Below are 54,350 nucleotides of genomic sequence, written 5' to 3' on the forward strand. Positions count from 1 at the left end.
ACACCCGCGCCAACTGTCCCAGATAAGCCTGCAGCGCCGCGAGGGTCTGCTGATAGCTACCCGGGGCCGCAGATATCGTCGCCGTTTCGAACAGGGCGGTCTGATTTCCACCAAGGCCGGCCTGGACCGCTACAAGATCCACACCCTCGGCAGCCGCAAAGCCGGCATAAGACGCTATAGCGGGTTCATCGGGCAGTTTCGGGCCTCCGCCGCCGAAGAGGCCGCCGAACTGGGCGCCGGCAGGAACAGCTGCTAGAGCGAAGACCAAGGTGGCAGCGGCGAGACGGACGAATTCGGCCATCAGCGATCGTCCGCCGAACAGCTTTTTGCTTTTCCGGACCCGGCCCCCCCGGCAGTGCGCAAGTCGTCGGGCTTTCCGTTGTTCGTGAAGCAGACACCGGTTAGCGAGATATCACCCTTGCGCACCAGCCGGAGGTCGCCGGAGGTTGTGAGAACGGCGTAGTACCCGGCGCCGTCATCGCATTCCTTCCAAGCCGCAGCCGACAGCTCATCCGCCGACATTGTTCCGGCGGGATCGATTTGCGTTCCATTCAGCTGGAAGACGTCCACTTGTTCAACGTCGCCAAGAACCGGCTGGACGTCTGTGCAGGCAGCGCGCACCGGAAACGACACCAGCACAGATGCGAACATAGAAAGATAAACCAGCCTGATCGGCGGCCCCGAGACCAAATTCATTTCCTGCTACTCCCCCGAGATAGCGCCAGCATGAACGTCACAATCAAACTAGCCGGCGAAAGAGCGGATATCAACACGGATTCAAACGGCCAGCGAAGATATATTCCCAAGTAAGCAAGAATTATTATTAAAGTTCCACATGCTAGCCAAATGGCGCCAATAATGTCACCTGAATGTTCTTCCCCCCGCTGTATTCCCACCAGATCTGTGGCTATATGCGTTCGCAATAGGGACAATATTACAAAAGTCAGCAGGGCAATCAGATATTTAAACAGGTCAAGCTGATCGATACCAAGAAAAAGGGTGCGCGGGACCACCCGCGTCACTCGGTCGTTGGTCAGCAGATTGTCCAGTGCCATGGCATGGATAAGGACTCCGGGCACCTCGCCGTAATAGGGCGCCTGCCATCGGTCTATTCCGTCTAGATCGAAGCCGACGAGGACGAGCCGGTCTTTCAGCCGCGTATGGAACGGCTGCCCATTCGCACCGGCATCGTTTAGCGAATCGGCGTAGACGAAGTCATGGTATCCGCAGCCGAATGCGACGAAGCGATCGCCGCGACCTTGGGTTCTCGCTGTCCACGCCGCTCTTGTGATGCCCTTCCCGAACTGGGTCAGGCTCTGACCAACAGGATTGCCGGATTCGGGACAGTGCCTTAGCGATTCCTCGTCCTGGTTCTCGGTCATCCATCTACTGGAGCCCAGCCCCCAGCGAAGCCGCATGGCCGAATGCGGAAGAGGCCTAGCCGTACAGGGAGGACCGCCGCCCTGCTCCGCCAGTTCGCAGCGTGCCCAGTACATCGCAACTGCCGCGCTAGGCGCTACCCGCCGGATTTCGCCTGCAACCTCGCGCTCGTCTTCGCCCTCGTCGTGCGGCGCACGCCCGGTTTCGTGAAGCGGTGCAAGCCTAAGCGGATACGAGTTCCACTCGTCGGTTCCGACCATCAGGGAAACCTGATGCACCCCTGACCTGTACTTCGCGCGGGCCGCGGGGACGTTCCGGCACAACACGAAGTCCGGTTCGAGGCACGAGAACACCGGCTGGGTAAGGACGGATCGCAGCGGGGCAAGGCCCCGATCGTCCGGAGAGACCGGGCCGATGAACAGCGGCGCTCGCTGCCCGGCCGCTTTCATCGAACCGGTGAGCGCCTGAAGCCCCGGACTGGCCACCGGTGCGCCCGCCTCCCCCTGCTGGAGCGCGGCAAATGCCGATACGCGCCGGACATCGAGGCGAGAGCGCGGATAATAGATGTCCCAGAAAATCGCCCGCGGTTCGGCGGCGGATATGCGATCGAGCAGCTCGGCCTGCGCCTGGTAGGAGAGCGGCGGTCCTTCCTGGCCGTTATCCTCGAACGTTTCGTGATTGATCAGTACGACCGCAATCTGTGACCGGCCGGGAGCGTCGGCGGCCAGCGGATCGATCTCGCCCTCCCGCTCGTCCGGCGCATAGAGCGGCCCAAGCACGGAGACGACCATCCGTTCGAACGCCCGGGTTCCCGCCTGATCGATTCCGAAGCTGTCGAACAGATCGACCAGGAAAACCAAGCAGAAGCCAATGGCGGCGGCTTTCCTGTCGAAAATGACCTCGAAGATCAGAACCAGAACCCGCACGAAGACCCGCACAAGGCGGCGCGCGCGCCGTCCCACGGAGCGGGCAAGGCCGGCGCACGAGAGGGCGGCACCTCGAGCGGCGCCGAAGGCGGCACCGGTCCAGACCCGTAGCCGCCGCTTCACATGCCGACCCCGCAGCACTAGATGCCGCCGCCAGCGCGTGATCTCATGACTGAGAGCCTGTCGAAGCCGCCCCACACCGCCCCCGCCAATCCGCGTCCGGCAAGCCGCTGCGGTGGGGCGGATCATCGCCCCCCGCCGCCGGCACTTGTCCGGTCGCCGGTGGCTCTCCCCCCGTCTGCCGCGCCCCCTGGCCCCGGCAGTTCCCGACAGCGGCAGCGCCGCACCAATCGTTTCCGGCATCGAACCCTAGCCGGTCATGCAGGGAAGTCCACGCCCCCGTCGCGTGCCCGTCGCGTGCCCGTCGCGTGCCTTTCCGTAGTGCGCCCCGGGCGTGAGCGATCGGCCGCAAAGAAAAGGGGCGGGCACGGCCTGACGCCGCACCCGCCCCTCAAGCGTTCGCTGGTCCGGGCGGTTAGGCCTGGACGAGGTTCACCGCGGACGTCTTGCCGCCGCGGCCCTGCTCCAGCTCATAGGAGAGGCGCTGGTCCTTATCGAGCGTGCGCATGCCGGCCGCCTGGACGGCGGTGATGTGCACGAAGGCGTCGTCGCCGCCATCTTCGGGCGCGATGAAGCCATAACCCTTGTCGGTATTGAAGAATTTTACGGTGCCGGTGGGCATAATGATTTCCTTGAAAACAATGTGGTCCGCCGCACCCCGTATGGGCACGCCGGTAGCGTAGGCGTCACGTTGGAAGGAAAGCAGGGCCCGCTGGAGGCACCGAAACCCTAGTCAAGCGGGCTGTAGCTGACAGGGTATATAGGGAGGCGGCGGCGGGATGTCGATGGGGGCAGAACTCCGACCGATGTGCAACCTGTCCTCTTCCAACGAATGCCACAAGAAACGGCCGAAACGTGGAGGCAGCACCTTAGTCACTCCGGGAAATACATCCGACCGACATTTCTAAATCGCCCCTACATCCACAAGTACTTGACAAAAAATGATTTCTAACTTTTGCTCGCCTAATGACAGGGACAGGAGCAAAATCCAGCAGTTCCGCGGTCGGGCCCGCAGCCGGCTACTTCTACCAGCTGAGATATGGTCTGCTGAAAGCCTTGGAAGTTTTCCCCCAGCACCCAACCTCGATTATCTCAATAGAAACTCTAGATGACGTCTCAATAGAAGGCGAAAATCTTACGATCGATAGCCAGCTAAAGCATAGCGTCGATTCTGATAAGACGATTTCCAAGTTTAGCCCGGCTATATGGCGAACATTAGCCATCTGGATGGCACGACTACGTAGTGGCATCGACGAATATCATGAGTTTCACTTCATAACTACCGGAAAGGTGGATGATGACAACCCTCTGCGTTTGCTTCGTCCGGATCCAGACGACGCCGCAGTCAATGCGGCCCTTCAAGGTTTGGAAATAGCGGCGCAGAGTTCGTCGAGCGTGGCCACCGCGAAGGACAGGGCAGTATTTCTGGCTGCTGCTGAGGGGGAACGGTTTTCGCTCGTGCGTCGCATCCGCCTTGCTGACACCAGCCCAAACCTCGAAGTGATCGGTAGTGAAATCGAACATAAAATCCGATATGCCTGCGAAGCGGGGCAAGTGTCTTCTTTTCGCGAAGACCTGGAGGGGTGGTGGATCGGGCGCGTTTTCAGCAATTGGATCGCGGATGAGGGAGCGCAGATCGAGCTCGAGGAGCTTGGTACGCAGGTTAGTTTTCTTAAAGAGCGCTATAAACCCAGTGAACTTCCCCTAGATGCGCCCGAAGAAGACTGCGAAGATCTGATGGAAGACAGCGTCTTCATTAGGCAGATTCGCGCCGTTACCGATAGCGAACGGCGTTTAAGAAATGCTCAGAAGGCGTTCCTGCGGGCGAAGGTACAGAGGTCGAAATGGGTGCGCGAACACCGTATCGACCCAACCGAACTAGAGAGCTTTGACGCCGGGCTTAAGGATCGCTGGGAAGCATACCACGCGGGCGAATGCGATTCCCTTTCGTCCGATCCGACGCCCGATGAAATGATTGCGACGGGAAGGACGGTCCTAAGGTGGGCCGAAACCAGCGAAGTGCCTATCCGAGCAACCCGCAGTGTCTATCTCACAAGCGGATCGTATCATGCCTTAGCTGACGGCCTGGAGGTAGGGTGGCATCCACAATTTTCTAATTTGTTCGGGTTTGAAGAGTGACCCCGGAAACCCTCCGCCTCCTAAACCCCGCCTTTCTCGCAACCGTCATCGGCCATGCTGCAACGGGTTATGTAGAGCATCGGGATCACGGCCTGCCGTTCGCCTTCGCATTCATCGTGCCACCGTTAGTGCTTCACAAGGATACCCGGGTCGTCTTACCCAAAATGATAACCTCGAAATTACCAGATTGGGCCCACAAGAACTCTGCAGAACTAGCCTTTCTCCCCGATCACGCACGTGAGCTTCGGTCAGCGGTCAGGAGCGCGATCCTGATCGGCGTTCATTTTGACATTATCCGATTTGATGAACGCGCACGGATGCGCGCATCGTCAAAGTTCAACCCCAAGACCGCACGCCCCGAGCTCAGAAAATCAGACGAGGTCAAGGAAATCATGAACAAAAGTCGCTTTGTGGGCAGATGGCTCTCCGTCTCAGGCAACCAGCCAACCGTACTCAGTATCCTCGGAATTGGCATTTGATATGCGTATCAGCGAGATTCTTGTTTACAGTCATGACGGTCAGCACCGTCAGATCACATTCTCGCCAAGTGGTTTGAATATTATAACCGGAGAATCAAAATCTGGCAAATCCGCGATAATTCATATTATAGACTATTGTCTTGGCTCTAAGAACTGCCATGTTCCTTTGGGCATAATCAGAGAAAAGGTTTCTTGGTACGCTGTCAGACTTCTTCTCAACGGAGGTGAACTATTCATTGCCCGCAAGAACCCGGATTCTGGAAAAAAGACATCTTACGAGATATTTCTCGACACCCAACCAAACTCACCTCCGGAATCGCGCAAGGAGTTTGAAGCCAACTCCAACTTGGAAGGGCTACGCAAACTCCTATCGGCGGCGGTTGGCATTTCTGAAAATCTCCACGTTCCTTCCAAGGGCCAAACGCGAGATTCGCTAGAGGCAAATTTCCGACACTCGATCATTTATAGCTTTCAGGATCAGAGCTTGATCGACAACAAGAATCAGCTCTTCTATTCTCAGAACGAGACCTTCGTAGAATTTGCTATCCGCGACACACTCCCGTATTTTTTGGGAGCTGTCGATCAGGACCAACTGCTGAACCAAAATCGATTGGCCAGCTTGAAAAGGCGGCTCAAACAGCTCGAGAAGCAACTTGCGATTACAGTAGGCTGGCAGGAAGCTTCGATGGACCGTGCCCAGACATTCCTCGCGGAGGCGCGCCAAGTTCGCTTGCTGGCCCCAGACCAACGTCCGGTGTCCCCCAACACCGTTTTCGAGCTACTTGCCGACGTTCCAGCGATGTCCGTCGAAGATCCTGAGTTCATGGACATGGATGACGAACTGGAGAAACTCGAGGAGGAGAGGGACGGCCTACGAACTGAGTATTTCGCTATCGGAAAACGCATCGATGACGCATTAAGCCTTTCGATTAGCCGCAAGGAATATGGCAAAGAGCTACTCGAACAGCGTAGCCGGCTTTCGCTTCTACCGGACTATGATGGGAAAGCGGTAGTGTGCCCGCTCTGTCACAGTGTCGACGAAGCCTGCGAAGGATTGCTCGAGCTTCTCAACAGAGAGATCTCGGACGTGTCAGACCGGATAGCCGAACTTCAGGTTCACGGCCCCCGCCTCCAGGCGCATATCTCCCGCTTGGAGAAGCGTCAGGCGGAGTTACGCGAGCAAATTTCTAGTAGCCAAGCGCAGATTAACAGCATTCTCGTTCAAGCCGAACGGCTCCGCGAAATACGCAATTTGCAAGCGAGGCGTGCACGCGTCCAGGGCCGTATAAGCGCATTTCTTGAGCAACAAACTTCTTCCGAAGAACGCGATGAGCTTGAACGGAAGATCGAGGAGCTGCGACGCTCAATTGTACAAATCGAGTCAAATATTGACGGAGACGAATTTTTCACTCGGCTCCGAAATGCAGAGGCCAATCTGGAACTGTTGATGACCGAATATACGCGGGAATTGCAGTTAGAACATTCAGATGGGCAGACGCGTCTCGATACGCGGCGTCTCACAGTGATTTCAGAAACACGCTACGGATCAATTCCTCTCGAAGACATGGGAAGTGGTGACAACTGGGTTGGTTGTCACGTCATTTCTCATATGGCGCTGCATAACTGGTTTAGAGCCAAGAATAGACCGGTTCCGGCGTTTGTCGTATTCGACCAACCCTCGAAAGCCCATTACCCACCCGAGCTGGATGACTTGAGCGACGTCGATGACGATGATCGCCGGTCGGTAGTCCGCTTATTTCGCTTCATGTACGAGAAAAGCAACATGGATCGCCCTTTTCAGACCATAGTTCTGGATCATGCAGACGAGAAAGAGGACTGGTTTCAGGCCAGCGTAATTGAACGGTGGCGGGAAGGTGAGAAACTTGTTCCGGAAGATTGGCCGTCTCGATAATCTACCGAGATTAGTCTTTTCGGACGCAATTTTTTCAGGCAAAATCTTGCGATTACTCTTTGCAGAAGCTCCCTACCTGATGGGCGGAGAGCGCCAAACTCGCCCTACTCCTCTCCCATCCTGAGCGCTGCAATAAACGCCTCCTGCGGGATGTCGACATTGCCGTACTGGCGCATGCGTGCCTTGCCCGCCTTCTGCTTCTCCAAGAGCTTCTTCTTGCGCGTGATGTCGCCGCCATAGCATTTGGCGGTCACGTCCTTGCGCATGGCGCTGATGGTCTCACGCGCGATGACCTTGCCGCCGATCGCCGCCTGGATGGGGATCTTGAACAGGTGGCGCGGGATGAGGTCCTTCAGCCGCTCGCACAGCTGGCGGCCGCGCGCCTCTGCCTGGCTGCGGTGCACGACCATGGAGAGGGCATCGACCGGCTCCCCGTTCACGAGGATGTTCATCTTCACGAGATTGCCCTCGCGGTAGCCGATCTGCTCGTAATCGAAGCTGGCATAGCCGCGGCTGATCGATTTCAGCCGGTCGTAAAAGTCGAACACCACCTCGTTCAGCGGCAGCTCGTAGGTGACCTGCGCCCGCCCGCCGACATAGGTGAGGTTCTGCTGGATGCCGCGGCGGTCCTGGCACAGCTTGAGGATGGGGCCGAGATAGTCGTCGGGCACGTAGATCACCGCCTTGATCCACGGCTCCTCCATATTCGCGACCTTCACCGGCTCGGGCATGTCGGCGGGATTGTGCAGCTCTCGCAGCGTGCCGTCGGTCATGTGCACCTTGTACACCACCGAAGGCGCGGTGGTGATGAGGTCGAGATCATATTCGCGGCTGAGCCGTTCCTGGATGATCTCCAGGTGGAGAAGGCCGAGGAAGCCGCAGCGAAAGCCAAAGCCGAGCGCAGCCGAGCTTTCGGTTTCCCACTGGAAGCTGGCGTCGTTGAGGCGAAGCTTGCCGAGCGACTCCTTCAGCTTGTCGAAGTCGTTCGCATCGACGGGGAAGAGGCCGCAGAAGACCACGGGCTGCACCTCCTTGAAGCCCGGAAGCGGCGCGTCGGTGGGGTTCTTCACCGTGGTAATCGTGTCGCCGACGGCGGTTTCGGCCACCTCCTTGATCTGCGCGGTGATGAAGCCGATTTCGCCGGCCTTCAACTCGGGCAGTTCGGTGCGTTTCGGCCCGAAACAGCCGACGCGGTCGACGAGATGCTGGGTGCCGGCCTGCATGAACTTGATGCTGAGGCCCTTCTTCAGGCGCCCCTGCATGACGCGCACGAGGATAACGACGCCGAGATAGGGGTCGTACCAGCTGTCGACGAGCATCGCCTTCAAGGGCGCCTCGGCATCGCCGGTGGGCGGCGGGATGCGCCTTACGATCGCCTCGAGCACCTCCTCAGTGCCGAGACCGGTCTTGGCGCTGGTGAGGACGGCGCCGCCATCCTGCCAGTCGCCCTGCGCGGGCAGGCCGACGATATCCTCGATCTCGGCCTTCACCCTGTCGGGATCGGCGGCGGGCAGGTCGACCTTGTTGAGGACGGGCACGATCTCGTGGTCGTGCTCGATCGACTGGTAGACATTGGCCAGCGTCTGCGCCTCCACCCCCTGCGCGGCGTCGACGACGAGAAGCGCGCCCTCGCAGGCGGCAAGGCTGCGGCTGACCTCATAGGCGAAATCGACATGGCCGGGCGTGTCCATCAGGTTGAGCTGATAGGTCTCGCCGTCCGACGCGGTGTAGCTGAGCCGCACGGTCTGCGCCTTGATGGTGATGCCGCGCTCGCGCTCGATATCCATATTGTCGAGCACCTGCTCGGACATCTCGCGGTCGCTGAGCCCGCCCGTCTTCTGGATCAGCCGGTCGGCCAGCGTCGACTTGCCATGGTCGATATGCGCGATGATGGAGAAATTGCGGATGTTCGCGAGCGGGGTCGCGGAGGGCGTTTCGGACATAGGCGCGAGGTAGATTAGGGGGCGGGTCCGCGCAAGACGCGCTGGCGGGATACGGAAGGGACGAGGGCGGCGCGGCGGCCGCGAGGGAGGAGCGCGAAAGCTGCCCCTATGACCGCGGACAGGCCGTTCGAAACGTAAAGCAATTTTACGTTTTGCAGCCGGAACTTTCCGCCCCTCCCGCCAAGTCCATGAAATTGGCTGGGCCGCGAAATTGGCACGGAATCTGCTTACTTCCTGACGACGGGAGCAAGAGGGCTCCTTGGGTCAAGGCTTTCCACTCAGATGTCTTATGCGTTTCTCACCCTGGTCGCCGCCGGCACGGCTGCGCTTGCGGCCTCGGGCGCGGCTGCGGTCACGATCGACATCGACCGCTTTGCCGTCGGCTTTGCCGGCACGGGTATCGTCAGCGACAGCACGGTGGGCAGCAGCGCCGTCACAACCGGCCCGGACCTCCTGACCACCGGCGCGGTGCGCACGGTCTCGGTCAATCTCGATACCCGCACGAGCGGATCGACCGGCCGTATCGAGGCTGAGATCGATACCGACATCCAGGCACTGTCCATTTCGGCGAGCGACCGCAATGTCGGCACCGTGGTCCTGACCTACGACCTCGCCGCGCTGATGCCGCTGATCGAGCAGACCAGCGGTCTTGGCGTGCTGCGCTACGATGTGCGCAGCGCCGATACGGTGACGCGGTCGATCACGGCGCGCCTCAACGGTGTGCAGCTGGGCGACACCTTCGTCGCCGCGAACGCCATCAACGACAATGAAGACGTGGTGCGCAGCTTTCCGGTGACGGCGGCCCCGTTCGACTTCACGCAGGGCGGCAGCAATATACTGACGCTGACCATGTCGGGCGGCGCAGGACTCGATTATTCGATCGGTCTGCTGCAGTTCGACCTGCAGGCGCAGCAAGTTCCTGCCCCGGCGGCGCTCGGTCTGCTGGGCCTGGGCCTCGCGGGGCTCGGCGCGATACGCCGACGCAAGACCGGCTGAGGACGCGAGTTTCAAAGGACGGTTTAAAAGGGCGGTGGGGGATCTCCGACCCGATAAAGGCCTGGCAGCAATGCCGGGCCTTTTGTCGTTATCGGAGGGCGGTTTTCCGCCGGGAAGGGCAGACTTTCTGCAGGGAAAAAGAGAGTCGGTAGATTTTACACCGCAGGCCGTCATTAAGACATGGTATTTGTGCATATATTTGTTTTTGTGCTGTTTTTTGCATTTGGCACAACTCCTGCTTAGCCTTTGTCAAACGGCTTTCTCGAAGGAACCAAGGGCCATGTTGACCAAAGCTATTCTCGCAGCAGGCGTCGCGCTGACGGCTACCGCCGCATCGGCGGTCACGATCACGCTCGACGATTTCACCACGCAGTTCGAGGTCGGCTCCGTCGCCGGACCGCTGGTGACCGACGGCGCGGCCGTCACGTCCGATGCGCAGGTCGTCGGCAGCGGCGCGACCCGTACCGGCACGCTGGAAGTCACCGGCAATGGTAGCCCGGGCACGAACTTCGCCAGCCTCACCTCCACGGGCGGCCAGATCCAGCTGAGCCAGGACAGCTCGGTCGACGGTCAGTTCACGTTGACCTACAACATCGGCTCGATCCTGTTCGACGCCTACAATACGATGAGCAACCCCGAAGACCTCGGTACGCTCGACGTGTTTGTCTCGAACTCCGACGGCAACCCGCGCACGCTCTCGCTGAGCCTGAACGGGGTAGTGCAGGATACCACGGCGTCCGCCCAGTTCATCGACGGCAGCGCGTCCTTCCCGGCCGAGACGCAGTCGCTCAGCTTCGATCCCGACGAACTTACGGGTTCCGACGTGTTCGTCTTCTCGTTCAACCCGTTCGAGAACACCGACTGGACGGCGACCTTCCTGGAATTCAACATCGAGGAAGTCCCCCCGCCGCCGCCGACCGACGTTCCGGCTCCGGCCGCGCTCGGGCTGCTCGGCATGGGCCTCGCCGGTGTGGGCTTCAGCCGCCGCCGTCGCAAGACCGCCTGACCAAACGGCGCATAGACATTGCGAAGGGCTCGCCGGCAACGGCGGGCCCTTTTCTTTTGCGCGGAGACCTTCCGAATACGCGCGAGGCCTCTTCGAACGACCTGCGGCGTCTGAGTATGTGCGCGTACCCGCGGGCGCTTGCCTTCCCCGCCGCTTCCCTCCCCGCCGCTTACTTCCCCCCCAGCTCGCCCCCTCCGCTTTTCGCGGGCGGGATAGAGTTAAGTAGGTGCGGCTAGAGACCTGACCAGGCTGAAAGACCGCTAGGGCGACGCATTGCGCGCGCCTCCCTCCCCTGTTGCTTCCCTGAGCCACAGGCTGGTCGGGCAAGCGGTCGCTCGAAGCAGACCGTCCGAGCCGCCTTAGCCGTTCCCGATCGGCGCACGGATTTCGCGGGCTCCCCAGGCTCCACAGGCTGGGCACCCCGGAATTCCTCATGTTCCCAAGGCCCTTAGGCCACGACCTCGCCTCGACCCAGGCGCTCCCGCGCCTGCGCGCAGAATCCGCAACGCTCCGCAACCCAAAAAAACTTGCCCACCCGCGGAACATCTCAAAAAAACCAACAAAAGTTCATAGGCTTACCGTCGGTGTGTTTAACGCCTGGGCACGGCTGGCAGGAGTGCGGGGGCTGTCACCACCATGGGCGGCGGCTTAGCGGCACTTGGCATGGTCGATGCATGGCATTCCCTAGCAACTTTAGTAGAGTAGGGAGAGCCCCGAGCGGGCCCAGATGAAACATCTTAGTAAAGCACTTCTTGCCGGCGCTGCGGCGCTGAGCGTAACTGCCCCGGCCTCGGCCCTCGTCGTCCAGTTCGACGATTTCGAAACCACCTTCACCGATGACATGGGCTCCGAGACGGACGCCATCCTGAGCGTCGGCAGTTTCGACGACGGCAATGGCGGCCAGACCGTTGTAACGATGGAAAGCTCCGATCGTCAGACGGTCAACCCGTCCGGCTTCGACCGCATCGGCACCCTCGTCGCCAACGAGATCAATGGCGTCGACACCCGCGCCCAGCTGGAAATCAACGGCGACGCCTTGACCTTCTCAGTAGATCCGCTGCTCAATGCGACCGCCGTGCTGACCTACGATGTGGGCTCGGCCTTCGAGAGCATTGCCGGCTCAGACGAAATGGCGCGGTTCCGCATTCTGACGACGTTCGCCGACGCCAATTCAAGAAGCATAAGCCTCTCGGTCAATGGCGACATGACTGACAGCTTCACCGATTCCCAGACCGTGGGGGCAGGTTCCACGCTGGTTCATACACTCAACTTCAATACCAACGACCTGAACGGTGTCGACGACAGGTTCGTCTTTCAGATCAGCGGGGCCAGCGCGCTGGACTTCCAGGTCGATTCTTTGAGCGCCGACGTACCTGAGCCTGCCGCCCTCGGCCTTCTCGGCCTCGGCCTTGCGGGTACGGCCTTTGTCCGTCGCAAGAAGAAGAACGCCTAGCCACACGAACGCCTGACAAGGGCGTCATTCACAGCATGAAAAGGGTCGTTCCTTGGAACGGCCCTTTTTCGTGCGGTCAAACGCCCGCCCGGTCCAACCAGTCGGCAACGATCCGGTTTACCTCCTCAGGCGCATCCTGCTGCACCCAGTGCGAGATGCCCGGAAGGAATTTCCGCTCCAAATTCGGCACGAACTGGTCGATACCGTCCAGCGTTTCCAGACCGAGCGCGGTATCGCCGGTACCCCAGACGAGCAGGGTGGGAATATCGACCTGTCCGCCTTCACTGAGGATGCCGGCGCCGGACTCTCTCCGCCCCGCCATGCGAGCAGCAGCGCGGTAATAGTTGATCATCGCCGTCATCGCGCCGGGACGCTGCGCCGCCTCCGCATAGATGTCGAGAAGCTCGTCGGGGAAGTTTTCGGGATGCGCCGCCATACCGCGAAACGCCCGGCGCACCGCGCGGGCATTGCCGGCCGTCATCATCAGTTCCGGAAGCCTTGGGATCTGGAACATGCCCATATACCAACTACGCCGCTTCTGCTTCGACGACAGCTTCAGCGCGCGCCCGAAAGTAGCCGGGTGCGGCATGTTGCAGACGGCGAGCCGGTCGAGCGGCCGGACCTTTCCGATCGCGTAGGCCCAGGCCACCGCACCGCCCCAGTCATGTGCCATCAGAAGCGTTTCGCCCGCAGGCGCCTCGGCCCGGGCCGCGTCGAACAGCTTGCCGATATCTTCTCGCAGGATGTCGATGGAATAGGCATCGACCCCCTTAGGTTTAGAAGATGCCCCGTAGCCGCGCATATTGGGCGCCCAGACGCGCCAGCCGCGCTCGGCGAGCATCGGTATCTGGTGCCGCCAGGAGACATTCAGTTCCGGGAAGCCGTGCAGAAGAACGGCGAGCTTTCCGCTGTCGGGAGGACCGGCCACAACCGTCTCGAGCTCTATATCGCCCACGGGGATCATGCGGACGTCTGCGCCGAGTTCGGCGGGCGGCTGCCAGGACCAGTCTGTCATGAAGGGGAGTATGGCGGCGCGGCCCGGCCCCGCAACGAGCGCTTCTGCTAGCCGTGAGGCGCGATAGGACTCAGCCGTTCCAGGGGAGCGGGGCCTCGACCGCAATCGTCCCGTGCTTCCACGGAAAGGACAGGCCGAGTGCATGCAGGCGCATCGACATGGCCGGGTCGGCCTGCCCGTAGACCGGATCGCCAACAAGCGGCGACAGCGCATGCGCGGCGTGAACGCGAATTTGATGGGTGCGGCCCGTGAGCGGGCGAAACTCCACCAGAGTATGGTCGCCGCGAGGTTCGAGAACGCGCCAGAGGGTGGCGGCGGACTTGCCCGCGGGGTCGACCCGCATCCGCCAGCCCTTTTCCCGGCTGCTGATCTTCGACAGGGGCGCGTCGATGCGCCCATCCCCCTCATGCCGCCCCGCCAGAAGCGCAACATAGGTCTTTGTGACCGCGCCCTGCTCGAACAGCGCGCCGAGCCGCTTCAGCGCGCGGCGGTTGCGCGCGAGAAGGAGGCAGCCGGACGTGTCCCGGTCGAGGCGGTGAACAGGCTGAGGTCGCTGGCGAAACCCAAGCCGCAAGTCGTCGAGATGATCCTCGAGACTGTGCGGCGTCTTCGGCCCAGGGTGCACGGCGAGGCCGGCCGGCTTGTCGATTACGAGTAGCTCTGCGTCCTCGTAGAGAATCCGGCTTGCAAGCCCTGGCAGCTGATCGATCAGGATCCCACCAGGGTCTTCACGGTCTGCGAGAGAGCATTCTCGTCGACGGGCTTCTGCAGGACGCCCGCATCGGGGAAGCGGTCGACCAGCCCGTGCGCATCGCCATAGCCCGTCGAGAACGCGAAGGGGATGCCCTTCATATCGATCTCTTCGGCGACGGGCTCACTCGTCTCGCTACCGAGGTTCACGTCGAGAAGCGCGAAGGTGATCGTCTCTTTCTCGATGAGCTTCATCGCCTGCTTCACATTGGCAGCGATCACGACCTTCTCCGCGCCCAGCCGCGTCAGCATATCCTCGGTGTCCATGGCGATGATCATGTTGTCCTCGACCACCAGGCAGGTGCCGGACAGCCGCCCGCGCCCGCCCTTTTCGGCGTCCGGGCTGCGTTCTTTTTCATTCCGGCCCGCCACATGTTCCTCCGGCACGCTGAAGGTCGCCACCACACCGTCCGGTTCGAAGCGCAATTCGCTCTCACCACCCAGTTCGAAGGGGACAGACCGTTCGATTATCGTCGTTCCAAACCCGCGCCGCTTCGGCTTCTTGACGGCGGGTCCGCCAAACTCCCTCCATTGTAGATCAAGACGCCCATCTTCGTAGGCTGCCGTGATCTCTACGCGCCCATGATGATCGGTCAGGGCGCCATATTTCTGACTGTTTGTCAGAAGTTCGTGAAATACAAGAGACAAGGCGGTGAACGCCTCAGGCGCGAGCAGCACGTCGTCGCCGAAATAGAGCACGCGGTCGGCCTTCTCGTTCAGGAAGGCCTCCTTTTCAGTGGCGATCATCTCGCGCAGCGACGCGGGCAGCCACTGTTCGCGCGTGATCTGGTCATGCGCGCGGGCGAGCGCGTGAATCCGGCCGCCGATCTTGTTCGTGAAGGACTCGATATCGTCCTCGTCCGCCTGGCTTTGCGCGATGAGACCGCGAATGAGGTTGAGAATGTTCCGCACGCGGTGGTTGAGTTCCGCGATCAGCAGTTCCTGCCGCTCCGAAGCCCGGGCCGCCTGGCGCGCCGCCTTGTCGGTCAGGCGGATCACCACTTCGAGCAGCGTAACGCGAAGCGCATCGGCCGCGCGCATCTCCGCCTCCGTCCAGGGTTTCGAACGGCCCTGCACCACTTCGGTCCATTTGGAAAAGCTCTGGCGCGGAGAAAGACGTGTGCCCTCCTTCACCTTCGTTACCGACTTGCGCGGGTCGCCCGCCCAGTCGACGGTCTGCGCCACCTCCTTGCGAAAACAGACGAGGAAGTCGCGCGGCTGACGCGATACGGGAATGGCAAGAAGGCCCGCAATGGGCACCGAAAAATCCGCTGCGGCGGGAAACACTTCCGTCAGCCGATCGGTCGCGAAAACCCGGCTGGCCGCCGCCCGGTTGAGGAAGCTACCGATCTCGCGAAACTCGTCTTCGGTCGGCGTGCAGCCGGACTGCTGATAGCTTCCGTCGACGAAGAGACCGATGCCATCGAGGTCGATGACCGACCGGAACGCATTGGCGATCATCTCGAAATTCTGGTCGATACGGTCGCCGTCGGCGATCCGCGCCATCAGCCGGTCGTGCAGCTGGCGGGCCTTCTCCTCCTGCCTGCGCCGCTCGTCCTCCATCCGCCGCTCGATGACGTAGGAGAAGAGATGTCCGTAGAGCTCCGCAGCGGCGCGGCACTCGAGGTCGAGCACGCGCGGGCTGTCATGGTGGCAGGCGATCAGGCCCCACAAGTCGCGGTGCTGCATGAGCGAGATCGAGAGCGAGGCCGACACGCCCATATTCTGAAGATATTCGATATGGATCGGCGACACGCTGCGCAGCTTCGCGAGGCTGAGATCCAGCGGGTCGCCCGATGGCCCCTCCATGGGCAGGATGGGGACCGGCTCCTCGTCGACATTGCTGATGATACGCAGGAGATTGCGCTTGTAGAGTTCCCGCGCCTGCTCGGGAATGTCGCTGCGGGGATAGCGAAGCTCGAGGAAGCTTTCCTGGTCGTGCCGCTTCGCCTCCGCCGCCACGCGCCCGCTGCCGTCGGGAGCGAACTGGTAGATCATCACCCGGTCGAAGCCGGTGAGCTGCTGCACATGGCGTACCGACAGTTCGAGCGCGCCCTGCAGGTCGTCGGCGCCCGCGAGTTCCGCGATCATGCTCTGAACGCGCATCGACGTGCCGACCTTCTCGCCGCGGCCCGCCCGCTCGATTTCGAGAATGACGAAGCTGCCCGCGCCGTGCACGGCGAAGTTGAGCAGCGGCCCATCCTCCTTCAGGCGGCGGGCATAGAGACGGGCGACGCCGTCATCGTCGTGCAGCATGCGCAGTTCGGCGCGCAGGCTCTCGATCACCTCCTCATCGACGAGAGGTGCAAGCGGCTTGCCGACGAGTTCGTCCACGCCAAGGCCGAGAAAATCGCGGACATTCGCCGAGACGTGGCGAACGATCCAGTCGCTGGAAAGCGCCAGCAGGCAGCCGAACTGCTGTACATGACCCAGCAGGTGAATGGGCTCGCGGTCGCAATCTGTAAGCGAGGGCAGGTCGCGCTCCTGCCGCGCCGGGGTCCCGCTCAAGCCCGGAGATCCTTCATTCCCTGGTCGAATGCGGCGCTAAACAGGTCGAACACCAGGCGGGCGTCGGCCACCGCGGACCCCGCGCAGCCATTGTCGCCGGCCATGCCGGACAGAGCGCGAATCACGGCCAGCCCCTGCCGATCAAGCTGCGCACTCATGATATACGCCGTTCCTTCGGTCTCACTATGCCGAGCCTCATAAAGTCTTTTACGTATAAGCTTGTTCCCGAAGCGGGATCCCGCGAGAACATATGTAGCCCCCACCCGCTCCGAAAAGCGCGGGGGTGCAGCAGTCGCGGACAGGTGCGCGGTGCCGGTATGCCGCAGGTCCGCCGCGAGGAGGGGCGCCGCCGGACCATAGTCGGGAAGGCCCGCCGTCGCAGGCAGTGCGGAAAGCGCCGCCTCGACCGCAGAGGTCGCCGCATAATGCGCCGCCAGAAAGAGGGCGTAGTCGTCAGCCTTCGCAACGTCGAGCTGCCCGAACCGCTCGTCGGTCGCCGCATGCGCGTCCGCCGTCTCCCGACGCAAAATGTCCCTGAGTGAAGCCACGGGCGAAACTTATACTAGGTTAGATGAGCGCTGCCTTAATCTTGACGATAGGGCGTTTCGCCGATAGCTATGATCGTCCAAAATTCCAACATCACGAATTCTGACGAAAGGCCCCGTTATGGCCCGCGTTACCGTAGAAGATTGCGTCGACAAGGTTTCGAACCGGTTCGACCTGGTGCTCCTGGCCGGCCAGCGCGCTCGGCAGATTTCCTCGGGTGCCGAACTGACGGTCGACCGCGATCGCGACAAGAACCCGGTCGTGGCCCTGCGCGAGATCGCCGAGCAGAACGTCAAGCCGAAGCAGCTGAAGGAAGTGCTGGTTTCCGGCCTGCAGCGCGTCATCGTGGACGACGAGGACGCGCCGGAAGAGATGAACAATCTCGCCCGCTCCGCCGAGGCGCTGCGCGTGACCGCTGCGGCCCCGCCGAAGCCGGCGCCGATCGTCTCCGACTATGAAGGCTGATCGCCGAGGCTGACTAGCGAGCGGGACGCACCGCCCTCAGCATGAGAGCCGGCGACATACGCCAAACCGAAAAGGCCTGGACCGCGCGGCGGACCGGGCCTTTTTCTTGTCCGCTCGATAACGCGGCGCCGGGCCGAACCGGCGTTCGCGAAAATTTCGATAAGCACCGATCAAAACTTCAATTTATTCCGCCCCTTCCAACTGCGCTATTACGTCGCAACTTGGGAAAGGGGAGAAAGGGACGATGCGCAAGGCGTCTATCCTGTCCTTGGCCGCGGCGACGGGCCTGACTGCCCTCGTCATGTCGAACAGCGGCCATGCCGAAACCAGCCTCGACATGATCGAGGATCCGCCACTCGGCCTGCCGCCGGTGCCGGTACCGGAGGACAATCCGGTGACCCCGGCGAAGGTCGAACTGGGCGAAAAGCTGTTCAACGATACGCGCCTGTCGCTGACCGGCGACATCAGCTGCGCGACCTGTCACGACGCCGGCAAGGCCTTCACCGATGGTCCGCTGACGGTATCGAAGGGGATCAACGACCTGGAAGGCACACGCAACGCGCCGACCGTCGTCAACGCGGCCTATATGGAGCTGCAATTCTGGGACGGCCGCGAGCCGGACCTGGAACGCCAGTCACACGGCCCGTTCATCAACGCCGTCGAAATGGGCATGGCGGACCACCCCGCCGTGGTACAGGCGGTGCGCGACGCAGGAGACTACGACCCGCTGTTCGAAGCTGCGTTCGGCGTCGACCTGGACGACGTGACCATCGAACATATCGGCAAGGCCATCGCGAGTTTCGAGCGCACGCAGATCGCCGCGGATTCCCCTTGGGACCGCTGGCATTTCGGCGGCGAGGAAGCCGCGGTTTCGGACGCCGTCAAACGCGGCTTCGACGTATTCGTGAACGATGGGCGCTGCGTCAGCTGCCACACGGTGAACGAGACCTATGCGCTGTTTACCGACAGCCGCTTCCACAATCTGAACGTCAGCTTCGAAAAGATTTCCGGCAGCGTCGCGACGCTGACCGACAGCTTCCGGGGAGCCCCGGTCGAGGCCCAGCAGCTCGATTCCCTCGTGCTGGCGGACGCCGATATTTCCGAACTGGGCCGGTTCGCCGTCACCCGCCACATGACCGATGTCGGTGCTTTCAAGACGCCCACATTGCGCAACGTGGCGATGACCGCGCCCTATATGCACGACGGATCGATCGCGACGCTGGAAGAGGTGGTGACCTTCTACAATCTGGGCGGCCGCCTGAATGAGGAGGATCCGATCAATTCGTTCCAGTCCGGCGGCATCCGTCCACTCGACCTGACCGAGCAGCAGCAGGCCGATCTGGTCGCGTTCCTGGAAGCGCTTACCAGTCCCGAATTCGTGGAAGCGGCGGCAACCGACGGCACCATCGACGAAGGGGGCGCAAAATGACCATTTCCCGACGCGGACTGATGGGAGGTGTCGGCGCGATGGCGCTCGGCTCGATCCTTCCCATGACGAACGTACGCCTGGCGTTTGCAGACGAGAGCCAGCCGGACTTCACCTTCGCCTATATCTCGGACAGTCACATCCAGCACATCAAGGGCACCGAGTTCGTCCGCAACTGGGACCGGGGGCTGGAACGCGCGGTCGCCGAAGCGAACCTGATGCAGCCGAAGCCCGATTTCGTCCTGTATGGCGGGGACATCGCCCAGCTGGCCCTGCCGCAGGAAATCGACCACGGCCTGGAGATCCTGTCGGAGCTGAACTACCCGGTTCACTACGTCATGGGCGAGCATGACTATTATCTAGACAATGGCGAATACTGGTCGAAGCGGCTGGGTCCGCAATGGTACAGCTTCGACCATAAGGGCGTCCATTTCGTCGTCCTCAATTCGATCCTGACCTACGACAGCTGGATGAACAAATGGTCGTCGGGCGAAGAGCGCATGGGCGTCATGGCCGGACTGGACGACCCGCGCGGATCCCCCTTCATGGTGGGCGAAGAGCAGCGCCGCTGGCTGAAGGCCGACCTAGCGAAAGTCGACAAGTCGACACCGATCGTCGTTGCGTCGCATTCACCGTTGCAGAAGATCTTCAAGAACTGGAACTTCTGGACCGAGGATGCGGAGGACGTGCAGAGCCTGCTGCAGCCGTTCGACAAGGTCACCGTGCTCTACGGCCATGTGCACCAGATACAGTATAACCAGATCGGCAATATCAGCTTCTATTCCGCCATGGCGACCGCCTGGCCCTGGCCCTATCCGCGCACCTATGCGCAGGCCGGCAACCTGATGCCCGAACTGGTCATCCCGATGAACCGTGCCGATCCCTTCTTCGAACGCGACGGCACGGGCTGGCAGTTCATCGACATCAATGACGGCCGCGTCGCCGCGAACTACTCGCTGACCGAGAACCAGCCGCGCATCGTCTATTTCGACAAGGAACGCGGCCACCCGGTCGACGCCGAATATGCCGGCATCGAGACCGCGCCGCAGCTCCACTACTGAATTGCTGACCGAGGGGGACAGAACCCATGCGCAAGTTGATGCTTTCCGGCGGCCTGATCGCAGGCGCGGCCCTGACCGCCGCCCTGGCCGGCCTGTCCGCCCAGGCCGATCCGTTCGACGCGGAGGATGTTGAAGAGTGGCAGGAGGAATATATGACGGTGGTGGCCGACGGCCGCGCCGCCTTTACCGACCCCTCCCTCGGCACCAACGGCGTGGTCTGTGCGCAGTGTCATCCGAACGGCACCAATGTGCATCCGGAAACCTACCCCAAATATCAGCAGCAGCTGGGCCGCGTCGTCGTGCTGGCGGAAATGGTGAACTGGTGCATCGAGAACCCGCTGGAAGGCGAGCCGCTGGCACTGGACGATCCGCGCATGGTGGCGATCCAGGCCTATGTTGCGCATGAGCGCCGCGGCGTGGAGCTGGCCCCCGGCAAACATTGAGACGACCGGCAAGCGGGTCTTCCCGAACCGGGCCGCTGCGACCGGCTTCGATCAACCCCTCGGTCACCTCCCTGATCGTACGGGCACCAATCACCTTGCCGCGCCCGTGGGCGCATGCCCATATAGGCGGCGATGCTGCGCCAGTATGAACTTGTCGAAAAAGTAAGGGGCTACGATCCGGAAGCGGACGAAGAACTCCTGAACCGGGCCTATGTTTTTTCGCTGCAGGCGCACGGGTCGCAGAAGCGCGCGTCGGGCGACCCCTATTTCTCGCACCCCGTCGAAGTCGCCGGCATCCTGACGGACCTGCAACTAGACGACGAGACCATCGCGACCGCGATCCTGCACGACACCATCGAAGACACGGTCGCGACGCACGACCAGATCGAAGAGCTGTTCGGCGAGAATGTCGCGCGCATGGTCGACGGCGTCACCAAGCTGTCGAAGATCGAAGCGCAGACCGAAAGCGAGCGCGCGGCCGAGAATTTGCGCAAGTTCCTGATCGCCATGTCCGGCGACATCCGCGTGCTGCTGGTGAAGCTGGCCGACCGGCTGCACAATATGCGCACGCTGCATTACATCCCGAAACCGGAAAAGCGGCAGCGCATCGCCCGCGAGACCATGGATATCTATGCGCCGCTGGCGGAGCGCATCGGCATGTACGGCTTCATGGACGAGATGAAGGAAATCTCCTTCCGCGAGCTGAATCCCGACGCCTATCAGACGATTACCCGCAAGCTGGCGGACCTGCGTGAAACCGGCACGGCGCGGGTCGACGAAATCGCCCAGGATATCGAGCAGCTGCTGGGCCGGCACGGCGTCGCGGCGGTTGTGGCGGGCCGGGAGAAAGCCCCCTTTTCCATCTACAAGAAGATGCAGGAACGGCATATCGCCTTCGACCAGCTGGCCGATGTCATCGCCTTTCGCTGCATCGTCGAACTGCCCGACGACTGCTACCGCGCGCTTGGTATCATTCACCAGCGCTGGCCGGTTGTACCGGGCCGCTTCAAGGATTTCATCTCGACTCCCAAGCGAAACGGATATCGCAGCCTGCACACGACGGTGTTCATCGGCGAACGCCAGCGCGTCGAAATCCAGATCCGCACCCGGCGCATGCACGACCAGGCCGAGCACGGTCTGGCGGCGCACTGGGCCTATAAGGAGAGGGGCGAGGACAGCCGCGCCGAACCCGGCGAATATCCATGGATCCGCGACCTGCTGGAAATCCTCGACCATGCGGCAAGCCCGGAAGAGCTGCTGGAGAATACGCGCCTGGCCATGTACCAGGACACGGTCTTCTGCTTCACGCCGAAGGGCGAGCTGATCCAGTTGCCGCGCGGATCGACGCCGGTCGACTTCGCCTTTTCCGTCCACACCGACATCGGCGCGACCTGTGTCGGCGCGAAGGTGAACGGCCGCGAGGTGCCCCTGCGCACGCGGCTGAGAAACGGCGACCAGGTCGAGATCGTCCGCTCCGAGTTCCAGGAGCCCGATCCGAGCTGGGAGAATTTCGTCGCGACGGCGAAGGCCCGCTCCGCCATTCGCCGCCATGTCCGCATGAAAAGCCGCGAAGAGACGATCGACCTGGGCCGCAAGCTATACGACGAGGCCGTCGCGCGGCTCGAAGGCGGTGTTTCCGAAAAGGCCTATCGCGAGGCGCTGAAACGCCTGGGCGTCAGCGACGAGGAAGACCTGTACGAAAAGCTGGGCAACCAGGAGATTTCGGACCAGACCCTGATCGATGCGATGGCACCGGGCCTGTTCTCCTCCTGGCGCCGGTCGCGCGCGAAGAAGGGCGGACGCGGGCGCATTTCCATCAAGGGCCTGACCCCGGGCGTCGCCGTCCACCTGGCGCCCTGCTGCCACCCCATTCCCGGCGACCGCATCGTGGGGGTTCGCCGGCGCGTCGGCGGCATGGACGTCCATGTCAGCGACTGCGCCGTCCTTGCCGAAAGCGACGAGGACCGTTGGATGGACCTGAGCTGGGGCGATGAGGCAACGGCGGGCATCGCCACCCTAGTGGCAGTGATCCAGAACCAGCCCGGCGCGCTCGCCCGCGTCACCTCCGTGCTGGCTCGCGAGGACGCCAATATCATCAATTTGCGCACGCGCGACCGCGACAGCACCTTCGGCACCTTCCAGCTCGACCTCGAAGTGGACAATGTCGAGCACCTCGACCATATCATCGCCGCGCTGCGGGCCAGCGACGCGGTGACCAGCGTGGAACGGGAGAAACAGTGACCGACGACGAAGTCCTGGCCGAATTCCGCGAGGCGGATGCGCTGCTCGAGGGGCATTTCATCCTCTCCTCCGGCCTGCGCAGCCCGAAATATCTGCAATGTGCACGGGTGCTGATGGACCCGCAGCGCGCCGCCCGGCTGATCGGCGCGCTCGCCCTGAAGCTGCCCGTCGAGGTGCGGCAGGGCGTCGATGCGGTGGTCGCCCCGGCGATGGGCGGCGTCATCTGCGGCTATGAAATGGCGCGGGCCCTGAAGGTGCCCTCGATGTTCGTCGAGCGTCCCACCGGCACGTTCGAACTGCGCCGCGGCTTCGCCCTCGCTCCGGGCGAACGCGTGCTGATGATGGAAGATGTGGTAACCACCGGCCTGTCCTCGCGGGAAGCCATCGCGGCCATCGAGGACGCGGGCGGCAAGGTCGTGGCAGGCGCCTGCCTGGTGGACCGCTCGAACGGCAGCGCGGACATCGGCGTGCCGCTCTATCCGCTGATCGCGCTCGACGTTCCGACTTACGAGCCCGACAGCCTGCCGCCGGAACTGGAGGCCCTTCCGGCCGTAAAGCCCGGTTCTCGCAAGGCCGCCTGATGGGCTGGCGCCGATGTCTGGCGCTGCTGCCTGCCCTCCTGCTGGCGGGTGCAGGCCCGGCGCCGCCGGAAGCGGACGCGACCCCACCGGACCTCGATCCGAACCTCGACGCGGTGTTCGCGGCCGCGGACTTCGCCGGGGAAGCCTGGATTTCGCGCGGCGATCGCATCGTCCATGCAGCGGCCTATGGATCGCGTGCCCCCGGCGGCGCGGCTCCGCACCGCCTGGGTGCGACCTGGCGCTGGGCGTCGGTTTCGAAACAGATCACCGCGACGCTGGCGATGCAGCTCGTCGCCGACGGTCTCCTCTCCCTAGACGAGCCGGTCTCGACCTACCTGCCTGACTTCGGCGCGCCCTATGCCGACCGGATCACGATCGCGGACCTGCTGGGCCATCTGTCCGGCCTTGCGCATACCGACGACGGCCCGCGCGGCGAAGCGGGCTGGCCCGAGCTATATCTTCCCGGCGATCAGACAGCGGGCGATCATCTGGACTATTGTGCGGGGCCGGCGGACGCCCCGCCGAGCAAGGCCTTTCGCTATGGCAACTGCGACTATGTCGTCATCGGCGCGGTGCTGGAAGCGGTGACGGGCGAGCCCTTCGCAAGGCTCGTCGCCGATGAGGTCGCCGGACCGGCTGGGATGATGCACGCCGCCCTGCTGGAAAGCAGCGCGGAAGATGTGGAAGGCTATGTCGGGGGCGACAGGGAGCCGGAATTCCGCATCGACATGTTCGGCGCGGCGGGCGCGCTGGGCGGGCCGCTGCTCGACCTGTGGAAATTCGACCGCGCACTCATGACAGGGGCGTTGCTGCCGGACGAGGCCCGCGCACGCATGTGGCAGGGCCGCCCCGACTATGGCTATGCCGCGCTCGGCCAATGGGCCTACGAGGCCGCGCTGTCCGCCTGCGAAAGCCCGGTGCGCCTTATCGAGAGGCGCGGCGCGATCGGCGGCGTGCAGCTGCGCAACATCATCGTTCCGGAGCGCGATGTGGTCGTCGTCATGGCAACGAACCGCAGCGAAACGGACTTCGACTTCGGCGAAGTCTGGACCGGCTCCGGCCTGACCCACGACCTGCTGACAAGGCTGTTATGCGCATGACCGCGAGAGAGACCTCCCTGCGCCTTGGCGTCAATATCGACCATGTCGCCACCATCCGGAACGCACGCGGCGGGCTGCATCCCGACCCGGTGCGCGCAGCCAAGCTGGCGGCGGAAGCGGGCGCGGACGGCATCACCGCGCACCTGCGCGAGGACCGGCGGCACATCACCGACGACGACATCACGCGGCTGGCCGAAGAGCTCGACATCCCGCTCAACCTCGAAATGGCGGCGACCGACGAGATGCTGGCGATCGCCGTGCGCCACGCGCCGCACGCCGCCTGCATCGTCCCGGAAAAGCGCGAGGAACGCACGACCGAAGGCGGGCTCGACGCGCATGGCCAGCAGAACAGCCTGCGCCGGACAGTCGAGGAGCTGAGCGCCGCAGGATCGCGGGTCAGCCTGTTCATCGAGCCCGACGAACGGCAGATCGAAGCGGCAGTGACGCTGAAGGCGCCCGTCATCGAGCTGCATACGGGCCGCTATGCGGAACTGGCGGGCGAAGAGCAGCGCACGGAACTGGAACGCCTGCGCGCCGCCGCAAGGCTGGCGATGCGCGAGGGGTTGGAAGTCCATGCCGGTCACGGGCTGACCACCGACAATGTCGGACCGGTGGCCGGCATCCCGCAACTGCGCGAGCTGAACATCGGCCATTTCCTGATCGGCGAGGCGGTATTCGTCGGCCTGGCCGACGCCATTTCCGAAATGCGCACGCGCATGGAAGCAGCGCGCGGGTGATCTCAGCGCAAGCCGACGTAGGAACCACCGAATGATTATCGGCCTGGGCAGCGACCTGTGCAATATCGACCGCATCCAGAACTCGCTCGACCGGTTCGGCGCGCGCTTTGTCAATCGCTGCTTTACCGAGATCGAGCAGGCAAAGGCGGAGCGGCGCGAGCTGACGCGCGCCGATACCTACGCCAAGCGCTTCGCCGCCAAGGAGGCCTGCTCGAAGGCACTCGGCACCGGCTTTCGCCAGGGGGTCTTCTTTCGCGACCTGGGCGTGGCCAATCTGCCGTCGGGAAAGCCGACCATGGTGCTGACCGGCGGCGCTGCCGAACGGCTGGAAAAACTCACGCCGCCGGGGCATAGGGCGCACATTCACCTGACCATGACGGATGACCGGCCCTGGGCGCAGGCGTTCGTCATCATCGAAGCGCTGCCCGCAAGAGACCAGCCGGAGTAAGACCCATCCCGGACGATGCGAACAAACAGACCGCCGCGGAAACGCCAGCCAAGGCGGCGAAAGAGACCAACTGGCTGGACGAGCTGAAGCATATCGCTCTCCTTGCTCTGGCGGTCATGGCCATCTGGTCGTTCCTGGCGAAGCCCTTCTACATCCCCTCGGAGTCGATGCTGCCGACGCTGCTGACCGGCGACCGGCTGATCGTCACCAAATATCCCTATGGCTATTCGTACCTCTCCCCCTTCCTGCGCGTTCTGCCGAAAATGGAAGGGCGCCTGTTCGGCAGCTATCCGGAGCAGGGGGATATCGTCGTCTTGAAGGATCCCGTCCTGGAAGAAGACTGGATCAAGCGCGTCGTCGGACTGCCGGGCGATACGGTGCAGATGCGCGGCGGACAGTTGTGGCTGAACGGCGAGCCCGTTCCCAAGGACCCCCTGCCCCCCGCCAATATCGTGGAGAGCCCGAACCTGCCGTGCGACCGCGGCGCGCCCGCCTATCGCGAGCCGCAACCCGACGGAACTGTGCTGTGCCAATATCCACGCTTCCTGGAGACGCTGCCGAACGGCAGGCAGTATGAAGTGCTGGATCTGCAGGACGGAACGGCGGGCGACTTTACCCAGCCGGTCACCGTTCCCGACGGATATGTTTTCCTGATGGGTGACAATCGCGACCGCAGCGCCGACAGCCGGTTCGCCGCACGAGCGCATGGCGGTCTGGGGCTGCTGCCCGTGGAGAATATTTCCGGCCGGGCGGAATTCATCACCTTCAGCGTCGACGGTTCGACCGAGCTGCTAAACCCCGCGACCTGGTGGCCGGCCTTTCGGACGGAACGGGCATGGGACTCCCTACGTAGCCTCCCTGACCACGTAAGAGAGGAAATCGAATGACCCTGTCCGTTTCCAGCGCCTTCGACGCCGGCAACATCAAGGTCGAGCGTCTGGACGGCCCGGACGACATCGAGCTGAGCATCCCGAAGGACCACCAGTCCGAGTTCGCCCAGTGGTTCTATTTCCGTCTGACCGGCGCGGCCGATACGCCGTGCACGATCCGCATCACCGGCCTGAAGGACAGCGCCTATCCCGCCGGCTGGCCCGGTTACCGCGCCGTCGTTTCCGAAGACCGCATCGACTGGGTGCGGACAGATACGGACTACGACAAGGATAGGGGCGTCCTCACCATCTCCGTCACGCCGCGCAGTAACGGCATCTGGATCGCCTATTTCGCGCCCTATTCGATGGAGCGGCACCACAATCTGATCGCCGAAACCGCCGAGGCGGCCGGCGTGACGGTGGAAACGCTGGGCCAGACGCTCGACGGACAGGATATGGACCTGGTGACCATGGGAACCGGGCCTCTGAAGCTGTGGATCATCGCCCGCCAGCACCCCGGCGAAAGCATGGGCGAATGGTGGATGGAGGGAGCGCTCGCGGCGCTGACCGACGAGGCAGACCCGGTCAGCCGCAAGCTGCGCGAGCGCGCGACGCTCTATATCGTGCCGAACATGAACCCGGACGGGTCGCGGCGGGGGCACCTGCGCACCAATGCCGAGGGCGTGAACCTGAACCGCGAATGGCATGAGCCAACGATGGAACGCTCCCCCGAGGTGAAGCTGGTGCGCGACCGCATGGATCATGAGGGGGTCGACTTCTGCCTCGACGTTCACGGCGACGAGGCCATCGCCAATAATTTCATCGCGGGCGCGGAAGGCATTCCCGACTGGAACGAGCGCCACCAGCGCCTGCTCGACGGGTGGAAGGCCGCGCTTCTGGGTCGGTCGCCCGACTTCCAGGTCGATCAGGGTTATCCGGTCGACACCTCCGGCAAGGCGAACCTTGCCATCTGCACCAACCAGATGGCGCAGCGCTACGGCTGCCTGGCCATGACGCTGGAGATGCCGTTCAAGGATGCCGCGGTCATGCCCGACGAAGAGCGTGGCTGGTCGCCGATGCGGTGCATGCGACTGGCCGAGGCATGCCTCGGCGCCACCTACGACCTGCTCGACGAGCTTGAGAACAAGGAAGACTGATGCCGACACTCGTCCTCATTCGCCATGGCCAGTCGGAATGGAACCTCGCCAACCGGTTTACCGGCTGGTGGGACGTCGACCTGACCGAAAAGGGCGTGGAGGAAGCCAAGGAAGCTGGCCGCGCGCTCGCCCGCGCCGGGATGGACTTCGACATCTGCTTTACCAGCTTCCAGACCCGCGCGATCAAGACGCTGCACCTGGCGCTGGAGGAAATGGACCGCCTGTGGCTGCCGGAAGTGAAGGACTGGCGCCTCAACGAGCGGCACTATGGCGGCCTGACCGGGCTCAACAAGGCCGAAACGCGCGAGAAACATGGCGACGAACAGGTTCATATCTGGCGCCGTAGCTTCGATACGCCGCCGCCGGAGCTGGAACCGGCGTCGAAATACGACCTGTCCTCGGACATCCGCTACGAAGGCATCGACGTTCCGAAGTCGGAAAGCCTGAAGCTGACCATCGAGCGCGTCTTGCCCTATTGGGAAGAGGCGATCGTGCCCGAGCTGAAGTCCGGCAAGCGGGTGCTGATTTCGGCGCATGGCAACTCGCTGCGGGCGCTGGTCAAGCATCTGTCGAAGATCAGCGACGAGGAGATCCCCGGGCTGGAAATCCCCACCGGGCAGCCAATCGTCTACGAGCTCGACGACGATCTGAACGAAGTCGACCGCTATTATCTGAAGGATCGCAGCTAGGGCGCCGGTCCCCAGGCGGGGCAGCTCGGCAGCGGAGAGCTTTGCATCTGGACGGCGAAGCCGCCGCCCCCTATGCGAAATTGCTTCTTTTCAGGGGAAGAAGCGCAGCATTTCATGACCGGTGACATTCCGCTCGTTGGCATCATCATGGGCTCCCAGTCCGATTGGGACACGATGCGCCACGCCGCCGACATACTGGATACGCTCGGCGTCCCCCACGAGGTGAAGATCGTATCGGCGCACCGTACGCCGCAGCGTCTGTACGACTATGCCCAGGCCGCAAAGGAGCGGGGCCTGAAGGTCGTCGTCGCCGGCGCTGGCGGTGCTGCGCACCTGCCAGGCATGACCGCAGCGCTTACCCCCCTTCCCGTCCTTGGCGTTCCGGTGCAGTCAAAAGCGCTGTCGGGTCAGGACTCGCTGCTGTCCATCGCGCAGATGCCGGGGGGCGTTCCCGTCGGCACACTCGCCATCGGCAAGGCAGGCGCGAAGAATGCCGGCCTTCTCGCCGCGGCGATCCTCGCCGCCTTCGACGAGGACCTCGCCGGGCGGCTCGACGACTGGCGCGCAGAGCAGACGGCAGCGGTCGCCGAAGAACCGTCCTGATGATTCCGCCCAGTTCGACGATCGGCATCGTTGGCGGCGGCCAGCTGGGCCGCATGCTGTCCATTGCCGCTGCCTATCTGGGCTATCGCTGTCATATCTATGCACCCGACGAGGCGCCGCCGGCCGGCGATGTCGCGGCGAAGGTGACGCGCGGTGCCTATGACGACCTCGACGCGCTGGGCGCCTTCGCGAAATCGGTCGACGTCGCGACCTTCGAGTTCGAGAATGTCGATGCGGGTGCGCTCGCCTATCTGGGCGAGCATGTCCGGCTCGCCCCCGGTCCGGAAGCGCTCGCGACGGCGCAGGAACGGGTGCGCGAGAAGAGGTTCGTGCGCGACCTGGGGGGCCGCACCGCTCCCTTCCGGTCCGTCGAGAGCCTCGCCGACCTGGAACGCGCCGCCGCCGAAGTGGGCCGGCCCGGCATCCTGAAGACCGCCCGCTTCGGCTATGATGGCAAGGGTCAGGTGCGGATCGGCGAGGGCAGCAACCTGGCGGAGGCATGGGCCGATGTCGGCGAACAGCCCTGCATCTATGAAGGGTTCGTCGATTTCGCCGCCGAATTCTCGATCCTGATCGCGCGCGGCATGGACGGCCAGAGCCTCGTCTATCCCGTGCCGCGCAACGAACATCGCGACGGCATTCTGGCACGCTCGACCGTGCCTGCAGGCGATCCGATTTCGCTGCAGGCCGAGGACGCCGCTGACCTGGCGCGCGCCGTTGCGGACAGGCTGGACTATGTCGGCCTGCTGACCCTCGAATTCTTTGCCGGCGCCGAGGGTCCCGTCTTCAACGAGATGGCGCCGCGCGTGCACAATAGCGGCCACTGGACCATCGAAGGCGCCCGAACGAGCCAGTTCGAAAACCATATCCGGGCGATTTGCGGCCTCCCCCTCGGCGACACGAGCCTGAGCGCCACCGATGTGGAGATGCGCAACCTGCTGGGCGCCGAGGTGGAAGACTGGCCGTCGATCCTGACCGATCCCAGTGCGCACCTGCATGTCTATGGCAAGGGCGAGATCCGGCCGGGCCGCAAGATGGGCCATGTGACCCGGCTGCGGTACTGACGGGCCGGAACCGGGAGGACGAAAATCGGAGCGCGTGCGGACAGACCGGAAAACTCCGCCGCTGCGCTGCCCGCCCGGCTGGACCGCCTGCCCTGGAGCCGGTTTCACTGGCTGGTCGTCACGGCGCTCGGCATTACCTGGATCCTCGACGGGCTGGAGGTCACCATCGCCGGTTCGGTGGCCGGCGCGCTGCGCGATGAGCGAACGCTGGGCCTTTCCGCCGGACAGGTCGGGTTCGCCAATTCGGCCTATCTGGCCGGTGCGGTGCTGGGCGCGCTGTTCTTCGGCTGGCTGACCGACCGCTGGGGCCGCAAGCGGCTGTTCACCATCACGCTCGGCCTCTACCTGCTCGCAACTGCGGCGACGGCGTTCAGCTGGGACCTCGCCAGCCTCGCCGCCTTCCGCTTCCTGACCGGAGCAGGCATCGGCGGCGAATACAGCGCGATCAATTCGGCGATCCAGGAACTGGTCCCTGCGCGCCGGCGCGGCTGGACCGACCTGGTCATCAACGGCAGCTTCTGGATCGGCGCGGCCATGGCCAGCGGCCTGTCGCTTCTCCTTCTCGACGAACGCCTGTTCGCCGCCGACCTGGGTTGGCGCCTGGCCTTCTTCGGCGGGGCCGTCATCGGCCTCGTCATCATCGTGCTGCGCCGCTTCCTGCCGGAAAGCCCGCGCTGGCTCGCGCTGCACGGACGGGCCGACGAAGCAGAGCGCATTGTTTCCGAGATCGAAAGCCGGATCGAAGCCAGCGGTCATGAACTGGCGCCCGTCGACCCGAACGCGCAGGTAGCGACGCCTCGGCGCTCAACGCCGCTGGGCGAGGTGTTTCGCACCCTGTTCCGCACCTATCCGGGACGCACGGTCTACTGCCTGGGCCTGATGAGCGCGCAGGCATTCTTCTACAACGCCATCTTCTTCACCTATGCGATGATGCTGACCGACTTCTACGGCGTTCCGCCGGGCCAGGTCGGCTGGTATATCCTGCCCTTTGCCGCCGGAAACGTCCTCGGTCCGCTGCTGCTCGGCCATTTTTTCGACAGTTGGGGCCGCCGCCCGATGATCATCCTGACCTACGGCATGTCGGCGCTGCTGCTGACGCTGACCGGCCTGGCCTTTCACGAGGGAATGCTGAGCGCCGCGACGCAGACACTGTGCTGGAGCATCACCTTCTTCTTCGCGTCCGCTGCCGCCTCCTCTGCATATCTGACGGTAGCGGAAAGCTATCCGCTGGAAATCCGCGCGCTGACGATCGCCATCTTCTACGCGCTCGGCACAGGTCTCGGCGGGGTGGCCGCCCCCTGGCTGTTCGGCGCGCTGATCGAAAGCGGTTCGCGCACGCAGGTGCTCGGCGGCTATCTTCTGGGAGCGGGACTGATGGCGGCCGCCGCGCTGCTGACGCGCATATCCGGCCTCGCCAACGAACGGAAACCACTGGAGACGGTCGCAAAGCCGCTGTCATGGCACTGACACCGCCCCGGCAGCTGACCGGAACGCAGCCCCCCTGTACCTTTGGCACTCAGTTGATAGGCTGAGCAGAGAGAGGCGGGAGTCGCGGGAGAGAGGGCATGTCAGCACCGATCGTATTTTTCGACATTGCCGGGCCGGATTTCGCAGCCCAGCGCGACTTCTACAGCGCCATCTTCGGTTGGGAGATCGGCGAGGACGGGCGCTTCACCACCGGCGTCGTGGCGCCGACCGTCGATGCGCTGCTGCGCACCGATCCTGCCGACAAGATGATCTATGTCGGGGTCGAAGACGTGGCCGCGACGCTGAAGCTGGTGGAGGAAAAGGGCGGCACGGTCGACCTGGAACGGCGCGAAGTGCCGGGAATGATCGTCCTCGGCCTGTTCCGCGATCCGGCGGGCAACCATATGGGCCTCGTCGAAATGAAGGATGGCGAGCAGGTCATCCCCTGAACCGCGGACCCTGCGCATCGGCAGCAGGACCCGGCGGTGCTAGCGCCCCTGGCGCGCGCGCTCGAACAGCCAGACGCGGATCGCCGAACTGAGACTGGTGGCGCGCGCCTCGTCGATTTCGGCGACAAGGCCGGCCAGCGACTGACCGCGTTCGTCCGCCGCATCCTTCAGCGCGTCCCAGAAGACCGGTTCCAGGCTGATGGAGGTGCGGTGGCCCGCAATGGTGAGCGAGCGCTTGCGCACCTCCTGAAGCCTGTCATGGGGCACGTCCTGCGGCCCGTCTGGCAGCGGCATGCGGCCGGCCCCTTCCCTTCCTTACCTTACCTCCCGCGATGGGAGGCGGCGGCGTCAATACATGTGCTGGCCGCCGTTGATCGACATGGTGGAACCCGTCACGAAGCCGGCCTCCTCGCCGCAAAGGAAGGCAACGCCGCGGGCGATTTCGTCGGCATGGCCAAGGCGCCCGACGGGGATCTTCGCAACGATCTTCTCAAGGACGGGCTCCGGCACGGCGGCAACCATGTCCGTGTCGATATAGCCGGGCGCCAGCGCGTTCACGGTGATGCCGAAGCGCGCGCCCTCCTGCGCGAGGGCCTTGGTGAAGCCATGGATGCCAGATTTCGCCGCGGCATAGTTGACCTGGCCATACTGGCCGCCCTGGCCGTTGATCGAGCCGATATTGACGATGCGGCCCCAGCCGCCCTCCTTCATGCCCGGGAAGACAGCCTTCGCCATATTGAAGCAGCCACCGAGATTGACGCGGATCACGTCTTCCCACATCTCCCGGTCCATTTTCATGATGGTGCCGTCGCGGGTGATCCCGGCATTGTTCACCAGCACATCGACAGGCCCGTACTCGCCGGCGATCTTCGCCATGGCGTCCTGCACCGCGTCATAGTCGCCGACGTCGAATTTCACGACCGGAATGCCGCATTCATCGGAGAAGGCCTTCGCCTTCTGCTCGTCGCCGCCGAAATTGGCGATGACGGTGTAGCCAAGCTCGTTCTTGAGCCGTTTGCAGATGGCGGCGCCGATGCCGCGCGTTCCCCCCGTTACGACTGCAACATGCTTCGTCATGTGGCGTGCCTCCCCAGGCCCGATGAAGTTGATTCGGCCTCAGCCTTAACCGCTTTCGCGCCAGCCTGCGAGTTCGCGCGATATGACGGTTTCGAGAAGGTCGAGATGCGCAGGCTTCGCATTCAGGCAATCGAGATAGGCGAATTTGGCGCCGCCGGCCCCCTCGAACTGCTCGCGTCCCTGAATGGCGATTTCCTCCAGCGTTTCCAGGCAGTCGGCGGTGAAGCCTGGCGCCGCCACCGCAACGCGCTGAACACCCTCGGCTGGAAGCCCCTCGAGCGCTTCGTCCAGATAGGGCTGCAGCCACTCGGCCGGACCGAAACGGGACTGAAAGACGATGCGCGTGGCCACGTCGAGGCGCTCGGCCATCAGGCGCGCAGTCTTCTGGCACTGACAGTGATAGGGATCGCCCAGCTCGAGCGTTCGCTTGGGCATGCCGTGAAAGGTGAAGAGCAGAAGCTGCGGCTCGAAGTCGAGCGCGCCAAGCTGCGTGCGAAGGTCGGCTTCCAACGCATCCAGATAGGCCGGATCGTCATACCAGGGCGCAGCCGTGCGCATCGTCGGCTGCCAGCGCGTCTTCGCCATCCAGCGGTGCGCCTCGTCCACCACGGTCGCGGTCGTGGCGGCGGAATATTGCGGATACATGGGCAGAAGGAGGATGCGCTCGCAGCCGGCGTCCTTCAGCGCTGCCAGACGATCCGCGACCGCCGGACTGCCGTAACGCATGGCATAGTCGATGCGGCAGTCGGGAAAGCGCGCCTGCAGGCCGGACGCCTGGTCCTCGGTAATGAGCTTCAGCGGCGAACCGTCCCGCTCGCGGTCCCAGATGGACGCATAGAGCTTCGCGCTTTTCGCAGGGCGCGTGCGCAGGATTACGCCGCGCAGGATCGGCTGCCAGGCAAGCTTCGGAATCTCGATCACGCGCGGGTCGGAGAGGAACTGCGCGAGGTAGCGCCGCACCGAGGCCGTCTCGGCCCGGTCGGGCGATCCGAGATTGACGAGCAGCACGCCGAGCTTCGGCGCGGGCACGGGAGGATGGTCGGCGGGAAGCTGCCGGGATTCGGGAATGGATTCGGGAATGGTTTCGGCGCCGGATTGGCGCGGGGATTCGTTCTGGCGTTCGGTCATGACCGAACGCCCTTACCGCATGCGGAAAGGGGAAGTCGAAGGACGAGTTGCCGCGAGGCCAGGACGCGGATCAGGGCCGCGCCGCTTGTCAGCCGCCCGTCTGCACCTGCGCGACGGCGGGGTCTTCGGTACCCTCCGGCGCGGCGACGATATCGCGAAGCTGCGAGCCCTTCCCGATCACCAGCGTGTCGGGATCGCCGGCCGTGGCGCGCGCACGCGGGTCGGGATCGGCCGCGCCGGCCTCTTCGAGCAGCAGCTGCTCGGAACGGCTGGCTTCGGGCGGGCGCACGCCCGGACCGAACAGCGCCTCCATGGCCTGCGTCTGCGCCTCGTTCTCGATGGTGCGCGGCGCGCCGGGACGCGGCGGCTCCAGCGCGAAGTCGGGGGGAATCACCAGCGGCGCGTTGCGGGTGACGGCGAGCTCGTCGGGAGCCTGCCGGTTGCCGAGGCTGCTGCCGCCTCCGCACGCGCCGAGAAGCGCGGCGGACATGCCGATAAGGGCGAGGGTTGGGATACGCGTCATTTCAATTCTCCGGTTGCCTCCGCCTTACGCCGCTTCTGCGGTTCGTGCCACAGGAAGGCGCGCAGGAGGAGGATGACGACGCCGATGGAGATCGCGGCGTCGGCGACGTTGAATACGTAAAAGCTCCAGTCGCCCACATGGAAGTGGACGAAGTCGATGACATAGCCGAGCCGGGCACGGTCGAGGATGTTGCCGAGCGCGCCGCCAAGGATCAGCGACATGGCGAACAGGTCGACGCGGTCGCGCTCGGAATCGATCCACCAGACGATGGCGGCGGCAATGCCCAGCGTGAGGATGACAAGCCCCCAGCGCATGATGTCGGCATCGCCGGCCTGCAGGAAGCCCATGGCAACACCGGTATTTTCGACCCAGGTCAGGCTGAGCACGGGGATAAGCGGGATCGAGCCGACCTCGTGCAGGCGCACGACATCGACGATCAGCCACTTGGTGACCTGATCGACGACGAAGATGAGGAGAGCGACGACATAGGCGACGCGGGCGGTCATTCGGCGAGCACCTCGCGGCAGCGCCTGCAAAGCTGCGGACCGGTGTCGACGTCCGGGGTATGGCGCCAGCAACGAGCGCATTTCTCCAGTTCCGTCCGGTCCACCCTCACCCATGCCTCTGGGTACGTCTCGGACTGCTCCGCCCCCCCGATGGCCTCGGTCGTCGGCGAGACGCGGCTGACAATGGCAAGTTCGGCGAAGTCGACGCTTTCGACCCGGCCGAGATCGACCGTGTCGGAAAGGACCAGCGCCACGTCGGCTTCGTTCGACGAGCGGATGGTCTTTTCGCGGCGCAGCGGCTCGATGGCTTCCGTCACCGCGCCGCGGATCTTGCGCAGCGCATCCCACTTTTCAGCGAGCGCCTCGTCATGCCAGCCGGCGTCGATCTGGGGCCAGTCCTCGAAATGGACGCTGCCATCCTCGGACGGATAGCGCGCCTGCCAGACCTCTTCCGCGGTGAAGCAGAGAATGGGCGCAGCCCAGCGCACCAGCGCGCCGTAAAGGATATCGAGCACGGTACGGCAGGCCCGGCGCCGCGGATCGTCCTGCGCATCACAGTAGAGCGAGTCCTTGCGCACGTCGAAATAGAAGCTGGAAAGGTCTCGCACGGCGAAGGTTTCGAGCGCGCCGACATAGTCGGTCCAGTCATAGTCGCCCGCCGCGCGCCGCAGCTCAGCATCGAGCTCGGTGAGCCGGTGCAGCACCCAGCGTTCGAGTTCGGGCATGTCGGCGGGGGCAACCGCCTCTGCCGGGTCGTAATCGGCAAGCGCGCCAAGCAGGTAGCGGAAGGTGTTGCGAAGCTTGCGGTAGCGGTCGGAGACGCCGCGGATGATCTCGTCGCCGATGCGGTGGTCCTCGGTGAAATCGACCGAGGCGACCCAGAGACGCAGAATGTCGGCGCCCTGTACGTCGACCACCTGCTTCGGATCGGTGGTGTTGCCGAGCGACTTCGACTGTTTTCGCCCGTCCTTGTCGAGCGTCATCCCGTGCGTCAGCAGCTGCTTGTAAGGCGCATGCCCGCGCGTCGCGCAGCTTTCCAGAAGCGACGACTGGAACCAGCCGCGATGCTGGTCCGACCCCTCCAGATAGAGGTCCGCGGGCGAGCGAAGCTCCGGCCACTTGCCCGATTCCAGCACGAAGGCGTGGGTGGAGCCGCTGTCGAACCACACGTCGAGAATGTCGGTGACGGGCTCATAGTCGGCTGCATCATAGGCATCGCCGAGAAGCTGCTGGTGGTCGGCCGTGAACCAGGCGTCGGCGCCGGCCTCTTTCACCGCCTCGACGATGCGGGCGTTCACCTCGGCATCCTGCAGGAACTCTCCAGTCTCGCGGTGGACGTAGAGGGTCAGCGGCACACCCCAGGCGCGCTGGCGCGACAGCACCCAGTCGGGACGCCCCTCGACCATCGATTTCAACCGCCGGTAACCGCGTTCGGGCACGAAGCGGGTCTTGTCGATTTCCTGAAGCGCGGTTTCGCGCAGCGTCTGCGCGCCGCCGACGGCGTCATCCATGCGCACGAACCATTGCGGCGTGCAGCGATAGATCAGTTTCGCCTTCGAGCGCCAGCTGTGCGGATAGCTATGCTGGTAGTCTGGCTTGCTTTCCTTGCTTGGCGATAGGAGCGCCCCGGCGTCGCGCAGTGCGTTACAAACGGGACCGTCAGGATCGTTAACCTTGTAGACGTGTTGACCACCAACGACAGGCCAGTCGTCCCGGTAGCGCCCGGCGCCGTCGACGACGAATTCGGGGTGAATGTCGTAGTCGCGGCAGAGGCGGAAATCGTCCTCGCCATGATCGGGCGCCATGTGGACGAGGCCCGTGCCGCTGTCGGTTGTGACGAAATCTCCGGGAAGGAGCGGACGCGGGCGATTGAAGAACCACTCTGCGGGCTTGCTGTCGTCGGCTAGGGGATGGCGAGCGACGGCACCCACCAGTCCGCTAGGCTCAACCAAGCCGAGTCCGTCGTGTTTCTCGGCCTTTGGAAGACGATCAAGAACTTCTTTTTCTAGATCAAGGGCGTAAATGAACCTGCGCCCGTCCCTTTCAGCCACCCAGTATTTAATGTCCTCGCCATAGGCGAGCGCCTGGTTGACCGGGATCGTCCAGGGGGTCGTCGTCCAGATCACCGCATGCGCGCCGACAAGCTCGGGAGCGTTCGGAGCCTCGGTGATCTCGAAGGCGACGTCGATCTGGGTGGACGTGATGTCCTGATATTCGACCTCGGCCTCGGCGAGCGCGGTCTGCTCGACCGGCGACCACATGACGGGCTTCGCGCCCTTGTAGAGAAGGCCGGAGCCGGCAACCTTCAGGAACTCGTCGACGATGGTCGCCTCGGCGTCATAATCCATCGTCAGATAGGGACGATCCCAGGTGCCCATGATGCCGAGACGCTGGAACTGCGCCGACTGCACCTCGACCCACTTTTCGGCGAAGGCGCGGCATTCGCGACGGAATTCGACCGGGTCGACGTCGCGCTTGTCCTTCTTCTTCTTGCGGTACTGCTCCTCGATCTTCCATTCGATCGGCAGGCCGTGACAGTCCCATCCGGGCGTATAGGGCGCGTCGTAGCCCTTCAGCGTCGCCATGCGGACGGTAATGTCCTTCAGGATCTTGTTCAGCGCGTGGCCGATATGAATGTCGCCATTGGCATAGGGCGGCCCGTCGTGGAGGATCCATTTCTCGCGGTCCGCACGCGCCTTCCGCAGCCGGTCGTAAAGGCGCGTCTTCTCCCAGCGCGCCAGAAAGTCAGGCTCCTTCTTCGCAAGGCCGGCCTTCATCGGGAAGTCGGTCTTCGGCAGGAAGACGGTGTCGCGATAGTCGGGCGCGTCTGCGCCGGACTCGCCGGTCTTCGGATCGCCGGTCTTGGAGCTGTCGGTCTTGTCGGATGGCATAGCGGAGGGCGGTTAGCAGGGGGGCGGGAGAGAGGGAAGTGGGTGCAGCGCGGCAAAGCACAAGAGCGCTCGGCGGCTGAGCGAGGCGCAGCGCGGTGCGGACCTAGAAGCCGCCGCCCTCCTGCAGATAGGCCAGCTCCTCGGGCGTCGAGGTGCGGCCAAGCGCTTCGTTCCGGCCGGGGAAGCGGCCGAACCGGTCGATCACGTCGCGGTGCGCCTTCGCAAATTCGAGGTTTTCCTCCGCGCCTACATCCTCGAACAGCTCGACCGAGCGCTGCTGCGCATAGGCATCCTCGCAGTGCATGAAGGGCATGTAGAGGAAGACGCGGCGGTCCTGCGCGAAGTCCCGGTCCCACCCGCGCTCAATGGCGAGATTCGTCAGATTGAGCGCGTCCGTGTCGGTCGCAAAGGCACGCGGCGAACCGCGGAAGAGATTGCGGCTGAACTGGTCGAGGACGATGATCGCCGCGAGCAGGCCGTCCGCCGTTGCCAACCAGTCGTCGGGAACATGCGCGGCAAGCGCCTCCCTGAGCGTTCCGAAGCGGCGGCGGATTTCCTCGTCGAAGGCCGCGTCCTTCGCGAACCACTGCTCCGGCCCCGACTCCTCGAACCAGAAAGCAAGGACGTCTTGTGGACCGGGCAGCGCCGTCAGGCCGGATTCTGGCACGGCTGGATGTCCTCCGGCTGCGGGCGCGGACGCTCGGCGCGGAAAATGGCGACATAGACGCTGCCATCTTCCAGCGGCGACTGGGCGATCTGCTGGAAACCGAGAGCGCCGAGTTCACAGGCGAGAAGCTCGGGCGGCGTGCCGTGCTGGCTGGTGATGCGATCGGCGTCGACGATGGCCACCGTGGCGTCGGGCTTCAGGCTGTCGCGCAGGTGCCAGAGCAGCTCGTAGGGATTCTCGATCTCGTGATACATGTGCACCATCAGCACGTGGTCGAGGCTGTCCTGCGGCAGGCCGGGATCGCCGGGCGTGCCGAGCACCGCGCGGACATTGCCATAGCCGTTGGCATTCGCGCGCACCTCGAGATCGTTGACCACATCCTCGAAAATGTCCTGCGCATAGACGCGGCCCGTGGGGCCGACGGCGGCGGCGAGACGCTGCATGTAAAAGCCCTTGCCCGCCCCGATGTCGGCGACGGTCTCGCCCTCCTCGACGCCCAGCACCGAGATGACGGTCTGCGCCTCGCCCGTCTGTTCGCGGCTGGCCTCGTCGGAATATTGGCTGGCGACGATGGCCGAGACCGGCCGCTCGACCGGCGGAAAGGGAGAGAGTTCGTCGTCGGTTCCCGCACCGCTGCCATCGCAGGCAGCAAGGAAACCAAGAAGCAGCATTCCGGCGCGCTTGATAGACATGCCTGTTCCTTATTCCTACATCGCGCCAAATGGCACGGCCCTTCATCAAAATGCACGGTCTTGGCAACGATTTCGTCGTGTTCGACGCACGAGACGACGAGTTTTCGCTGTCCGCCGACCAGGTGCGCGCCGTCGCCGACCGCCGGACGGGGGTCGGCTGCGACCAGCTGTTCGTCATGGAACCCTCGGACAAGGCCGATGTGTTCATGCGCATCTACAACGCCGACGGCAGCGAAGTGGCCGCCTGCGGCAACGGTGCGCGCTGCATCGCCAGGCTGGTGGGTGACGGCCGCGAGACTGTCCGCATCGAGACGCTCGCGGGCCTCATCGAGGGCCGTGCGGACGGCGCCGGCGCGGCGCTCGACATGGGCGCGCCGAAGCTCGGTTGGCAGGAGATCCCGCTGGCCTACGCCATGGATACGCTGGAGATGCCCGTCGGCTGGGGCATGCTGGAGCGGCCGGTCGGCGTGAATATGGGCAATCCGCATGCGGTGTTCTTCGTCGAACGGCTGGACGATGTTCCCATCACGGAGCTCGGTCCCGAGATCGAGACCGACCCGCTGTTTCCCGAAAAGGTGAATGTCGGCGTCGCCGAAGTGCTGGCCCCGGACGCGGTCCGGCTGAAAGTCTGGGAGCGCGGCGCAGGCCTGACCCAGGCCTGCGGCACGGGCGCCTGCGCCGCCGCGGTCGCCGCGATGCGCCGCAAGCTGACCGAACGAAAGGTCACGGTACACCTGCCGGGCGGGGCGCTGGAGATCGAGTGGCGCGAGGACGGGCATGTCCTGATGACCGGCCCGGCCGAGATCAGCTTCACCGGCCAGATCGACCTGTGAGCGCCGACATCGTCAATATGGGCTGCCGCCTGAATATCCATGAGGGCGAAATCATGCGCGCGCACCTCAACGCGGCGCGCTCCAACCGCGAGCAGGTGGTGGTGAACAGCTGCGCGGTTACCAACGAAGCGGTGCGGCAGACCCGCCAGACGGTGAGACGCCTGCGCCGCGAGCGGCCGGACGCGGAAATCACCGTCACCGGCTGCGCCGCTCAGATCGACCCCGATATGTTTCGCGCCATGGCGGAAGTCGACCGCGTGCTCGGCAATGCCGAGAAGCTGAAGCCGGAAAGCTGGACGGAAACCGGTACCAGGGTCGGCGACATCATGCGGGTACGCGAAACCGCGCCGCATATCGCCCCTGCCATGGAGGCGCGGGTACGCGGCTTCGTCGAAGTGCAGAATGGCTGCGACCATCGTTGCACCTTCTGCATCATCCCCTATGGCCGCGGGAATGCACGCAGCGTCCCGGCGGGACTGGTGATCGACCGGGTACGCGCGCTCGTCGAGGCTGGGCACCCCGAAGTCGTTCTGACCGGCGTCGACCTGACGAGCTACGGCCCCGACCTGCCCGGCGCGCCGACGCTCGGCAGCCTGGTGGGCCGCATCCTGAAACATGTGCCGGAGCTGCCCCGGCTGCGGCTCTCCTCCATCGACAGCATCGAAGCGGACGAGGAGCTGATCGAGCTGATCAGCGGCGAGCCGAGAGTCATGCCGCACCTGCATCTGAGCCTGCAGGCGGGCGACGACATGATCCTGAAGCGCATGAAACGCCGCCACAGCCGCGCCGATGCCATCCGCTTCGTCGAACGTGTGAAAGCGGCCCGGCCCGAAATCGCCATCGGCGCGGACCTGATAGCAGGCTTCCCGACCGAGACGGAAGACATGCACGAGAACTCGCTGCGGCTGCTCGACGAGTGTGACGTGGTCTTCGGGCACATCTTTCCCTTTTCGCCGCGCGAGGGCACGCCGGCGGCGCGCATGCCGCAGCTGCCGGGAGAAATCAGGAAAACGCGGGCAAAGGCGCTGCGAGATCGCGCGGCCACGCGGCGGAACGCCTGGTATGATGCGCTGAAGGGCACGCGCCACTCCCTTCTCGCCGAGCGCGGCGGCAAGGGCCATCTGGACAGCTTCGCGCCTGTGAGGCTGTGGGACGGCGCGGTTCCCGGAGAGATGATCACGGCGCACGTGACTGGTCACGAGGCGGGCACGCTGATAGCGGAGCCGGCATGACCGCGGCCCGGGACAAGTATGACTGACACCGACGATTTCACGCCCAAGGTCGGCTGGCTGAAACGCCTGCGCGCCGGTCTGGGGGCCACGTCCGACAAGCTGTCGGGCAACCTGGCCATGATCGAGCGCCGGCCGCTCGACGACGACATGCTGGAAGAGATCGAGGATGCGCTGATCGCGTCCGACCTGGGGCCAGCGGTGGCGGGCCGCATCACCGCGAAGCTGGCGGCGGACCGCTTCGGGGACCGGGTATCCGAGGGGGAACTGCGCGAGCTGGTGGCGGCGGAAGTCGAACGCGTGCTGATGCGCGCCGAAGAACCGCTGGAAGTCACGGCCTTTCCACGCCCGCATACCATTCTGGTCGTCGGCGTGAACGGCTCGGGCAAGACGACAACCATCGCCAAGCTGGCGCATCTGTTCCAGGAGCAGGACTATAACGTCATGCTGGCGGCGGGCGACACATTCCGCGCTGCTGCGGTCGAACAGCTTCAGGTCTGGGGCGACCGGCTGAACGTGCCCGTGATCTCGACGAATGTCGGCGGCGACGCTGCCAGCCTGGCCTTCGACGCCCTGACGAAAGCGTGGGAATTGGGCACCGATGTCCTGATTATCGACACCGCCGGACGCCTGCAGAACAAGCAGGGGCTGATGGACGAGCTGGCGAAGATCAAGCGGGTGCTGAAACGCCGGATGGAAGCCGCACCGCACGATACGGTGCTCGTTCTCGATGCCACGACCGGGCAGAACGCGCTGAGCCAGATCGACACATTCAAGGAAGTGGCGGGCGTCACGGGCCTTGTCATGACCAAGCTGGATGGAACCGCGCGCGGCGGCGTCCTCGTGGCGGCCTCAGACCGGTCGGGGCTCAAACTTCATGCGATCGGTGTCGGCGAGAAGCTGGGAGACCTGCGCCCCTTCGACCCGCGCAGCTTCGCCCGGGCACTGGCGGGCCTGCCCACCGACGAAGAAAGCAAGGCGGAATGACAGACAAGAAGAAGGAACTGGAAGCGATGACCTCGGCCGCCCTCGGAGAGGGGGACGGCGCGCAGGGCAAGACGCATCCGCTTCGCACCGTGCTGCTCGACCTTGGCCCGCTTGTCGTCTTCTTTGCTGTCAACGCGCTCGCACCGGGCGACGATGTGGATCAGGCGGTGTGGGCCACCGGCGCTTTCATGGTCGCGATGACCGCCGCGATGATCTACACCTACTGGAAGGACCGGAAGGTGACCCCGATGCAGCTGATCACCCTGGTCCTGGTCGGGGTGTTCGGCGGCTTGACCATCTATCTTCACGACGAGGCCTTCATCCAGATGAAGCCGACGATCAGCTATCTGCTGTTCGCGGGCATCCTGTTCGGCGGCCTGTTCACGGGGCGCCCGCTCCTCAAACTGGTGCTGGCCGCGGGAATGCCGCCGCTGAGCGACAGGGGCTGGCGCAAGATGACGCTGAACTGGGCGCTGTTCTTTACTGCCATGGCGGTCGCGAACGAGCTGGCCCGCGCGTATCTGACGTTCGACCAGTGGGTGAACTTCAAGGTCTGGGGCCTCACCATCCTCGGTTTCGTGTTCGCACTGACGCAGGTGCCGCTGCTGAACCGCTATGCGCGCCAGAAGAAGACTGAAGAGCGGTGACGCACCTGGGGTCCCCGCGGCGCGCGATGATCGTCGGCAGCCCGCGTTCGGGAACCACATGGATCGGGTCGATCCTCGATTCCCATCCGGACACGCTTTACCTGCACGAGCCGGACGTTATCGAGAAGGAGCCCCGACTGCCCTTCATCCCCTCGCCCTCCTCGCCCGATCCCGCCGATGAGGTAAGCCGGGCCTATGTGCAGCGCCTGGCTGCGAACCGCGCGCTGAGAACGGTGTTCGCGCGCGAGCGCTTCGCCAAGAGCTATCGCGGCAGGTTTGCGGACCGCGTGCGACAGGCCGTGATCCTCGCCGCCAGAAGCGCAGACGCCGCCCTGCCCCCGGCTCGGCTGGACCGGCGCGTCTCGATACCCGATCTCGCCGCCCGGCCCCCTGCCCTCACCATCGTGAAGTCCGTCGATAGCGTGACCCGCCTGCCCGCCTTTGCCCGCGCGAACCCCGACATGCCCTTCATCCACATCATCCGGCATCCCTGCGGCGTCGCCCGATCGAAACTGCGCGGGGTCGAACAAGGTAAGATGGCGACCGTCCCGCTATATGATGATCTATTCTCGCTGCCCCCCGCCAAGGACACCGCGAAAGCGGAAACGGAAGGCTGGCCGCTTTTGAAGCGCGCGGCGTTCGACTGGATGGTGAAAAACGAGTGGGTGCTGGCCGAGACCGATAGCCTGCCGAACGTCTCCCGCCTGATCTACGACCGGGTGGCGAACGATCCGCACAGCGAGGCCGAAGCGCTGTTCGCGCAGCTGAGCCTGCCGCCCTCAGCCCAAACGCGGGACTATCTCGACCGGTTGGTCGGGACGGAAAAGGGACAGGGCGACTATTTCGCCATCGCCCGCAACCCGGCAAAGGCGGCCAATGAATGGCAGAGCGGACTGAGCGAAGACGACAAGGCCCTCATCGCCGAAACGGTCGGAGGCTCGAACGCCGGCGCGCTGTTCGGCTATTAGCCGAACGGCCCGACCCGGTCAGTCGCGCCAGGGCAGCGGCCAGTCATTTGCGGGGTCCGCGTCGATCGCGAGGTCGAACGCATGGCGGACGAATGTTTCCATGTCGCTGACAAGCGCCTGCTCCGCCGCAGGAATGTCGGGATCGACGTAGACGTAATTCTCGTCGCTGAAGAAGCTCTCGGCAGAGTGCTGCGGTGAAAAGGCCAGCGCGATCGCGCGCTGTTTTTCCACTGGCACGTCGCCGATGAACACCGGACCCACACCATCTTCCTTATGATCCTGCGGCATCGCCTTCAGGCGGGTGATGAACGGCTCGGTGCGGAAGCTGTCGGTCTCCACATTGCGGAACACGGACAGCGACACGTCGCGCAAGAGACCCGCAGGGATCGGCTCACCGGGGCACATGGGCATCGTCCACTCGTCGGTGGTCACCGCCGAAAAGGGGAGGTGATCGTCGGGACGATATTTGTCGTTCCGAATATCGATCAGCGCATCGCGCGGACTTTCTGTCTCGACACGCGTAATCTTCAGCCCGTCGACCCAAGTAAAGGCGAGCAGGTTGATGTCGAGCAGCGGTCGGTTGGACGGCTCTAGCACGCCGCCGAAATTCGTGATCTCCAGATCCTCGTAGATGCGAAGATAGGATTTATCCTTCAACTGATGGCCACCATAGGGGCCGCTGGCGCGCTGCCCGAAGACGGTGCTGTTCTTCCAGTGCGAGGACAGGATGCGGTTCAGGTAGACGCCGTGCTCCTGCTCGACATTCTTGCCGACATTGCGACCGATTTCGCTGTCCTCGACATAGAGCATCGTATTGCCGGGAGGAATGAACAGCGCATTGCGCCCGCCGCTGACATAGCTGTTGCGCACCACCACGGTGAGAAGCCCCGCACCGGAGGGCGTCATGTTCATATGCAGCGCGCCGACGACATTGTCGGCCTGGTCGAAGTGCAGCTCGATATCGCGCATCTCGAAATGGAAGCGGCGGTCAGGACGATCCCCGGCCAGACGCAGTTTTGCAAAGCTGCTGTCGGAATGAAATTCGACGCGGTGTCCCGGGACCGCGGAGCGCCAGATGAACTGCGAGCCACTCGGCCACTCGTTCTTCCCCGACCCGATGCGCGGAGTGTAGGGGCTGAACGGATATTTGCACGGTTGGCCGTAATCGTCGAACGCCTGGTAAATGACCTCGAGGCCGCCCTTCGAATAGCCGTTATAGGGCAGGGTTTCGCCGTCCGAGAGGACATGTTCGCCCGCGGCGATGCTCTCGTCGCAGCGCACATGGAGGACGCGCGGCGGCTCGATGAGGCCGTCCATATTCATGTAGAAGGGATATTCGTATTCGCGCTCGGGTTGCGGCCCCAGGATATCCAGCCCGCCGGAGACTGCCTGGTGCACGTCGTCCACGACGGCAGAGGCCAGGGTCATGGGGGCCTGGGGCACGGCGGACTGGTACGACGCGGAGGCGGAAGCCGACATCGGCGCGCGCACGGCGGCCGCGACCTCCGGCAATGTTTCTTCACCGCACCCGGACAAGCCGAACGACGCGGCGCACGCAGCTACGACAAGACGATACCCTAAAGACATAACGCTGCTACAAGCCCCCGCGCTTAACAAATGTTCCCCGAGATCGGCCCCGACCTTCCCGTCCGGCACCGACGATCACGACATGATGTATAGGAGCTGGGCGTGGGGATGTGAGGTTATTGTAGGACGACTTGCGGTCCGGCGAGCCTCTATGACGATGAATCGAGCAGACATGAAAAGCCCCGCCGCGGAGAACCGCGACGGGGCTGATCTTGGTCAGTAATCGAGAGCAGTCTTAGCTGACGAGCTCACCTTCCTGCTTGTCGAGATTGGAATCGACGAAGTCCCAGTTGATCACATCGAAGAAGTGATCGATGTACGCGCCGCGGTCGTTCTGGCGGTCGAGATAATAGGCATGCTCCCAGACGTCCATCGTCAGGAGCGGCTTGATGCCGTCGTGCACGACCGGCGTATCGGCATCGTCGGTGTTGACGATTTCAAGCTTGCCGCTGGCATTCTCGCACAGCCAGGTCCAGCCGCTGGCGAAATTGCCCGCGCCCTTCGACTTCCACTCGTCCTTGAACTTGTCGAAACCGCCAAAGGCGGCCGTGATCATGTCGCCGATGCGGCCGGACGGAGTGCCGCCGCCGCTGGGGGACATGCAGTTCCAGTAGAAGGTGTGGTTCCAGACCTGGGCGGAGTTGTTGAACAGCCCCTGATCGCCCTTCGCCTTCGCCGCCTTGATCACCTCGAGCAGAGGCTTTCCGTCGAGATCGGTGCCCTCGATGGCGGCGTTGGTCTTGCTGACATAGGCATTGTGGTGCTTGCCATAATGGTAGTCGAGCGTTTCCTTGGTGATATGCGGCGCCAGGGCATCGCGGTCGTACGGCAGCGGGGGAAGTTCGAAAGCCATATGCGGGGTCTCCTTCTTCTGGTTAGCGGTCTTCGATCCGACGGACGGACCTTCCGCTAACCAACACGCGCGCCGCGCGGAAGGTCCATTCTCGCCGCTAGCTGTTCTTGTGAAGGTCGTGCTTCTTCAGCGCGTGGCGCAGCTGGTCATAGGTCAGCGCGAGTGCGGCCGCCGTCTCGCGCTGGTTGTAGCGGCAGCGTTCCAACGCCGCCGCCAGCAGCAACTTCTCATAGTCGGCAACGGCGCTGCGCAGATCGTCGCACTCGTCGGGGTGGGGGTGCGGTCCCGGATGGGGGGCCGGCTGCGGCACGGCCTGGGCGACGGGCGCCTCCGCCTCGACCTCGTCATCCGCCCGGACGCCGTCCGGCTCTGCGCGCGCGCCCGTCTTGGGCTCGCCCATCTCTTCGGCGGGCCGCCAGGGCGATTCGAACGGGTCGAAGCGCAGCCGCTCGATCGCCTCGTCTGGCGCATCCCAGGAATAGACCGCACGCTCGACCACGTTCTTCAGCTCACGCACGTTACCGGGCCAGTCATAGTCGACGAGCTGGCGCTCTGCCTCGGCACTGAAACCGGGGAAAATGTCCCACCCCATCTCGACCGCCATACGGCGTCCGAAATGATCGGCGAGCGTCATGATGTCGTCCCCGCGTACGCGCAGCGGCGGCAGGGTGACGACTTCGAACGACAGCCGGTCGAGAAGATCGGCGCGGAACCTGCCGCTGTCGGCCAGCCCGGGAAGGTCGGCATTGGTCGCGCCGACGATACGCACGTCGACCGTGCGCACGTCGTTGGAGCCGAGGCGGGAGAACTGCCCATATTCCACAACGCGCAGCAACCGCTCCTGCGCCGGCGCGGTGAGCGTGCCCAGTTCGTCGAGGAACAGCGTACCGCCATCGGCCTCCTCGAAGCGGCCGGCACGCGCCTTCGACGCACCGGTGAACGCCCCGGCCTCATACCCGAACAGCTCGGCATCGAGCAGATTTTCCGGCAGCGCCGCACAGTTCACCGAGACGAAAGGCTGGTCCCAGCGCGGACTGAGCCTGTGGAGGCGCTCCGCGACCATCTCCTTACCCGTACCGCGCTCGCCGATAACCAGAACCGGACGATCGAGCGCCGCCGCACGGCTGGCCCGCTCGATCGCATCGAGCAGGACTGTCGACTGACCCACGAGGCGCGTATTGGGCTCCATGACCGCAAGTTAGTATTTTTCACCACATTTTAGCAAGGATTTCCTAACGCCGGTTAGCGGTCATTCTGGCTGTTAATTTCATATTCATATGAATTTCAGGTACTTGGTAGAATTTTTGAAAATTGGCACGGCCTTTGCGAGGCATGGGGCACAGAACAAAAAACAACCCCAGCGAACGAAAAAGGAGCAGACACGATGTTCAACGAAATGACCAACACGAACGTACTCCGCAGCCTGATCGGCGTCCTTGGCGCCGCAGCCCTGACGGTCACCATCTTCTACGGCGCCGCCGGCCCCGATCCGAACGCGGACTACTGGGCGGCTGCCACGGTCAGCGCGGGCAGCATCGCTGCCTAAGCGCCCCCGGAACCGGCGCGGGCTCCCCCCAGTCCCTCCCGCGCCGGTTCCCCCTCTCTCCGGATCGACCGGAGAGCCAAGAGTTCAACAACCAGAGGCATACACATCATGGGCATTTTCTCGCGAACCCGCGACATCATCGCCGCCAACGTCACCGACCTTCTCGACAAGGCCGAAGACCCGGCGAAGATGATCCGGATGATCATCATGGAGATGGAGGAAACGCTCGTCGAAGTCCGTGCCTCTGCCGCCCGCACCATCGCCGACCAGAAGGAACTGCGCCGCAGCATCGTAAAGTTGCAGCGCGCCTCAGCCGACTGGGAAGACAAGGCGGAACTTGCGCTGTCGAAAGACCGCGAGGACCTTGCCAAGGCGGCGCTCGTCGAAAAGCAGAAGGCGAGCGGCCAGGCCGCGCAGATGCAGGCCGAGGTCGACCTGCTGGCGGACTCGCTGACCACCTATGAAAAGGACATCCAGAAACTGGAAGCCAAGCTGCGCGAAGCCCGCGGCCGCCAGGGGGCGCTGCTGCAGCGCCTCGAGACCGCGAACAACCGCGTTCGCGTCGGCACGGTCCTGAAGGGCGAACGCACTCAGGACGCCTTCAGCCGCTTCGACCTGCTGGAACGGCGCGTCGACGATGCCGAAGGCCGCGCCGATTCTTACCAGCTTGGCGAGACCAAGACCTTGGAAAGCCAGTTTGCGGAACTGCAGGCGAACGATGCCGTGGAAGCGGAACTGGTCGCCATGAAGAACCGCCTGACCGATCAGAGCAAGAAGGAGGACTGATCCATGGAGGAACTTATCCCTCTCGCCGCCATCATCTCGCTGTTCGTCGTGCTGCCGGCCATGATCCTGCACCACGTCACACAGTGGAAGAAGGGCCGCTCCATCTCGACCGACGACGAGCAGCTGCTCGACGACCTGTACCACATCTCGCAGCGGCTCGACGATCGCATCCAGTCCATCGAACGGATCATGGATGTGGACAATCCCGACTGGCGGCGCCTCGCGGATCGCCGCGACGAAACCGACATGCTCGACCAGAAGATCGAGGACCGCGAGCGTAACACGAACATCCGGAGGGTCTCATGACATACGACGCGCCAGCGAACCGCACTTCCAGCAATCGCTTCTATCGTAACAAGCGCGACGGCAAGTTCATGGGCGTGTGTTCGGGACTTGCCGACTTCACCGGCATCGAGGCCGTCTGGTGGCGCATCGCCGTCGTCGTCGGCACGGTGATGGGAATCGGCATCATCCCCATCGCCTATCTGATCGCCGGCTTCGTGGCCGACAAGCGGCCCGAATATCTGCCGCAGCCGCAGCCGGAGGAGCGCAAGTTCCAGATGAAGGCACGGCGCTCGCCGCAGGGAACGATCCGCGACGTGCACGCCCGCTTTCGCGCCCTCGACCGGCGGCTGTCGAACATCGAGCGGCACCATACGTCGCACAATTCGGCGCTCGCTCGCGAGATCGATGCGCTGAAGTAAGAATAATAGAAGGAAAAGGGGAAAGACATCATGGATTTCGGTGGGCCGGGCTTCGTCATCGCCATCATCGCGCTCTGTTATGGCGGCTGGATCATCAACAACTGGATCCGCGCCAAACACGGGTACGAACTGGAAGATGAATGGGGCGGCAAGTCCACCAAGTCCGACCCCTCCTCGACCCGCAAGGTGGAGCTGCTGACGAACGAGAATGAAGCGTTGAAAGGGCAGATCACCCGCTTGGAAGAGCGGCTGAGCGTCCTGGAGCGCATCGCGACCGACCCGACACGCCGCCTGGAGGACGAGTTCGAAAAACTGAAGCGGGAGGATGCAGGGAAATGACCAACGGACAAATTTTCGCACTGCTCTTCTTCGTCATCGTCGTGGCCGTACCCACGATCGTCGGCGTCGGCGGCAACCTGATCGAGCGCTGGATCAAGATGAAGGAAAAGCAGCTGGATCTCGCCGCGAGCGAAGCCGCGGACAAGGCCGCGACGCAGGCCGCGCACATCGAACGGCTGGAACAGCGCATGCGGGTGATGGAACGGATCGCCACCGACAAGGGTGCAAGTCTGTCGGCCGAAATCGAAGACCTGCGCGACGGCTCGTCGCGTAGCAGCACGAACTGACGACAGGGCGAGGAGCAAGACCATGAATGCAGCGGACATCATCATTCCCAACCTGCCCTGGATCATCGCGGGCGGCCTCGCCCTCGGAGCGGCCGGGATAGGCGGCTGGGTCATCACGACCTGGATGCGGATCAAGAACGGATATCCACTCGACGGCGCTTGGGGCCAGGCTGTCTATCCCAAGGAAAACAGCGAGGACCGCGAACGGATCAAGCTGCTGACGCAGGAAAACACCCAGCTCCGCGCGGAGATCGGCAGCGTCAAGGACAGGCTGGCGGCGATCGAAACCATCGTCACCGACTCCTCGAAGCGGCTGGACGCCGAAATCGACGCTCTGCGCGACGACCGAATGAACTGAGACCGCGCCCGGAACAGGGCAGCAGATTGATCGCCCGCCCGCGCAACCGGCGGACGACGAGAGAGAAGGAGGAACAGCGCCGGCATGAACATCGCAACGATGATTGTCCTGATCGTGCTCATCGCCGTCATCGGCAGAATCATCGTGGCAAACCAGCGCCGGCGCGGCGACACGGACACGCAGCGTGAAAATGCGGAACTGCGAAATCAAATCGGCGAGCTGAAACAGCGCATCCAGACGCTGGAACGCATCGCCACCGACAAATCCCGCCGCCTGGCCCGCGACATCGAGCAGCTGGACGACGGAACTGAAGACAAAAGGGATTAGGAAGGTGACAGAGACAGGATCCACCCTCATCATCGCAGCCGCCTCTCTCGTAGGCCTCGTGACGCTTGCCCTCGTCGGCGCCTGGTGCTTCCGCGCCTGGCTGTCACTGAAGCAGCACGAGCTTGGCAGCGACCGCAGCGCGCCGGGAGAGGCGCGTGCCCCCACCGCGATGAACCGTATCGAAGTCGCGGACCTGCGCGAGCGCGTTCGCCGGCTGGAAGCCATCGCCGCCGGAGTGGACCTTTAGAGGCGCCGCCGCGAGGTTCCCGCGCGGGACCGTCCCGGACTCCGGCCGCGCTTGACCCGGCAGACGCTCGCCCCCACTAGCGGTGCATGGACGAATTCGATCGCATTCGAGACGATTGGGAGATTTTGGAGCCGGACGACCGCTACCGGCTCCTGATCGACCTGGGCCGGGACCTGGAAGACATGCCAGCAGCCCTTAAGACCGATGCCACCCGGGTGCGCGGCTGCAGCGCGAATGTCTGGGTCTACCCCGCCGACGCCACCGCCGAGAGGCTCCACTTCCTCGCAGACAGCGACGCTGCCATCACCAAGGGGATCGTCGCGCTGATCCTGACACGCGTACAGGACCGCCCCGCTGCCGATATTCGCGGGCTGGACATCGCCGTGGAACTGGAACCCTTCGACCTGTCGAAGCATCTTTCGTCTAACCGGACGCAGGGGATTCCGAACATGATCGCGCTGATTAAGGAAACGGCGGCGCGCTTGGCAGAGGGCGCCGAAGACCCCGCGGCAACAGACGGGGCGGGCGGACCGGACGCGGCATGATCAAGGCGGCAATGAAACCGGTCGTCACCCATTTCATGAGCCATGTGCCGCATGTGAAGGCGCTGGGAATCAAGTTCTCAAACGCCGGCCGCGACTGGGCCGAGCTGTCCCTGCCCTGGTCGGAGGAGATCGTCGGTTATCCCGGCAAGGACGGCGAGAAAGGCGTGATCGCCTCGGGCGCAATCTTCGCGCTGATGGACACGGTCGGCGGCTTCAGCGTGCATGCGGCGCGCATGTCGTCGAGCGGCCATGCCACGCTGGACCTGCGCCTCGACTATCTTCGCCCCGCCCGTCCAGGAGAGACGGTGGTCGGCTATTCCAAGGTACAGAAGCTGACCCGGTCCGTGGCCTTCGTTCGCGGCTATGCCCAGGACGGCGAGCGCGACGACCCGCTGGCGCTGATGAGCGGCATCTTCATGTTCACAAAGGGCGCCAAGTCATGAGCTTCGACGCGCTTGCCGCGGCGATGGCGGAGAGCGACGAGGGACCGATGGATTCGATCCCCTATGCGCGGCTGCTCGGTGCCCGCTACCGGATCGAAGGGGACGACGTCATCCTGACCGCCGCCTATAGCAAGTCTCTGATCGGGTCGCCGACACCGCCGCGCTTGCATGGCGGCGCGGTGGCAGGCCTGATGGAAATCGCGGCGACGGCGCAGGTTATCCATGCGCTGCGCGAGGAAGAGGAGCTGCCCGACCTGAAGCCTGTCGACGTCACGGTCGACTATCTGCGTGCGGGCCAGCCGGAAGACACCTTCGCCCAGGCACGGATCGTGCGCATGGGACGGCGGGTTGCCAATGTGAACGTCGAAGCCTGGCAGGGCGAACGCGACCGGCCCATTGCCGCTGCCCATATGAACATCATGCTGAAGCGCTGACGCGCCCAAGAGAGGACTGACATGCCAAGCCGGACCGCCGCGCGGCTCGAAATCCGCAATGCGCGCACCAGCGACATTCGCCAGATCCTGGACCTGATCGGCGAAGTCTATGTCGGCGTGGAGAATTACACGCCCGGCATGATCCGGGGCCAGATCAACAATTTCCCGCAAGGGCAGTTCGTTGCCATCTACGAAGGCCGGGTGGTGGGCTATTGCGCCTCCTCCCGCCTGGACGAAAAGGTGGCGCTTTCCCCGCACGACTGGGAAACCATTTCAGGCAATGGCTATGGCAGCCGGCACGACCCCACGGGCGACTGGCTGTACGGCATCGAAATGGTCGTCGCCTCACGCCAGCGCGGCCTGCGCATCGGGCGGCGGCTGTACGAGGCGCGGCGGTCCCTGGTCGAAGAACTGGACCTGAAAGGCGTCGTCTTTGCCGGACGCATGCCCGGCCTTGCCCGCGCGCTGTCCCGCAAGCGCGTGGAAAGTCCGGAAGACTATCTGGACAAGGTCATCGCAGGCAAAGTGCGCGATACCACGCTGGGTTTCCAGCTGAAGAACGGCTTCGAGCCGCTGGGCGTGCTGCTCAACTACCTGCCGGAGGACAAGCCGTCGCGCGGCCATGCCGTCCACATGGTCTGGCGCAATCCCTATGTCGATCCCGAGGAGGACAAGCGCTACCGCATTCCGCGCGGCGTCGATTCCGTGCGCCTCGCCACCGTCCAGCTGCAGGCACGGCCGGTAAAGGATTTCGACGAGTTCATCAGCAACGTCGAATACTTCGTCGATGTCGCGGCGGACTATGACAGCGACTTCGTGGTGTTTCCGGAGCTGTTCACCCTGTCGCTTCTCTCCTTCGAGACAAAGAAGCTGGACCCCATGCAGGCCATCGACCGCCTGACCGAACATACCCCGCACATCGTCGAAGCGCTGTCGAAGCTGGCGCTGGCATATAATGTGAACATCATCGGCGGCTCGCATCCCACGCGCGCCGACGACGGCGATATCCAGAACGTCGCCTATGTCTGCCTGCGCGACGGGTCGGTCCACGCGCAGGAGAAGATCCACCCGACGCCGAACGAAAGCTACTGGTGGCACATCAAGGGCGGCGACGAGATCGGGACGATCCAGACCGACTGCGGCCCGATCGGCGTCCTGATCTGTTACGACAGCGAATTCCCCGAACTTGCCCGCCGGCTCGTCGACGAAGGCGCCCGGATCATTTTCACGCCCTTCTGCACCGATACGCGCCAGGGCTATATGCGCGTGCGCTATTGCTGCCAGGCGCGCGCCGTGGAGAACCAGTGCTTCGTCGTCATGTCGGGAAATGTCGGCAACCTGCCCGGCGTCGACAATATGGACATCCAGTACGCCCAGTCCTGCATCCTGACGCCCTGCGACTTTCCCTTCGCGCGCGACGGCATCGCCGCCGAAGCGAGTGAGAATATCGAGGCGCTGACCATCGCCGACGTCAATCTGGACGACCTGACCTGGGCGCGCGCCGAGGGCACGGTGCAGAATCTGGGGGACCGCCGCTTCGACCTCTACCGCATCGACTGGACACCCGGCGGCGAGACCGCGGACGAAGGCTTCCATACGCCGGTGAAGGGCCCGCCGAAGCCCGGCGGAGGCTGATGCCCCTCCCCCTGCCGGGCTAATTTCAGGATTGCCGCAAAGAAAAAGGCCGCCTCCCTTTTGGGGAAGCGGCCTTCTTCGATTTTGGTCCCGTTATGCGGGGATCAGGAGCCGGCGCCGCCGACATTGATCTCCACC

60 protein-coding genes are annotated in these 54,350 nt (G+C 63.8%); 40 read left to right on the plus strand and 20 right to left on the minus strand.

Annotated elements, in window-relative coordinates:
* The 4 genes from KCN53_RS15530 to KCN53_RS15545 all read right to left on the minus strand — a co-directional run.
* Positions 1-301: hypothetical protein (locus tag KCN53_RS15530; RefSeq protein ID WP_224199801.1), on the minus strand; the 301-nt coding region annotated here is incomplete at its 3' end.
* Positions 301-690, minus strand: a complete 390-nt coding sequence (locus tag KCN53_RS15535) for a hypothetical protein (RefSeq protein ID WP_143712143.1) — start codon at positions 688-690, stop codon at positions 301-303. The genes KCN53_RS15535 and KCN53_RS15530, both read right to left, overlap by 1 nt.
* A 2-nt stretch (positions 691-692) precedes the next feature.
* Entirely contained in the window at positions 693-2,555 is a 1,863-nt protein-coding gene (locus KCN53_RS15540; RefSeq protein WP_172406118.1) for a CHASE2 domain-containing protein, read from the minus strand.
* A gap of 286 nt (positions 2,556-2,841) precedes the next feature.
* Positions 2,842-3,048 carry a cold-shock protein gene (locus KCN53_RS15545; protein WP_088710799.1) on the minus strand — a complete coding sequence of 69 codons (207 nt, stop codon included), beginning with the start codon at positions 3,046-3,048 and terminating at the stop codon, positions 2,842-2,844.
* 344 nt (positions 3,049-3,392) lie between these two features.
* Between KCN53_RS15545 and KCN53_RS15550 the strand changes: the two genes are divergently transcribed.
* The 3 genes from KCN53_RS15550 to KCN53_RS15560 are packed head-to-tail and all read left to right on the plus strand — an operon-like array spanning position 3,393 to position 6,956.
* Complete coding sequence (locus tag KCN53_RS15550; protein ID WP_143712144.1) at positions 3,393-4,565, plus strand: ABC-three component system protein; 1,173 nt, start codon at positions 3,393-3,395, stop codon at positions 4,563-4,565.
* Entirely contained in the window at positions 4,562-5,044 is a 483-nt protein-coding gene (locus tag KCN53_RS15555; protein WP_088710802.1) for a three component ABC system middle component, read from the plus strand. The genes KCN53_RS15550 and KCN53_RS15555 overlap by 4 nt, the downstream gene beginning before the upstream one ends.
* Before the next feature lies 1 nt (position 5,045).
* On the plus strand, positions 5,046-6,956 hold the full coding sequence (locus KCN53_RS15560) for a DUF3732 domain-containing protein (protein ID WP_088710803.1): 1,911 nt from the start codon (positions 5,046-5,048) through the stop codon (positions 6,954-6,956).
* Between the two features lie 104 nt (positions 6,957-7,060).
* Here KCN53_RS15560 and lepA read toward each other — a convergent pair whose 3' ends face one another.
* Positions 7,061-8,899 (minus strand): translation elongation factor 4, encoded by a 1,839-nt coding sequence (gene lepA / locus KCN53_RS15565; RefSeq protein WP_088710804.1) that lies wholly within the window; start codon positions 8,897-8,899, stop codon positions 7,061-7,063.
* Between the two features lie 282 nt (positions 8,900-9,181).
* Here lepA and KCN53_RS15570 point away from each other — a divergent pair, with 282 nt between their 5' ends.
* From KCN53_RS15570 to KCN53_RS15580, 3 genes are all read left to right on the plus strand, one after another.
* Positions 9,182-9,895 carry a VPLPA-CTERM sorting domain-containing protein gene (locus tag KCN53_RS15570; protein ID WP_088710805.1) on the plus strand — a complete coding sequence of 238 codons (714 nt, stop codon included), beginning with the start codon at positions 9,182-9,184 and terminating at the stop codon, positions 9,893-9,895.
* Between the two features lie 280 nt (positions 9,896-10,175).
* Positions 10,176-10,901 (plus strand): PEP-CTERM sorting domain-containing protein, encoded by a 726-nt coding sequence (locus KCN53_RS15575; protein WP_172406119.1) that lies wholly within the window; start codon positions 10,176-10,178, stop codon positions 10,899-10,901.
* 727 nt (positions 10,902-11,628) lie between these two features.
* Complete coding sequence (locus tag KCN53_RS15580) at positions 11,629-12,354, plus strand: PEP-CTERM sorting domain-containing protein (RefSeq protein ID WP_088710807.1); 726 nt, start codon at positions 11,629-11,631, stop codon at positions 12,352-12,354.
* Between the two features lie 76 nt (positions 12,355-12,430).
* On the opposite strand, the gene KCN53_RS15585 is transcribed toward KCN53_RS15580, so the two are convergent.
* The 4 genes from KCN53_RS15585 to KCN53_RS15600 all read right to left on the minus strand — a co-directional run bounded on the left by KCN53_RS15585 (position 12,431) and on the right by KCN53_RS15600 (position 17,175).
* The gene (locus KCN53_RS15585) at positions 12,431-13,369 is read right to left on the minus strand and encodes an alpha/beta fold hydrolase (RefSeq protein ID WP_088710808.1); all 939 of its coding nucleotides are present in this window, start codon (positions 13,367-13,369) and stop codon (positions 12,431-12,433) included.
* Positions 13,370-13,439: 70 nt separating this feature from the next.
* Positions 13,440-14,084 carry an RluA family pseudouridine synthase gene (locus KCN53_RS15590; RefSeq protein WP_317988442.1) on the minus strand — a complete coding sequence of 215 codons (645 nt, stop codon included), beginning with the start codon at positions 14,082-14,084 and terminating at the stop codon, positions 13,440-13,442.
* A complete protein-coding gene (locus KCN53_RS15595; RefSeq protein WP_088710810.1) occupies positions 14,078-16,627 on the minus strand; it encodes an HWE histidine kinase domain-containing protein in 2,550 nt (849 codons plus the stop codon). Before KCN53_RS15595 ends, KCN53_RS15590 begins: the two co-directional genes overlap by 7 nt.
* Positions 16,624-17,175: a biliverdin-producing heme oxygenase gene (locus KCN53_RS15600; protein ID WP_143712145.1), complete on the minus strand. Its 552-nt coding sequence runs from the start codon at positions 17,173-17,175 to the stop codon at positions 16,624-16,626. Before KCN53_RS15600 ends, KCN53_RS15595 begins: the two co-directional genes overlap by 4 nt.
* Positions 17,176-17,293: 118 nt before the next feature.
* Between KCN53_RS15600 and rpoZ the strand changes: the two genes are divergently transcribed.
* From rpoZ to KCN53_RS15680, 16 genes are all read left to right on the plus strand, one after another.
* Entirely contained in the window at positions 17,294-17,638 is a 345-nt protein-coding gene (gene rpoZ / locus KCN53_RS15605; RefSeq protein ID WP_088710812.1) for a DNA-directed RNA polymerase subunit omega, read from the plus strand.
* Positions 17,639-17,882: 244 nt separating this feature from the next.
* Positions 17,883-19,067, plus strand: a complete 1,185-nt coding sequence (locus tag KCN53_RS15610; RefSeq protein WP_088710813.1) for a cytochrome-c peroxidase — start codon at positions 17,883-17,885, stop codon at positions 19,065-19,067.
* Positions 19,064-20,125 (plus strand): metallophosphoesterase family protein, encoded by a 1,062-nt coding sequence (locus tag KCN53_RS15615; protein ID WP_088710814.1) that lies wholly within the window; start codon positions 19,064-19,066, stop codon positions 20,123-20,125. Before KCN53_RS15610 ends, KCN53_RS15615 begins: the two co-directional genes overlap by 4 nt.
* 26 nt (positions 20,126-20,151) lie before the next feature.
* A complete protein-coding gene (locus KCN53_RS15620) occupies positions 20,152-20,568 on the plus strand; it encodes a hypothetical protein (protein ID WP_207790576.1) in 417 nt (138 codons plus the stop codon).
* Positions 20,569-20,700: 132 nt separating this feature from the next.
* Entirely contained in the window at positions 20,701-22,809 is a 2,109-nt protein-coding gene (locus tag KCN53_RS15625; protein ID WP_088710815.1) for a RelA/SpoT family protein, read from the plus strand.
* Complete coding sequence (gene pyrE, locus KCN53_RS15630; protein WP_088710816.1) at positions 22,806-23,390, plus strand: orotate phosphoribosyltransferase; 585 nt, start codon at positions 22,806-22,808, stop codon at positions 23,388-23,390. The genes KCN53_RS15625 and pyrE overlap by 4 nt, the downstream gene beginning before the upstream one ends.
* The gene (locus tag KCN53_RS15635; protein WP_088710817.1) at positions 23,390-24,490 is read left to right on the plus strand and encodes a serine hydrolase domain-containing protein; all 1,101 of its coding nucleotides are present in this window, start codon (positions 23,390-23,392) and stop codon (positions 24,488-24,490) included. The genes pyrE and KCN53_RS15635 overlap by 1 nt, the downstream gene beginning before the upstream one ends.
* Positions 24,487-25,227 (plus strand): pyridoxine 5'-phosphate synthase, encoded by a 741-nt coding sequence (locus KCN53_RS15640; protein WP_088713242.1) that lies wholly within the window; start codon positions 24,487-24,489, stop codon positions 25,225-25,227. Before KCN53_RS15635 ends, KCN53_RS15640 begins: the two co-directional genes overlap by 4 nt.
* A gap of 31 nt (positions 25,228-25,258) precedes the next feature.
* Positions 25,259-25,675 (plus strand): holo-ACP synthase, encoded by a 417-nt coding sequence (acpS, locus tag KCN53_RS15645; protein ID WP_088710818.1) that lies wholly within the window; start codon positions 25,259-25,261, stop codon positions 25,673-25,675.
* A 92-nt stretch (positions 25,676-25,767) separates the two neighbouring features.
* Entirely contained in the window at positions 25,768-26,562 is a 795-nt protein-coding gene (gene lepB / locus KCN53_RS15650) for a signal peptidase I (protein WP_224199812.1), read from the plus strand.
* Positions 26,559-27,701: a M14 family metallopeptidase gene (locus KCN53_RS15655; RefSeq protein ID WP_088710820.1), complete on the plus strand. Its 1,143-nt coding sequence runs from the start codon at positions 26,559-26,561 to the stop codon at positions 27,699-27,701. The genes lepB and KCN53_RS15655 overlap by 4 nt, the downstream gene beginning before the upstream one ends.
* The gene (gpmA, locus tag KCN53_RS15660; protein WP_088710821.1) at positions 27,701-28,390 is read left to right on the plus strand and encodes a 2,3-diphosphoglycerate-dependent phosphoglycerate mutase; all 690 of its coding nucleotides are present in this window, start codon (positions 27,701-27,703) and stop codon (positions 28,388-28,390) included. The genes KCN53_RS15655 and gpmA overlap by 1 nt, the downstream gene beginning before the upstream one ends.
* A gap of 114 nt (positions 28,391-28,504) precedes the next feature.
* A complete protein-coding gene (gene purE / locus KCN53_RS15665) occupies positions 28,505-28,993 on the plus strand; it encodes a 5-(carboxyamino)imidazole ribonucleotide mutase (protein ID WP_088713243.1) in 489 nt (162 codons plus the stop codon).
* Positions 28,993-30,057, plus strand: coding sequence for a 5-(carboxyamino)imidazole ribonucleotide synthase (locus KCN53_RS15670; RefSeq protein WP_088710822.1), 1,065 nt, complete (start codon positions 28,993-28,995; stop codon positions 30,055-30,057). The genes purE and KCN53_RS15670 overlap by 1 nt, the downstream gene beginning before the upstream one ends.
* 177 nt (positions 30,058-30,234) lie before the next feature.
* Positions 30,235-31,524 carry an MFS transporter gene (locus KCN53_RS15675; RefSeq protein ID WP_224199803.1) on the plus strand — a complete coding sequence of 430 codons (1,290 nt, stop codon included), beginning with the start codon at positions 30,235-30,237 and terminating at the stop codon, positions 31,522-31,524.
* Between the two features lie 98 nt (positions 31,525-31,622).
* Positions 31,623-31,973, plus strand: coding sequence for a VOC family protein (locus KCN53_RS15680; RefSeq protein WP_088710824.1), 351 nt, complete (start codon positions 31,623-31,625; stop codon positions 31,971-31,973).
* A gap of 39 nt (positions 31,974-32,012) precedes the next feature.
* Here the strand turns inward: KCN53_RS15680 and KCN53_RS15685 are convergent, their stop codons facing one another.
* From KCN53_RS15685 to KCN53_RS15720, 8 genes are all read right to left on the minus strand, one after another.
* Positions 32,013-32,267 (minus strand): ribbon-helix-helix domain-containing protein, encoded by a 255-nt coding sequence (locus KCN53_RS15685; RefSeq protein ID WP_088710825.1) that lies wholly within the window; start codon positions 32,265-32,267, stop codon positions 32,013-32,015.
* Positions 32,268-32,321: 54 nt separating this feature from the next.
* Positions 32,322-33,050, minus strand: a complete 729-nt coding sequence (gene phbB, locus KCN53_RS15690; RefSeq protein WP_088710826.1) for an acetoacetyl-CoA reductase — start codon at positions 33,048-33,050, stop codon at positions 32,322-32,324.
* 45 nt (positions 33,051-33,095) lie between these two features.
* A complete protein-coding gene (hemH, locus tag KCN53_RS15695) occupies positions 33,096-34,178 on the minus strand; it encodes a ferrochelatase (protein ID WP_088710827.1) in 1,083 nt (360 codons plus the stop codon).
* 88 nt (positions 34,179-34,266) lie between these two features.
* Positions 34,267-34,701 carry a DUF3035 domain-containing protein gene (locus tag KCN53_RS15700; protein WP_088710828.1) on the minus strand — a complete coding sequence of 145 codons (435 nt, stop codon included), beginning with the start codon at positions 34,699-34,701 and terminating at the stop codon, positions 34,267-34,269.
* Entirely contained in the window at positions 34,698-35,207 is a 510-nt protein-coding gene (gene lspA / locus KCN53_RS15705) for a signal peptidase II (RefSeq protein ID WP_088710829.1), read from the minus strand. The genes KCN53_RS15700 and lspA overlap by 4 nt, the downstream gene beginning before the upstream one ends.
* The gene (gene ileS / locus KCN53_RS15710) at positions 35,204-38,098 is read right to left on the minus strand and encodes an isoleucine--tRNA ligase (RefSeq protein ID WP_088710830.1); all 2,895 of its coding nucleotides are present in this window, start codon (positions 38,096-38,098) and stop codon (positions 35,204-35,206) included. Before ileS ends, lspA begins: the two co-directional genes overlap by 4 nt.
* A 103-nt stretch (positions 38,099-38,201) precedes the next feature.
* Positions 38,202-38,765: a DUF924 family protein gene (locus KCN53_RS15715; protein WP_224199806.1), complete on the minus strand. Its 564-nt coding sequence runs from the start codon at positions 38,763-38,765 to the stop codon at positions 38,202-38,204.
* Positions 38,747-39,457, minus strand: coding sequence for a class I SAM-dependent methyltransferase (locus tag KCN53_RS15720; protein WP_224199808.1), 711 nt, complete (start codon positions 39,455-39,457; stop codon positions 38,747-38,749). Before KCN53_RS15720 ends, KCN53_RS15715 begins: the two co-directional genes overlap by 19 nt.
* 29 nt (positions 39,458-39,486) lie before the next feature.
* Between KCN53_RS15720 and dapF the strand changes: the two genes are divergently transcribed.
* From dapF to KCN53_RS15745, 5 genes are read left to right on the plus strand one after another with little or no spacing between them, the layout of a single operon-like run.
* Positions 39,487-40,290 carry a diaminopimelate epimerase gene (gene dapF, locus KCN53_RS15725; RefSeq protein WP_088710831.1) on the plus strand — a complete coding sequence of 268 codons (804 nt, stop codon included), beginning with the start codon at positions 39,487-39,489 and terminating at the stop codon, positions 40,288-40,290.
* A gap of 17 nt (positions 40,291-40,307) precedes the next feature.
* Positions 40,308-41,522, plus strand: a complete 1,215-nt coding sequence (mtaB, locus tag KCN53_RS15730; RefSeq protein WP_088713246.1) for a tRNA (N(6)-L-threonylcarbamoyladenosine(37)-C(2))-methylthiotransferase MtaB — start codon at positions 40,308-40,310, stop codon at positions 41,520-41,522.
* Between the two features lie 18 nt (positions 41,523-41,540).
* Complete coding sequence (gene ftsY / locus KCN53_RS15735) at positions 41,541-42,506, plus strand: signal recognition particle-docking protein FtsY (RefSeq protein ID WP_088710832.1); 966 nt, start codon at positions 41,541-41,543, stop codon at positions 42,504-42,506.
* Complete coding sequence (ispZ, locus tag KCN53_RS15740; RefSeq protein ID WP_224199810.1) at positions 42,503-43,153, plus strand: septation protein IspZ; 651 nt, start codon at positions 42,503-42,505, stop codon at positions 43,151-43,153. Before ftsY ends, ispZ begins: the two co-directional genes overlap by 4 nt.
* 26 nt (positions 43,154-43,179) lie before the next feature.
* The gene (locus KCN53_RS15745; RefSeq protein WP_088710833.1) at positions 43,180-44,121 is read left to right on the plus strand and encodes a sulfotransferase; all 942 of its coding nucleotides are present in this window, start codon (positions 43,180-43,182) and stop codon (positions 44,119-44,121) included.
* 18 nt (positions 44,122-44,139) lie between these two features.
* Here KCN53_RS15745 and KCN53_RS15750 read toward each other — a convergent pair whose 3' ends face one another.
* The 3 genes from KCN53_RS15750 to pspF form a co-directional block, all read right to left on the minus strand.
* On the minus strand, positions 44,140-45,633 hold the full coding sequence (locus KCN53_RS15750; protein ID WP_088710834.1) for a hypothetical protein: 1,494 nt from the start codon (positions 45,631-45,633) through the stop codon (positions 44,140-44,142).
* Positions 45,634-45,943: 310 nt separating this feature from the next.
* Entirely contained in the window at positions 45,944-46,561 is a 618-nt protein-coding gene (locus KCN53_RS15755) for a superoxide dismutase (RefSeq protein ID WP_088710835.1), read from the minus strand.
* Between the two features lie 97 nt (positions 46,562-46,658).
* Positions 46,659-47,750 carry a phage shock protein operon transcriptional activator gene (gene pspF / locus KCN53_RS15760; RefSeq protein ID WP_088710836.1) on the minus strand — a complete coding sequence of 364 codons (1,092 nt, stop codon included), beginning with the start codon at positions 47,748-47,750 and terminating at the stop codon, positions 46,659-46,661.
* Between the two features lie 195 nt (positions 47,751-47,945).
* On the opposite strand from pspF, the gene KCN53_RS15765 reads away from it, so the two are divergent.
* The 13 genes from KCN53_RS15765 to KCN53_RS15825 all read left to right on the plus strand — a co-directional run bounded on the left by KCN53_RS15765 (position 47,946) and on the right by KCN53_RS15825 (position 54,212).
* Complete coding sequence (locus tag KCN53_RS15765; protein WP_172406120.1) at positions 47,946-48,107, plus strand: hypothetical protein; 162 nt, start codon at positions 47,946-47,948, stop codon at positions 48,105-48,107.
* Positions 48,108-48,215: 108 nt separating this feature from the next.
* A complete protein-coding gene (gene pspA, locus KCN53_RS15770) occupies positions 48,216-48,893 on the plus strand; it encodes a phage shock protein PspA (RefSeq protein ID WP_088710837.1) in 678 nt (225 codons plus the stop codon).
* Between the two features lie 3 nt (positions 48,894-48,896).
* The gene (pspB, locus tag KCN53_RS15775) at positions 48,897-49,199 is read left to right on the plus strand and encodes an envelope stress response membrane protein PspB (RefSeq protein ID WP_088710838.1); all 303 of its coding nucleotides are present in this window, start codon (positions 48,897-48,899) and stop codon (positions 49,197-49,199) included.
* Positions 49,196-49,597, plus strand: coding sequence for an envelope stress response membrane protein PspC (gene pspC / locus KCN53_RS15780; RefSeq protein WP_088710839.1), 402 nt, complete (start codon positions 49,196-49,198; stop codon positions 49,595-49,597). Before pspB ends, pspC begins: the two co-directional genes overlap by 4 nt.
* Before the next feature lie 30 nt (positions 49,598-49,627).
* On the plus strand, positions 49,628-49,936 hold the full coding sequence (locus KCN53_RS15785) for a hypothetical protein (protein ID WP_088710840.1): 309 nt from the start codon (positions 49,628-49,630) through the stop codon (positions 49,934-49,936).
* A complete protein-coding gene (locus KCN53_RS15790) occupies positions 49,933-50,223 on the plus strand; it encodes a hypothetical protein (RefSeq protein WP_088710841.1) in 291 nt (96 codons plus the stop codon). Before KCN53_RS15785 ends, KCN53_RS15790 begins: the two co-directional genes overlap by 4 nt.
* 22 nt (positions 50,224-50,245) lie before the next feature.
* The gene (locus KCN53_RS15795; RefSeq protein WP_088710842.1) at positions 50,246-50,581 is read left to right on the plus strand and encodes a hypothetical protein; all 336 of its coding nucleotides are present in this window, start codon (positions 50,246-50,248) and stop codon (positions 50,579-50,581) included.
* Positions 50,582-50,665: 84 nt separating this feature from the next.
* Entirely contained in the window at positions 50,666-50,908 is a 243-nt protein-coding gene (locus tag KCN53_RS15800) for a hypothetical protein (RefSeq protein WP_088710843.1), read from the plus strand.
* Between the two features lie 4 nt (positions 50,909-50,912).
* Positions 50,913-51,155: a hypothetical protein gene (locus KCN53_RS15805; protein ID WP_088710844.1), complete on the plus strand. Its 243-nt coding sequence runs from the start codon at positions 50,913-50,915 to the stop codon at positions 51,153-51,155.
* A gap of 86 nt (positions 51,156-51,241) precedes the next feature.
* On the plus strand, positions 51,242-51,700 hold the full coding sequence (locus KCN53_RS15810; RefSeq protein WP_088710845.1) for a SufE family protein: 459 nt from the start codon (positions 51,242-51,244) through the stop codon (positions 51,698-51,700).
* Positions 51,697-52,143: a PaaI family thioesterase gene (locus tag KCN53_RS15815; protein WP_088710846.1), complete on the plus strand. Its 447-nt coding sequence runs from the start codon at positions 51,697-51,699 to the stop codon at positions 52,141-52,143. Before KCN53_RS15810 ends, KCN53_RS15815 begins: the two co-directional genes overlap by 4 nt.
* Positions 52,140-52,577: a PaaI family thioesterase gene (locus tag KCN53_RS15820; RefSeq protein WP_088710847.1), complete on the plus strand. Its 438-nt coding sequence runs from the start codon at positions 52,140-52,142 to the stop codon at positions 52,575-52,577. The genes KCN53_RS15815 and KCN53_RS15820 overlap by 4 nt, the downstream gene beginning before the upstream one ends.
* 21 nt (positions 52,578-52,598) lie before the next feature.
* On the plus strand, positions 52,599-54,212 hold the full coding sequence (locus KCN53_RS15825) for a carbon-nitrogen hydrolase family protein (RefSeq protein ID WP_088710848.1): 1,614 nt from the start codon (positions 52,599-52,601) through the stop codon (positions 54,210-54,212).
* Positions 54,213-54,350: the final 138 nt, after the last annotated feature.

This window comes from Pacificimonas aurantium, from assembly GCF_020092905.1.
GTDB classification, from domain to species: Bacteria; Pseudomonadota; Alphaproteobacteria; order Sphingomonadales; family Sphingomonadaceae; genus Pacificimonas; species Pacificimonas aurantium.

Coding starts and splice junctions, on each gene's coding strand:
- KCN53_RS15685 (WP_088710825.1), bottom strand. CDS start 32,267: ATGCCGCTGCCAGACGGGCCGCAGGACGTGCCCCATGACAGGCTTCAG.
- KCN53_RS15745 (WP_088710833.1), top strand. CDS start 43,180: ATGATCGTCGGCAGCCCGCGTTCGGGAACCACATGGATCGGGTCGATC.
- KCN53_RS15640 (WP_088713242.1), top strand. CDS start 24,487: ATGACCGCGAGAGAGACCTCCCTGCGCCTTGGCGTCAATATCGACCAT.
- hemH (WP_088710827.1), bottom strand. CDS start 34,178: ATGACCGAACGCCAGAACGAATCCCCGCGCCAATCCGGCGCCGAAACC.
- rpoZ (WP_088710812.1), top strand. CDS start 17,294: ATGGCCCGCGTTACCGTAGAAGATTGCGTCGACAAGGTTTCGAACCGG.
- lspA (WP_088710829.1), bottom strand. CDS start 35,207: ATGACCGCCCGCGTCGCCTATGTCGTCGCTCTCCTCATCTTCGTCGTC.
- ftsY (WP_088710832.1), top strand. CDS start 41,541: ATGACTGACACCGACGATTTCACGCCCAAGGTCGGCTGGCTGAAACGC.
- mtaB (WP_088713246.1), top strand. CDS start 40,308: ATGGGCTGCCGCCTGAATATCCATGAGGGCGAAATCATGCGCGCGCAC.
- gpmA (WP_088710821.1), top strand. CDS start 27,701: ATGCCGACACTCGTCCTCATTCGCCATGGCCAGTCGGAATGGAACCTC.
- KCN53_RS15550 (WP_143712144.1), top strand. CDS start 3,393: ATGACAGGGACAGGAGCAAAATCCAGCAGTTCCGCGGTCGGGCCCGCA.
- KCN53_RS15810 (WP_088710845.1), top strand. CDS start 51,242: ATGGACGAATTCGATCGCATTCGAGACGATTGGGAGATTTTGGAGCCG.
- KCN53_RS15720 (WP_224199808.1), bottom strand. CDS start 39,457: ATGTCTATCAAGCGCGCCGGAATGCTGCTTCTTGGTTTCCTTGCTGCC.
- pspF (WP_088710836.1), bottom strand. CDS start 47,750: ATGGAGCCCAATACGCGCCTCGTGGGTCAGTCGACAGTCCTGCTCGAT.
- KCN53_RS15635 (WP_088710817.1), top strand. CDS start 23,390: ATGGGCTGGCGCCGATGTCTGGCGCTGCTGCCTGCCCTCCTGCTGGCG.
- KCN53_RS15545 (WP_088710799.1), bottom strand. CDS start 3,048: ATGCCCACCGGCACCGTAAAATTCTTCAATACCGACAAGGGTTATGGC.
- KCN53_RS15560 (WP_088710803.1), top strand. CDS start 5,046: ATGCGTATCAGCGAGATTCTTGTTTACAGTCATGACGGTCAGCACCGT.
- acpS (WP_088710818.1), top strand. CDS start 25,259: ATGATTATCGGCCTGGGCAGCGACCTGTGCAATATCGACCGCATCCAG.
- KCN53_RS15800 (WP_088710843.1), top strand. CDS start 50,666: ATGAACATCGCAACGATGATTGTCCTGATCGTGCTCATCGCCGTCATC.
- KCN53_RS15610 (WP_088710813.1), top strand. CDS start 17,883: ATGCGCAAGGCGTCTATCCTGTCCTTGGCCGCGGCGACGGGCCTGACT.
- KCN53_RS15765 (WP_172406120.1), top strand. CDS start 47,946: ATGTTCAACGAAATGACCAACACGAACGTACTCCGCAGCCTGATCGGC.
- KCN53_RS15680 (WP_088710824.1), top strand. CDS start 31,623: ATGTCAGCACCGATCGTATTTTTCGACATTGCCGGGCCGGATTTCGCA.
- dapF (WP_088710831.1), top strand. CDS start 39,487: ATGGCACGGCCCTTCATCAAAATGCACGGTCTTGGCAACGATTTCGTC.
- KCN53_RS15815 (WP_088710846.1), top strand. CDS start 51,697: ATGATCAAGGCGGCAATGAAACCGGTCGTCACCCATTTCATGAGCCAT.
- ileS (WP_088710830.1), bottom strand. CDS start 38,098: ATGCCATCCGACAAGACCGACAGCTCCAAGACCGGCGATCCGAAGACC.
- ispZ (WP_224199810.1), top strand. CDS start 42,503: ATGACAGACAAGAAGAAGGAACTGGAAGCGATGACCTCGGCCGCCCTC.
- KCN53_RS15785 (WP_088710840.1), top strand. CDS start 49,628: ATGGATTTCGGTGGGCCGGGCTTCGTCATCGCCATCATCGCGCTCTGT.
- lepA (WP_088710804.1), bottom strand. CDS start 8,899: ATGTCCGAAACGCCCTCCGCGACCCCGCTCGCGAACATCCGCAATTTC.
- KCN53_RS15700 (WP_088710828.1), bottom strand. CDS start 34,701: ATGACGCGTATCCCAACCCTCGCCCTTATCGGCATGTCCGCCGCGCTT.
- KCN53_RS15540 (WP_172406118.1), bottom strand. CDS start 2,555: ATGATCCGCCCCACCGCAGCGGCTTGCCGGACGCGGATTGGCGGGGGC.
- KCN53_RS15615 (WP_088710814.1), top strand. CDS start 19,064: ATGACCATTTCCCGACGCGGACTGATGGGAGGTGTCGGCGCGATGGCG.
- KCN53_RS15795 (WP_088710842.1), top strand. CDS start 50,246: ATGAATGCAGCGGACATCATCATTCCCAACCTGCCCTGGATCATCGCG.
- KCN53_RS15585 (WP_088710808.1), bottom strand. CDS start 13,369: ATGACAGACTGGTCCTGGCAGCCGCCCGCCGAACTCGGCGCAGACGTC.
- KCN53_RS15575 (WP_172406119.1), top strand. CDS start 10,176: ATGTTGACCAAAGCTATTCTCGCAGCAGGCGTCGCGCTGACGGCTACC.
- KCN53_RS15625 (WP_088710815.1), top strand. CDS start 20,701: ATGCTGCGCCAGTATGAACTTGTCGAAAAAGTAAGGGGCTACGATCCG.
- pspA (WP_088710837.1), top strand. CDS start 48,216: ATGGGCATTTTCTCGCGAACCCGCGACATCATCGCCGCCAACGTCACC.
- KCN53_RS15620 (WP_207790576.1), top strand. CDS start 20,152: ATGCGCAAGTTGATGCTTTCCGGCGGCCTGATCGCAGGCGCGGCCCTG.
- pspC (WP_088710839.1), top strand. CDS start 49,196: ATGACATACGACGCGCCAGCGAACCGCACTTCCAGCAATCGCTTCTAT.
- KCN53_RS15570 (WP_088710805.1), top strand. CDS start 9,182: ATGTCTTATGCGTTTCTCACCCTGGTCGCCGCCGGCACGGCTGCGCTT.
- KCN53_RS15820 (WP_088710847.1), top strand. CDS start 52,140: ATGAGCTTCGACGCGCTTGCCGCGGCGATGGCGGAGAGCGACGAGGGA.
- KCN53_RS15670 (WP_088710822.1), top strand. CDS start 28,993: ATGATTCCGCCCAGTTCGACGATCGGCATCGTTGGCGGCGGCCAGCTG.
- pspB (WP_088710838.1), top strand. CDS start 48,897: ATGGAGGAACTTATCCCTCTCGCCGCCATCATCTCGCTGTTCGTCGTG.
- KCN53_RS15790 (WP_088710841.1), top strand. CDS start 49,933: ATGACCAACGGACAAATTTTCGCACTGCTCTTCTTCGTCATCGTCGTG.
- purE (WP_088713243.1), top strand. CDS start 28,505: ATGACCGGTGACATTCCGCTCGTTGGCATCATCATGGGCTCCCAGTCC.
- phbB (WP_088710826.1), bottom strand. CDS start 33,050: ATGACGAAGCATGTTGCAGTCGTAACGGGGGGAACGCGCGGCATCGGC.
- KCN53_RS15755 (WP_088710835.1), bottom strand. CDS start 46,561: ATGGCTTTCGAACTTCCCCCGCTGCCGTACGACCGCGATGCCCTGGCG.
- KCN53_RS15580 (WP_088710807.1), top strand. CDS start 11,629: ATGAAACATCTTAGTAAAGCACTTCTTGCCGGCGCTGCGGCGCTGAGC.
- KCN53_RS15655 (WP_088710820.1), top strand. CDS start 26,559: ATGACCCTGTCCGTTTCCAGCGCCTTCGACGCCGGCAACATCAAGGTC.
- KCN53_RS15825 (WP_088710848.1), top strand. CDS start 52,599: ATGCCAAGCCGGACCGCCGCGCGGCTCGAAATCCGCAATGCGCGCACC.